55 protein-coding genes (1 of these 55 only partly in view) are annotated in these 55,236 nt (G+C 56.7%); 31 read left to right on the top strand and 24 right to left on the bottom strand.

Features of this window, described 5'->3' with window-relative positions; all coding sequences use genetic code 11:
• Nucleotides 1-729 carry the 3' portion of a pyrolysin gene (locus E3E42_RS05410; protein WP_240913643.1) on the top strand. The gene continues 255 nt to the left of window position 1, outside the view, so 729 of the gene's 984 nt are visible here — the last part of the coding sequence; the start codon falls outside the window, past its left edge; it ends in the stop codon at nucleotides 727-729.
• A 5-nt stretch (nucleotides 730-734) separates the two neighbouring features.
• On the opposite strand, the gene E3E42_RS05405 is transcribed toward E3E42_RS05410, so the two are convergent.
• A complete protein-coding gene (locus tag E3E42_RS05405; RefSeq protein ID WP_167903278.1) occupies nucleotides 735-1,253 on the bottom strand; it encodes a biotin transporter BioY in 519 nt (172 codons plus the stop codon).
• 70 nt (nucleotides 1,254-1,323) lie between these two features.
• Here E3E42_RS05405 and E3E42_RS05400 point away from each other — a divergent pair, with 70 nt between their 5' ends.
• Genes E3E42_RS05400 through E3E42_RS05390 form a run of 3 tightly spaced genes read left to right on the top strand, consistent with a single transcriptional unit; the run spans nucleotide 1,324 to nucleotide 3,639 of the window.
• Nucleotides 1,324-2,103, top strand: coding sequence for a biotin--[acetyl-CoA-carboxylase] ligase (locus tag E3E42_RS05400; protein WP_240913642.1), 780 nt, complete (start codon nucleotides 1,324-1,326; stop codon nucleotides 2,101-2,103).
• Nucleotides 2,090-2,881, top strand: coding sequence for an energy-coupling factor ABC transporter ATP-binding protein (locus tag E3E42_RS05395; RefSeq protein WP_167903277.1), 792 nt, complete (start codon nucleotides 2,090-2,092; stop codon nucleotides 2,879-2,881). The genes E3E42_RS05400 and E3E42_RS05395 overlap by 14 nt, the downstream gene beginning before the upstream one ends.
• Entirely contained in the window at nucleotides 2,878-3,639 is a 762-nt protein-coding gene (locus E3E42_RS05390) for an energy-coupling factor transporter transmembrane protein EcfT (protein ID WP_167903275.1), read from the top strand. Before E3E42_RS05395 ends, E3E42_RS05390 begins: the two co-directional genes overlap by 4 nt.
• On the opposite strand, the gene E3E42_RS05385 is transcribed toward E3E42_RS05390, so the two are convergent.
• Nucleotides 3,636-4,271 (bottom strand): hypothetical protein, encoded by a 636-nt coding sequence (locus tag E3E42_RS05385; protein WP_240913641.1) that lies wholly within the window; start codon nucleotides 4,269-4,271, stop codon nucleotides 3,636-3,638. The two genes, E3E42_RS05390 and E3E42_RS05385, sit on opposite strands and share 4 nt — an antisense overlap.
• 52 nt (nucleotides 4,272-4,323) lie before the next feature.
• The gene (locus E3E42_RS05380) at nucleotides 4,324-4,722 is read right to left on the bottom strand and encodes a hypothetical protein (RefSeq protein WP_240913640.1); all 399 of its coding nucleotides are present in this window, start codon (nucleotides 4,720-4,722) and stop codon (nucleotides 4,324-4,326) included.
• A gap of 92 nt (nucleotides 4,723-4,814) precedes the next feature.
• On the opposite strand from E3E42_RS05380, the gene E3E42_RS05375 reads away from it, so the two are divergent.
• Both E3E42_RS05375 and E3E42_RS05370 read left to right on the top strand, forming a co-directional pair.
• Nucleotides 4,815-5,615, top strand: a complete 801-nt coding sequence (locus E3E42_RS05375) for a DUF63 family protein (protein WP_167903273.1) — start codon at nucleotides 4,815-4,817, stop codon at nucleotides 5,613-5,615.
• 88 nt (nucleotides 5,616-5,703) lie between these two features.
• A complete protein-coding gene (locus E3E42_RS05370; RefSeq protein ID WP_240913652.1) occupies nucleotides 5,704-7,455 on the top strand; it encodes a methyl-accepting chemotaxis protein in 1,752 nt (583 codons plus the stop codon).
• On the opposite strand, the gene E3E42_RS05365 is transcribed toward E3E42_RS05370, so the two are convergent.
• The 3 genes from E3E42_RS05365 to E3E42_RS05355 are packed head-to-tail and all read right to left on the bottom strand — an operon-like array spanning nucleotide 7,447 to nucleotide 11,596.
• Nucleotides 7,447-9,945 carry a DUF5814 domain-containing protein gene (locus E3E42_RS05365; RefSeq protein WP_167903269.1) on the bottom strand — a complete coding sequence of 833 codons (2,499 nt, stop codon included), beginning with the start codon at nucleotides 9,943-9,945 and terminating at the stop codon, nucleotides 7,447-7,449. The genes E3E42_RS05370 and E3E42_RS05365 overlap by 9 nt on opposite strands.
• 20 nt (nucleotides 9,946-9,965) lie before the next feature.
• Nucleotides 9,966-10,439, bottom strand: a complete 474-nt coding sequence (locus E3E42_RS05360) for an Lrp/AsnC family transcriptional regulator (protein WP_167903267.1) — start codon at nucleotides 10,437-10,439, stop codon at nucleotides 9,966-9,968.
• Nucleotides 10,440-10,468: 29 nt separating this feature from the next.
• Entirely contained in the window at nucleotides 10,469-11,596 is a 1,128-nt protein-coding gene (locus E3E42_RS05355; RefSeq protein WP_167903605.1) for a tyrosine--tRNA ligase, read from the bottom strand.
• A gap of 493 nt (nucleotides 11,597-12,089) precedes the next feature.
• Between E3E42_RS05355 and E3E42_RS05350 the strand changes: the two genes are divergently transcribed.
• From E3E42_RS05350 to E3E42_RS05320, 7 genes are all read left to right on the top strand, one after another.
• On the top strand, nucleotides 12,090-13,139 hold the full coding sequence (locus E3E42_RS05350) for a CGP-CTERM sorting domain-containing protein (protein ID WP_167903265.1): 1,050 nt from the start codon (nucleotides 12,090-12,092) through the stop codon (nucleotides 13,137-13,139).
• An 89-nt stretch (nucleotides 13,140-13,228) separates the two neighbouring features.
• Nucleotides 13,229-14,674: an ABC transporter substrate-binding protein gene (locus E3E42_RS05345; protein WP_167903263.1), complete on the top strand. Its 1,446-nt coding sequence runs from the start codon at nucleotides 13,229-13,231 to the stop codon at nucleotides 14,672-14,674.
• Nucleotides 14,675-14,824: 150 nt separating this feature from the next.
• On the top strand, nucleotides 14,825-16,663 hold the full coding sequence (locus E3E42_RS05340; protein WP_167903261.1) for an iron ABC transporter permease: 1,839 nt from the start codon (nucleotides 14,825-14,827) through the stop codon (nucleotides 16,661-16,663).
• Nucleotides 16,664-16,673: 10 nt separating this feature from the next.
• Nucleotides 16,674-17,738: an ABC transporter ATP-binding protein gene (locus E3E42_RS05335; protein WP_167903259.1), complete on the top strand. Its 1,065-nt coding sequence runs from the start codon at nucleotides 16,674-16,676 to the stop codon at nucleotides 17,736-17,738.
• 31 nt (nucleotides 17,739-17,769) lie between these two features.
• On the top strand, nucleotides 17,770-18,366 hold the full coding sequence (locus E3E42_RS05330; protein ID WP_167903257.1) for a DUF447 domain-containing protein: 597 nt from the start codon (nucleotides 17,770-17,772) through the stop codon (nucleotides 18,364-18,366).
• Nucleotides 18,367-18,410: 44 nt separating this feature from the next.
• Nucleotides 18,411-20,420, top strand: coding sequence for a metallophosphoesterase (locus tag E3E42_RS05325; RefSeq protein ID WP_167903255.1), 2,010 nt, complete (start codon nucleotides 18,411-18,413; stop codon nucleotides 20,418-20,420).
• A gap of 167 nt (nucleotides 20,421-20,587) precedes the next feature.
• Nucleotides 20,588-21,211 carry a hypothetical protein gene (locus E3E42_RS05320; protein ID WP_167903254.1) on the top strand — a complete coding sequence of 208 codons (624 nt, stop codon included), beginning with the start codon at nucleotides 20,588-20,590 and terminating at the stop codon, nucleotides 21,209-21,211.
• Here E3E42_RS05320 and E3E42_RS05315 read toward each other — a convergent pair whose 3' ends face one another.
• Complete coding sequence (locus E3E42_RS05315) at nucleotides 21,212-23,350, bottom strand: restriction endonuclease (protein WP_167903253.1); 2,139 nt, start codon at nucleotides 23,348-23,350, stop codon at nucleotides 21,212-21,214.
• Nucleotides 23,351-23,495: 145 nt separating this feature from the next.
• On the opposite strand from E3E42_RS05315, the gene E3E42_RS05310 reads away from it, so the two are divergent.
• On the top strand, nucleotides 23,496-24,758 hold the full coding sequence (locus E3E42_RS05310; RefSeq protein WP_167903252.1) for a phosphoglycerate kinase: 1,263 nt from the start codon (nucleotides 23,496-23,498) through the stop codon (nucleotides 24,756-24,758).
• On the opposite strand, the gene E3E42_RS05305 is transcribed toward E3E42_RS05310, so the two are convergent.
• From E3E42_RS05305 to E3E42_RS05280, 6 genes are read right to left on the bottom strand one after another with little or no spacing between them, the layout of a single operon-like run.
• Nucleotides 24,720-25,229: a hypothetical protein gene (locus tag E3E42_RS05305; protein WP_167903603.1), complete on the bottom strand. Its 510-nt coding sequence runs from the start codon at nucleotides 25,227-25,229 to the stop codon at nucleotides 24,720-24,722. The genes E3E42_RS05310 and E3E42_RS05305 overlap by 39 nt on opposite strands.
• Before the next feature lie 48 nt (nucleotides 25,230-25,277).
• Nucleotides 25,278-25,820 (bottom strand): hypothetical protein, encoded by a 543-nt coding sequence (locus tag E3E42_RS05300; RefSeq protein ID WP_240913639.1) that lies wholly within the window; start codon nucleotides 25,818-25,820, stop codon nucleotides 25,278-25,280.
• 59 nt (nucleotides 25,821-25,879) lie between these two features.
• Nucleotides 25,880-26,188 (bottom strand): hypothetical protein, encoded by a 309-nt coding sequence (locus tag E3E42_RS05295; RefSeq protein ID WP_167903251.1) that lies wholly within the window; start codon nucleotides 26,186-26,188, stop codon nucleotides 25,880-25,882.
• Nucleotides 26,189-26,199: 11 nt separating this feature from the next.
• On the bottom strand, nucleotides 26,200-26,964 hold the full coding sequence (locus E3E42_RS05290) for an ABC transporter permease (protein ID WP_167903250.1): 765 nt from the start codon (nucleotides 26,962-26,964) through the stop codon (nucleotides 26,200-26,202).
• 4 nt (nucleotides 26,965-26,968) lie between these two features.
• Nucleotides 26,969-27,946: an ATP-binding cassette domain-containing protein gene (locus E3E42_RS05285; RefSeq protein ID WP_167903249.1), complete on the bottom strand. Its 978-nt coding sequence runs from the start codon at nucleotides 27,944-27,946 to the stop codon at nucleotides 26,969-26,971.
• Nucleotides 27,933-28,397, bottom strand: a complete 465-nt coding sequence (locus tag E3E42_RS05280) for a PadR family transcriptional regulator (RefSeq protein ID WP_167903599.1) — start codon at nucleotides 28,395-28,397, stop codon at nucleotides 27,933-27,935. The genes E3E42_RS05285 and E3E42_RS05280 overlap by 14 nt, the downstream gene beginning before the upstream one ends.
• A gap of 74 nt (nucleotides 28,398-28,471) precedes the next feature.
• Between E3E42_RS05280 and E3E42_RS05275 the strand changes: the two genes are divergently transcribed.
• From E3E42_RS05275 to E3E42_RS05265, 3 genes are all read left to right on the top strand, one after another.
• Nucleotides 28,472-28,903, top strand: a complete 432-nt coding sequence (locus tag E3E42_RS05275) for an ATPase (protein WP_167903248.1) — start codon at nucleotides 28,472-28,474, stop codon at nucleotides 28,901-28,903.
• Nucleotides 28,869-29,594 (top strand): endonuclease III, encoded by a 726-nt coding sequence (nth, locus tag E3E42_RS05270; protein WP_167903247.1) that lies wholly within the window; start codon nucleotides 28,869-28,871, stop codon nucleotides 29,592-29,594. Before E3E42_RS05275 ends, nth begins: the two co-directional genes overlap by 35 nt.
• A gap of 108 nt (nucleotides 29,595-29,702) precedes the next feature.
• A complete protein-coding gene (locus E3E42_RS05265; protein ID WP_167903598.1) occupies nucleotides 29,703-29,942 on the top strand; it encodes a hypothetical protein in 240 nt (79 codons plus the stop codon).
• Nucleotides 29,943-29,945: 3 nt separating this feature from the next.
• Here the strand turns inward: E3E42_RS05265 and E3E42_RS05260 are convergent, their stop codons facing one another.
• Both E3E42_RS05260 and E3E42_RS05255 read right to left on the bottom strand, forming a co-directional pair.
• Nucleotides 29,946-30,707 carry a geranylgeranylglyceryl/heptaprenylglyceryl phosphate synthase gene (locus E3E42_RS05260; RefSeq protein ID WP_148882101.1) on the bottom strand — a complete coding sequence of 254 codons (762 nt, stop codon included), beginning with the start codon at nucleotides 30,705-30,707 and terminating at the stop codon, nucleotides 29,946-29,948.
• A complete protein-coding gene (locus E3E42_RS05255; protein WP_167903246.1) occupies nucleotides 30,704-31,147 on the bottom strand; it encodes a DUF123 domain-containing protein in 444 nt (147 codons plus the stop codon). The genes E3E42_RS05260 and E3E42_RS05255 overlap by 4 nt, the downstream gene beginning before the upstream one ends.
• Nucleotides 31,148-31,210: 63 nt before the next feature.
• Between E3E42_RS05255 and E3E42_RS05250 the strand changes: the two genes are divergently transcribed.
• The 3 genes from E3E42_RS05250 (at nucleotide 31,211) to E3E42_RS05240 (ending at nucleotide 34,807) form a co-directional block, all read left to right on the top strand.
• Nucleotides 31,211-31,597 carry a DUF2095 family protein gene (locus E3E42_RS05250; RefSeq protein ID WP_167903245.1) on the top strand — a complete coding sequence of 129 codons (387 nt, stop codon included), beginning with the start codon at nucleotides 31,211-31,213 and terminating at the stop codon, nucleotides 31,595-31,597.
• Between the two features lie 79 nt (nucleotides 31,598-31,676).
• Nucleotides 31,677-33,407, top strand: a complete 1,731-nt coding sequence (locus E3E42_RS05245; RefSeq protein WP_167903243.1) for an endonuclease MutS2 — start codon at nucleotides 31,677-31,679, stop codon at nucleotides 33,405-33,407.
• Nucleotides 33,408-33,547: 140 nt separating this feature from the next.
• Nucleotides 33,548-34,807, top strand: a complete 1,260-nt coding sequence (locus E3E42_RS05240) for a methyl-accepting chemotaxis protein (protein ID WP_167903241.1) — start codon at nucleotides 33,548-33,550, stop codon at nucleotides 34,805-34,807.
• Nucleotides 34,808-34,949: 142 nt separating this feature from the next.
• Here E3E42_RS05240 and E3E42_RS05235 read toward each other — a convergent pair whose 3' ends face one another.
• A complete protein-coding gene (locus tag E3E42_RS05235; RefSeq protein WP_167903239.1) occupies nucleotides 34,950-35,618 on the bottom strand; it encodes a Kae1-associated kinase Bud32 in 669 nt (222 codons plus the stop codon).
• A 177-nt stretch (nucleotides 35,619-35,795) separates the two neighbouring features.
• On the opposite strand from E3E42_RS05235, the gene thsB reads away from it, so the two are divergent.
• The 6 genes from thsB to E3E42_RS05205 all read left to right on the top strand — a co-directional run bounded on the left by thsB (nucleotide 35,796) and on the right by E3E42_RS05205 (nucleotide 41,842).
• Entirely contained in the window at nucleotides 35,796-37,451 is a 1,656-nt protein-coding gene (thsB, locus tag E3E42_RS05230) for a thermosome subunit beta (RefSeq protein ID WP_167903237.1), read from the top strand.
• Between the two features lie 102 nt (nucleotides 37,452-37,553).
• Nucleotides 37,554-38,432, top strand: a complete 879-nt coding sequence (locus E3E42_RS05225) for a zinc metalloprotease HtpX (protein WP_167903235.1) — start codon at nucleotides 37,554-37,556, stop codon at nucleotides 38,430-38,432.
• An 87-nt stretch (nucleotides 38,433-38,519) separates the two neighbouring features.
• Nucleotides 38,520-39,419 carry a M48 family metalloprotease gene (locus E3E42_RS05220; RefSeq protein ID WP_370519624.1) on the top strand — a complete coding sequence of 300 codons (900 nt, stop codon included), beginning with the start codon at nucleotides 38,520-38,522 and terminating at the stop codon, nucleotides 39,417-39,419.
• Between the two features lie 111 nt (nucleotides 39,420-39,530).
• Nucleotides 39,531-40,673, top strand: coding sequence for an amidohydrolase (locus E3E42_RS05215; protein ID WP_167903597.1), 1,143 nt, complete (start codon nucleotides 39,531-39,533; stop codon nucleotides 40,671-40,673).
• Nucleotides 40,674-40,738: 65 nt separating this feature from the next.
• Nucleotides 40,739-41,458 (top strand): hypothetical protein, encoded by a 720-nt coding sequence (locus E3E42_RS05210; RefSeq protein ID WP_167903231.1) that lies wholly within the window; start codon nucleotides 40,739-40,741, stop codon nucleotides 41,456-41,458.
• 171 nt (nucleotides 41,459-41,629) lie between these two features.
• Nucleotides 41,630-41,842: a hypothetical protein gene (locus E3E42_RS05205; RefSeq protein WP_167903229.1), complete on the top strand. Its 213-nt coding sequence runs from the start codon at nucleotides 41,630-41,632 to the stop codon at nucleotides 41,840-41,842.
• 107 nt (nucleotides 41,843-41,949) lie between these two features.
• On the opposite strand, the gene E3E42_RS05200 is transcribed toward E3E42_RS05205, so the two are convergent.
• From E3E42_RS05200 to E3E42_RS05185, 4 genes are read right to left on the bottom strand one after another with little or no spacing between them, the layout of a single operon-like run.
• Nucleotides 41,950-42,897: a radical SAM protein gene (locus E3E42_RS05200; RefSeq protein ID WP_167903227.1), complete on the bottom strand. Its 948-nt coding sequence runs from the start codon at nucleotides 42,895-42,897 to the stop codon at nucleotides 41,950-41,952.
• Nucleotides 42,881-43,705: an NAD(P)/FAD-dependent oxidoreductase gene (locus E3E42_RS05195; RefSeq protein WP_167903226.1), complete on the bottom strand. Its 825-nt coding sequence runs from the start codon at nucleotides 43,703-43,705 to the stop codon at nucleotides 42,881-42,883. The genes E3E42_RS05200 and E3E42_RS05195 overlap by 17 nt, the downstream gene beginning before the upstream one ends.
• Nucleotides 43,687-44,319 (bottom strand): isochorismatase family protein, encoded by a 633-nt coding sequence (locus tag E3E42_RS05190; protein ID WP_167903225.1) that lies wholly within the window; start codon nucleotides 44,317-44,319, stop codon nucleotides 43,687-43,689. The genes E3E42_RS05195 and E3E42_RS05190 overlap by 19 nt, the downstream gene beginning before the upstream one ends.
• A gap of 23 nt (nucleotides 44,320-44,342) precedes the next feature.
• On the bottom strand, nucleotides 44,343-45,149 hold the full coding sequence (locus E3E42_RS05185) for an SDR family oxidoreductase (protein WP_167903224.1): 807 nt from the start codon (nucleotides 45,147-45,149) through the stop codon (nucleotides 44,343-44,345).
• 71 nt (nucleotides 45,150-45,220) lie between these two features.
• Between E3E42_RS05185 and E3E42_RS05180 the strand changes: the two genes are divergently transcribed.
• Together E3E42_RS05180 and E3E42_RS05175 are read left to right on the top strand one after the other, a co-directional pair.
• The gene (locus tag E3E42_RS05180; protein WP_167903223.1) at nucleotides 45,221-46,228 is read left to right on the top strand and encodes a deoxyhypusine synthase; all 1,008 of its coding nucleotides are present in this window, start codon (nucleotides 45,221-45,223) and stop codon (nucleotides 46,226-46,228) included.
• 87 nt (nucleotides 46,229-46,315) lie between these two features.
• Nucleotides 46,316-47,488 (top strand): ATP-binding protein, encoded by a 1,173-nt coding sequence (locus tag E3E42_RS05175; RefSeq protein ID WP_167903222.1) that lies wholly within the window; start codon nucleotides 46,316-46,318, stop codon nucleotides 47,486-47,488.
• A 9-nt stretch (nucleotides 47,489-47,497) separates the two neighbouring features.
• On the opposite strand, the gene tiaS is transcribed toward E3E42_RS05175, so the two are convergent.
• The 3 genes from tiaS to E3E42_RS05160 form a co-directional block, all read right to left on the bottom strand.
• Nucleotides 47,498-48,772, bottom strand: a complete 1,275-nt coding sequence (tiaS, locus tag E3E42_RS05170) for a tRNA(Ile2) 2-agmatinylcytidine synthetase TiaS (RefSeq protein WP_167903221.1) — start codon at nucleotides 48,770-48,772, stop codon at nucleotides 47,498-47,500.
• 30 nt (nucleotides 48,773-48,802) lie between these two features.
• On the bottom strand, nucleotides 48,803-50,155 hold the full coding sequence (locus E3E42_RS05165) for an alpha/beta hydrolase-fold protein (RefSeq protein ID WP_370519609.1): 1,353 nt from the start codon (nucleotides 50,153-50,155) through the stop codon (nucleotides 48,803-48,805).
• Nucleotides 50,156-50,237: 82 nt separating this feature from the next.
• Entirely contained in the window at nucleotides 50,238-50,768 is a 531-nt protein-coding gene (locus E3E42_RS05160; protein ID WP_167903220.1) for a GNAT family N-acetyltransferase, read from the bottom strand.
• Nucleotides 50,769-50,813: 45 nt separating this feature from the next.
• On the opposite strand from E3E42_RS05160, the gene E3E42_RS05155 reads away from it, so the two are divergent.
• Complete coding sequence (locus tag E3E42_RS05155; RefSeq protein ID WP_167903219.1) at nucleotides 50,814-51,770, top strand: transcriptional regulator; 957 nt, start codon at nucleotides 50,814-50,816, stop codon at nucleotides 51,768-51,770.
• A gap of 21 nt (nucleotides 51,771-51,791) precedes the next feature.
• On the opposite strand, the gene E3E42_RS05150 is transcribed toward E3E42_RS05155, so the two are convergent.
• On the bottom strand, nucleotides 51,792-53,042 hold the full coding sequence (locus E3E42_RS05150; RefSeq protein ID WP_167903595.1) for an HD domain-containing protein: 1,251 nt from the start codon (nucleotides 53,040-53,042) through the stop codon (nucleotides 51,792-51,794).
• Nucleotides 53,043-53,275: 233 nt separating this feature from the next.
• Between E3E42_RS05150 and E3E42_RS05145 the strand changes: the two genes are divergently transcribed.
• Together E3E42_RS05145 and E3E42_RS05140 are read left to right on the top strand one after the other, a co-directional pair.
• Nucleotides 53,276-53,593 carry a hypothetical protein gene (locus E3E42_RS05145; RefSeq protein WP_167903217.1) on the top strand — a complete coding sequence of 106 codons (318 nt, stop codon included), beginning with the start codon at nucleotides 53,276-53,278 and terminating at the stop codon, nucleotides 53,591-53,593.
• Nucleotides 53,594-53,790: 197 nt separating this feature from the next.
• The gene (locus E3E42_RS05140) at nucleotides 53,791-54,885 is read left to right on the top strand and encodes a DUF835 domain-containing protein (RefSeq protein WP_167903215.1); all 1,095 of its coding nucleotides are present in this window, start codon (nucleotides 53,791-53,793) and stop codon (nucleotides 54,883-54,885) included.
• Nucleotides 54,886-55,236: the final 351 nt, after the last annotated feature.

Below are 55,236 nucleotides of genomic sequence, written 5' to 3'. Positions count from 1 at the left end.
GGGCCACAGATGGGCAAGCTGGAGGATTACGTAAGGGCGGGAAGGGTTCTTGAAATCCACGCCGCCAACTGGGGCTGGGGCGGTGGAGTGTGGACGACACCCCTGCCCAGGGACGTGACGCTGACCAAGAGCTACTCGCGCAGGGATTACGTTATCGCCAACAACACGACCCTCGCCAGCAGCTACGCAAGCCACGCCTACCTCAACAACCTTCCCGCCGACGCGGAGATAATCACAGTTCAGGCACCATCGGGAACTCCCGAATACGGCAGGCCAAGCACCGCAGTCTACACCCTTGGAAACGGCAGGGTGTTTGTAACCGGCCTTACCATCGAATACAGCGTCGCAAGAAAGGGGCCCGAATGGGAGGCGTTTTATAAGAGTGCAATTATCACGAACCTGGAATACTCGAATGTTCAAAAGGTTCAGGCGGGGAGAAGGACGAGCTTTGTCATGCTCAACTTCTACTATTACAGGCACTACAACGGCTCACTTGAGAACTACAACGAACTCTATTCCAAGGCCGTGGCGTTGGGTGTTGACAATGAGACCCTTGATCTGGCCCAGGGTTATAACGCGACCGCGGCTGATTACTACGCTAACGCAACCCAGTACGGTCCGGTGCTGGGAAACCTCTGGAGGATTAATATCTTGCCCGACATAAGGTCCGCTTCACTGCTCCAGAAACAGGCCGTTAAAACACTGGAAGAAGCGATGACAGACCTGTGAGCCTGTCATCCGATATTTATTGCTTTTTTCACCCTGTCGGCTATCAGGGCCGCCAGGGCGGCTTTTCCAACATCCAGCGGGACGAACGGCAGTACCCCGAGGAGGAGTGCCCTGTGGAGGTCTCCCCCAAGGAAAAGGCCGAGCCTCAGCCAGCCGAGGAGGTATATTACCCCGACCCCGACCAGGGAGCCTGCGAGCATCCCCGCTTTTTTCTCCGTTTTTTCCGTTAGGTATCCTGCCATAAAAGCTGCTATTGGAAACGCGACTATGTAGCCCCCAGTCGGCCCGTAGAGCACCGCGAACCCGCCCTGAAAACCGGCGAACACCGGGAGCCCCACAGCACCCATGACCACGTAAGCGAGCTGGCTCAGAAAGCCGAGCCTCGCCCCGAGGACGAGCCCGCTCAGGAGAACGAACAGAACCTGAAGCGTTATCGGAACCGGACCTATAGGGATGCTTATTTGAGCACCAACCGCCGTCAGGGCGGCGAAGAGCGCCGCAAACGCCACGTCCCTATTGTTCATCCTACCACCCTCCTTTCCATCACCCGCAGGCAGACGTTAATCTTTAAAATGTTTTAGTTAACGAAACTCGATGGCCATGAGGGGACTCATCAGGGACAGCCGTGTTAAGAGGGGCATCCTGGGCATACTCCGGAGGGGTGCGAGGGTATCCGGCGACACCATGGCCGCGGAGCTGGGAGTGTCCAGGGTCGCCGTATGGAAGCATGTGCGGGAGCTGACCGCCCTCGGCTACACCATAGATTCCTCCAGGAAGGGCTATATGCTCCTCTCTGAGCCCGGGGAGCCGTACCCATGGGAGCTGGACGTGAGGAGCTACTACGTTCTGAGAACGCCATCGACCATGGACGTTGCAGGGAAGCTCGCGGAGGATGGGGAGCCTGGATGGACGTTTGTCATAGCCCGGGAGCAGACATCGGGCAGGGGACGCAGGGGGAGCCGCTGGGCATCCGGGAGGGGAGGACTGTACTTCTCCGTTATCCTCAGACCGGATATGAGGCTGGCGGATGTGTCCGGGCTGGTGCCCCCGACGCTCGACGCGATTGTTCGGACACTGTCCCACTACGGAATCGAGGCGGAGATGAGGGAATGCGGGGTCTATGTGGAGGGGAGAAAAACGGCCGGCGTGCTGGTGGAGGCCGCGGGTGAGCTGGACAGGGTGAGGTACGCCGTCATCGGGGTGGGCCTCAACGTCTCCAATCCCGTACCGGCGGGTGCGGCCTCGATTGTGGAGATACTGGGGGACCCACCGTCCCTCCTTGAGGTTTCCAGGGTTCTGTTCAGCGAGCTCACGGACTCACTGGGAACTTTTTTAAATTCCCGGACGGAAGTGGAAAGCGATGCTGAGGGTTGAAAACGTCTGGCACGTCTATGGGACCGGTAGGGAAGCTCTGAAGGGCGTAAGCTTCGAGATGGGGAAGGAAATAGTCGCGTTAGTTGGCCCCAACGGGAGCGGAAAAACCACCCTCGCGAAGCACCTCAACGGCCTCCTGAAGCCCACGCGGGGCAGGGTGACGGTGGACGGTATGGACACGCGCGAACACACCGTCGCCGAGCTGAGCACGAAGGTGGGCTACGTCTTTCAGAACCCCGAGCACATGTTCTTCGAGGAGAACGTGTTCCGCGAGGTTGCCTTCGGGCCGCGGAACCTCGGGCTGAGCGACGATGAGATCGAAGAGAGGGTTCGGTGGGCGCTGAGGTCGGTCAATCTGGAGGGGTACTCGGAGAGGACACCGTACTCAATGAGCGGCGGCGAGAAGCAGAGGCTGGCGATAGCCTGCGTCCTGGCGATGAAGCCGAAGTACCTCATTCTGGACGAACCAACGACGGGACTGGACGCGAGGAGTTCCTCCAGCGTTGTCGATGCCGTGAGGAAGCTCCGCTCCGAGGGGCACGGGATACTGCTCATAACCCACGATATGGACCTGGTTTTGGAGCTGGCTGAGAGGGTCCTCCTGCTGCACGACGGCAGAAAGGTCTTCGATGGTCCCGTGGAGGAGTTCTTCTCGCTTGAGCTTCATGATTTCGGACTTGAGAAGCCCGAACTTCTCAGGATAAGCGAGGGCGCGGGAGTGGGTTTTGTGAGGAGCGTCCGTGAGCTGGTCGATGCCCTGGTGGGTGGTGCGGTATGATATATCCATTCTACACGGAGAAGAGCTCTCCGCTGCACTCCCTCGACCCCAGGGTCAAGATAATCGGAACCATCGCCGGGATAGCGGCGATTATGCTTTACAACGACCCCAAAATCCTGATACCCCTGTTCTTCGCTTTTCTGCTCGTCGGAAGGCTCCTCGGGGGGGTGGAGATACGGGAGCAGATAAAGCTCCTCAAACCCCTCCTGCCGATAGTCGTCATAACCCTCGTGGTGTGGCCGATTATCTACGAGCCGAGGCTCAGGGGACTGCTCTTCGGTGTTTCCTTCGCCATGAGACTGCTCACGTTTGCGCTGATAACGTTCCTCCTGCTGATGACAACGACCCAGCGCGACCTGATACTGGGCTTCGTGAGACTGGGCATGCCCTACGAGTTCGGTCTGACGATCTCAATAGCCCTCCGCTACATTCCAACTCTCTACGTGCTGTCCCGGAACATAACCGATGCCCAGAGGAGCCGCGGATGGGAGGTGGAGAAAGGAAACCTCCTGGTGAGGGCAAAGAAGATGACCGCCGTTCTCATCCCCCTGCTCGTTGCCTCCCTCAAAACCGCCCACGAGCTCAGCATAGCCCTTGAGAGCAGGGCGCTGGGCGCGGGCCGGAAGAGGACGTTCCTCTACGATATCGAGATGACGGGCAGGGACTACGCGGCGACGCTTGTAATCCTGATACTTTTCGGGCTGGCGCTCTACGTCCGCTACGGCCTGGGACTCGGCCACGTTAGTATATACGGTTAGAGAAGGGGTTTTATCATGGAGTCTATGGATACCGAGTGGTCGCCAACGGCAGAGAGGTACTCCGGGGGCGCCTTAAGGACAGTCATGTTGAGGCGGTAATGACCGCGGTAGGAGCTGGTTCTCAGAACGGCCAGCACCTCGAATACCTCCGGCAGCTCATAGAAGCGCCGGAACTCGCCCGGGAGGTCCAGCTCGTTGAGCTCTATGGTTGTGTGGCTCAGGACCAATATGAGGCCTTTCTTGTCCACGACCCTCCTGATCTCGACTATTCCCTCGGCGGATCTGTTGAGGAGTGTCGGGAAGAGGGAAACTACCACCAGAGAACCGTCCTCGACGATGCCAAGGGCGGTGAGGAGTTCATCAACGGAGTAAACGTTGCCGGCGTACAGGTTGGAAACGTCCTCGGTGAGGCGCTTCAGGAGCTTAACAGAAAAAGCCGTTCCGGGGCCTATATGATAAACGGGACCATCTTTAAGGGCGTTTGCAACGAGGTGGTACAGAAAAGCCGTCTCGGCGAGCTCGTCGGTCGCTATTATACCGGATAGGCTCCCCTCGCTGAGGCCGAAGGGGAACCCCTCGAAGGGCTTCACCTCCCTGGATTGGAGCTCGGCCGGTTTGAAGAACATAGGCATCACGTAGTCTAGCGCGCTGGAGATATTTATACCTTACCCAAAAAAGAGAAACTCAGAGCGCCGCGAGTGCGCCGATTGTGAATATCCCCAGGAGCGCAAGGATTACCATCACAATGCCCGCTATCACGGCCGAGAGTATCCACGCGAGGAATGCCCTGAGCCAGCCCGTGTCGAAAACGGTTTTTATGACCCACATATTGGCCAGGAAGGCCAGTAACGGTGCCAGTGGAGGAAAGATTGCCGCGGTTGCAGCGCCCACTATTCCACCAAAGATTCCTCCGCCGAGAATTGCCACCATCGCCCTCCCAATCGAGGCCTTTTCTATACCCAGTAGTTTACCTGCCATCCACAGGAAGATAGCGGCTATGAAGAGCGCCAACAGGAAGCCCAGTATCATCGCGGCGCCCATACCAAAAACCATCGCAGGTCCGTGCGGCATTTTATCACCCATTACATTTTTAAAAATTCCCCGTTTATCAGCTTTTCTTTTTTGTTCCCAAAAGACCTTTAAACCGGGAGGCGGACTCAGGCAGGGGGAAAGAGATGCTGGAATCGCTGTGGAATGAGCTGTGGGGCTTCATATATACCTACTTCTGGGAGCCTATGTTCACAAGGAGCGGCTACAACCCGGTCAACACGCTCGTGTATGCACTGATGCTGGGGTTTGGAGCCATATATACATATAGGTATATACTGAAACCCCTCCGGATTAAAATCGACAGGACGCTCTTTATGGCGGTCACCCTGATGGTCGTCTTCGGCTCGACCGTCAGAGCCCTCGTTGATGGAGGGATCCTACCCCAGAACCCGCTGATACTCACGCCAGGGATTTTCTTCACGACGTTCTTCATAATGCTCCCCGCGATAGTTCTGGACGCGAAGCTGAAGACATACCCCAAGCTGACCTTTGGCTGGGGCGCACTTCTGGCGCTATGGGCCAACTACCTCCTCGTCACACACGCCAGGAGCTGGGAGCCCTACGAGCTGACGCTAATCCACACCTTCGTCTCCTGGATTCCGGCCCTGCTGATATACAGGTACCGGCCCTTCGACAGGCTCTACCTCTACGCTGTCCTGGCTCACCTCTACGACATGGGGTCAACGGTGGTGGCGATTCATTTCTACGGCTACCGCGAGGTCCACTGGCTGGAGAACATTCTGGTTCAGCACTTCGGGGCGTACTTCTACTACCCGTGGATAACCTTCATTCTTGTCGTGGTCTACTACGGCCTCCAGAAGCTGGTTCCGGACGAGGAGGAAAGACGCCTCTGGTACCTGATGGTTTACGTCCTGGGCCTGGGGCCGGCGATAAGGGATCCCGCCCAGCTGGTGCTGCAGGTTTAAATATGTCAATTTTATGTTTCTACATGCGTACCTACACAAAACTTAGTTAAATTTCGAAGAGTAATGGTTCTGGGTGGTGCTGGTGAGAATGAAGCGCATAGTTAGACTTGGGATAATCATCATGCTAATCCTCAACGTCGTTTCAGTGGCTGGAGTTTTTGTTTACGCGAGCAAGGTAAAGTCTGATGGCATTGTCATAGACATAGCGGGTAGGCAGAGGATGTTAACCCAGAAGATGTCCAAGGAAGCCCTCATAGTAGCCCTTGGAAACGATTCTTATCGGAATGATCTTCTCTCAACTGCCCAGCTGTTTGATACATCTCTAAGAGCTTTGCTCTACGGTGGGAAGGCCCCAATTCACGATACGGAATGGAATATACCACCAGCTCCCCCCAAGGTTAGGGCTCAGCTGGAGGAGGTGGAAAGGCTCTGGGAACCTTTTTACGCCAGCGTCAGGATTATTGCGAGCGAGAGCCCAGATAACCCAGAGTTTCAGAAAGCACGGGAATACATAATTACCCACAACGACCGGCTTTTGGCGGAGATGAACACGGCCGTTGGTCTATACAGCGAGACCTTTGGAAAGAAGCTGACGTACCTCAAGTACTACCTGCTTGCAATGCTTATCCTGGATGTCGTGGTTGCTATCTACCTCCTCCGCTATCTGGGCAGGATAACCACCGAGTTCATTGGCGTTCACGAGGAAAGCGAGAGGAAGAGAAAAGAGCTTCAGCGCGAGCTTTCGATCCTGGTGGAGTACATCACGGAGCTCTCGAATGGAAATCTCTCAGTGAGTCTCCCTGAGGGTGAGGGGGAGTTCGCCAGACTCCACCGTGCTCTCGAAGACTTCAGGAAGAGGCTAATCGAGATGCTTGGAACTCTACGGGGGACCACAGAGAGCCTGGAGGAGAGTTCCCAGAAGCTGCTCGAGATGTCCCGGGAAGGTGTCAACCTCGTCGCTCAGGGAACGGAGGCCATACGACAGATAGCGGTCGAGGCCCAGCGCCAGCAGGAGAACATCAATGAAATAACCGAAGGAATGCGCTACGTTGAGGAGATAAGTGAGGAGAGCGTTAGGGCAATGGAAGAGTTTGAGGCCTCAATGAGGGAGGTTGTTGGGATAGCCAATGAAGGACGAGAGAAGAGCAAAGAATCAGCTAGCCAGATAGCTGGTATACAGAGAACGATAGAGGGTGTAAAGGAGGCTGTGGATAACATAAAGGAGATGAGCAAGAATATCGTCAGCATAACTGAAGTGATAACTACCATTGCGGAGCAGACGAATCTGCTTGCGTTAAACGCTGCAATAGAGGCTGCAAGGGCCGGAGAGGCAGGTAGAGGTTTTGCAGTGGTTGCACAGGAGATTAGGGACCTTGCAGAGGAGAGCAAGCGGGCGGCAGATAATATTAGGGGCATCATAGTGCAGATAACCGAGCGGATTGAAGAGGCATCAAAGCTTACAGACCACAGCGTCTCGGTGGTGGAGAAAAGCTCACGGAGCCTCGAGGAGACGGTTGAATACCTTGGCAATATAGCAATGCTCATAGAGGAGGTAACCCCCAAGATGGAGGAAGTTAAGGAGAGCATAGTCCGCACCAAAGATGAAGTGGAGAAGGCCCTACGCGCCATGGAGAATCTGGCGGCCTCCTCGGAGGAGACGACGGCATCAACCCAGGAGATCACGTCGACGATGGAAGAACAGGAGAATCTCATACGTGACCTTGAGCGCGTTGCTTCAAAGATACACGATGCCGTTGAGAGAATGGTGCCAATAATTCGCTCTTTCCGGTTCCAGAAGGGTGTGGGAGGAAGGATAAAGGAAAAACTTGGATTAGCCTGAGGTTTTACCCTCTTCTATCCCCCTTTTCAGGTTTCTCGCTTCATTCTCGGCAGTCCTTACCCTGAAAACCCTTGCTATCCTCTCTATCGCCTCAAGCTTCCTCACGATGCCGTCGAGCCACGTGAAGACGTCGCCCGGGTAAACGATGAGGCCGTAGACCTTCCTGAAGTGCTCCGCTATCTGGGTCGGGTGCTTGCCGTTCCTCCTCAGCTCGATTATCAGGTTGCTAACGCGCTCCATCGCGTAGTCGGTGCAGTCTTCTTCGCCGCACATGAAGAACTCCTGGTAGAGCGTGAACAGCCTCTCCGCCGCGTTGGGGCTGAGCTCCGGGATGACCTTGTCCAGCTCCTCAAGGATCGAGGCGAAGCTCGGGGAGAAGACGTTTGCGCTCAAGCGACCCCTAACTGCGCCTTCAAGCTCCCTCTGGAGCGTTCCGCTCAGGTAGAGGTTTTCGAACGGCAAAAGCTTGACGGCTATCCACTGCGCTGGCTTCTTTCCAAGGTTGCCCCTTATGAAGGACGCCTCTTTGGGCAGGAGGAAGCTCATGCTCACGGCCCTTCCGTAGGGCGTGACCTCCACAGACGGCCCTTTGAGCCGGACGAAGCCGTGCTCCTCAAGCTTTTCGAGAACCTTTTCCGCGCTCTGGTTGGCACCGAGGCATTTACCCTGCACGTCCTCGATGACGTCGAGCCGGTTGAAGACGCAGGAGTGGGCCAAGACGTTGTCCTGCTCAAGCTCGTCGCTCCATTCCACCATCACGGGCTCAATTGGAGCGGTCAAAAGCTTGAAGGCAACCTCGTCCTCGCTGCCCTCCATCTGGGCGGAATATTTCCGCCCGGGCTCAACTATGAGGTAGACCCTGCCCTTCTCGTGGTAGAGCGGCCTTCCGGCGCGGCCGAGCATCTGATGGAACTCCCTCACGCTCAGCCACTTGTTGCCCATGGCGAGGCTCTCGAAGATTACCTGCGAAGCGGGAAAATCAACACCCGCCCCCAGAGCCGCCGTTGTAACTACCACGTCGAGCCTCTGGGCTAAAAACTCCATCTCGGTGAGTTTCCTCTGTTTGTATGGCAAACCGGAGTGGTAGGGCTTAGCTTTGAGGCCTTTGCTCGTGAGGTAGGAGGCAAGCTCGTGCGTCCTCTTGCGCGAGAAGGTGAAGACTATCGTCTGTCCCCTGTAGCCCTGCCTGGATTTTCTCATCGCCTCGGCACGGCAGAGGCTCGCTATGTGACGCCACTTCTCGGACTCGTTTCTAGCTATGATTATGTGCCTCTCCAAATCCACCGGTCTCTCGTCGTAAAGGACGAGCTTCAAGCCAAGCTCCTTGGCAAGCTCCTCGGGGTTTCCGACGGTGGCGCTCAGGCCTATGAACTGGGCGCTCGGATAGAGCTTTCTCAAGCGGGCTATCAGGCCGTCAAGCCTCGGTCCGCGCTCCTCGTCGTCGAGGGTGTGAATCTCGTCTATGACGATCGTCCCCACGTTTCCTATCTTCCTCCCCGCTCTGAGGAGGTAGTCAATGCCCTCGTAGGTTCCAACTATGATGTCGGCGTCTATGCCTGTATCAACGACCACCAGCTCGTCCCGGGTTTTTATGCGGCTCATGCCGACGCGGATGGCCACCCTTAGCCCGAGCTTGGAGTACCTCCTCCTGAAGTCCTCGTACTTCTGGTTCGCCAGGGCAACGAGCGGAACGAGGAAGAGGAGCTTCTTTCCCTTCATTGCCCCTGGAACGCCCGCCAGCTCACCTATGAGCGTCTTACCGCTGGCGGTGGCAGAAACGACGAGGAGGTTCTCCCCCTCGAGGAGGCCGTTTTTAACGGCCAGACTCTGAACCGGGAGGAGCTCGCTGACGCCTTCGCTCTTTAGAACTTCCTTAAACTTCTCTGGTAGGGGGAGCTCGTCCACTTTGAGCTTTTCAACTCTTACGTGCTTTGCCTTCAGCTCGTCCCACTTCGTTACCTCTGGGTGCCTCGTCGGGTCGAAGCGGGGGTCGAAGGCGTAGAGAACCTTATCGAGGTCTCTAAACCTGTCGAGGAGCTTCTTTGCCTGGTCGAACATGGCAACGCTCCTGAACCTGAAGCGGAGCTCCCTCTTCAGCTCGTCTTCCGCACACCTCTCGCAGATGTACTCGCCATGATATTTAATGCGGTTTCCTTCGGTGAGAACAGTTACCCTGCCGTCGAGGAGGCAGAGGCGGCACAGCTCGGCTTTCTCTACGCGCTTGTTCTGGAGCCTCCGCCTGAAGTACTCCTCCCACTCGTCGGCGTTCACCAGGACGATTCTTGCCCCCCGGAGGAGCTTCTCAATCTCCTTGGGGTTCCGGTACTGGCTTCCCTCCAGAACCTTGAAGAGCCTTCCCTCGCGCATTATAAAGCGGTATATCCTCTCTGCCTTCAGGTTCTTCATCGCGGTGAGCTTTTCCGGCTCGTTCTCGATAAAGAATGCCTCAAGCTCGTTCTTCTTTCTCCCGGGTCTCACAACGAAGAGCATTCTCACTCCCTCACGAGCAATCAGCGTTTCCCAGTCTCACAGGACACCCAGTTTTCCTTGAAGGTGTCTATTATGAGCGTAACCTCCACCCGCTCCAGGTTCTTGCCGAAGAGCCGTTTGAGCCTTCCTGCAAAGGCCTTGACCTCATCCGTGTCGTGGAAGCTCGCCCTCACGAGTATCTGCCTCTCGCCGCTGCGGCGGTAGAGACCCTGAACCTCCTCCAGCCTGGCGATCCGTCTCAGAATCGGGTCAATCGTGTGGTCGTCTATGGCCAGCTTGAGTTCAAAGAACGTCTGAACGTACTCGTCCAGGAAAGCCGGGTCAACGATGGCGGAGTAGCCCCTTATGGCCCCAAGCCTCTCCAGCTTCTCAACCCGGTTTTTAACGCTCGCCGGGGACAGGCCAACCCTCTTCCCAAGCTCGGTTAGGGTTATCCTGCCCTCCTTCCGGAGGATTCTGAGTATCTCCCTGTCCTTCTCGTCCACTCCCGGCATCGGCTCCACCAGCTAAAAGGGAGGGAAAATCAGCGGGTGATCTTTATCTCCCGCATCAGCTCAAGGGGTTCAGGGTGCTTTTCAAAGTACTCCCTGACCGGCCTGAGGAGCTCGATGAGGTACTCGGCGACGGCGTTCTTGAGGTCGAGCGGGTGAAGCTTGCCTTCGGCAAAGTCCCTCTTGAGCTCCTCGATGGTCGTGTAGGTGACGTCGCCGCCGAACTTGGCGGGCCTGTGTATTGTGAACTCCGTCGGCTCCTCGCGGAAGATTATGTACTCTGCCCAGTCGAGGACCGGGTTGTACTTGACCTCCTTCGCCGGGCAGAAGGCCTTCCTGAGCTTCTGCTTTATCTCCTCCGGAGTGTCGTGGATGAAGACCGCCGAGTAGGGTTTGCTCTTGCTCATCTTCATCTGGGTCTTCAGTTCTTTGAACTGCTCCTCGCTCTCTATCGGCCAGACCGGAGGCTCCTGAAGGCCGAGGAGGAGGTGGTGGTGCAGGGCGACCGGCTTGAGCTTCTCGCCCTTCCACTCGAGGGCGTGGTACTTGAGCTTCTGGGCCACTTCGATTGCTATCACGTGGGCCTTCCTCTGGTCCATTCCAGCGTGGGCTATCGTGACGCCCTGGTAGTAGATGTCCGCCACCTGCATCGCGGGGTAGATTAGCTTGGCGAAGTCTATGGCCTCACCCATCTGGCGGCCCATGATGGTTATCGAACGCATCATCCTCGCGAGGGTAACGTTCTTGGAGATGTCTATGACCGTCTGCCAGTAGTCGCCCTTCTCCAGTATCTCGCTCGCGAGAACGAACTCGACCTTGTCCGGGTCGCCGCCCATGACCTTTATGCTCTGCTTCATGCCCTCCTTGAAGTAGCTCAGCGCGACCTTCTGGATGACCTCGAGGTCTCCACCGAGTTTGTCGTTTATCCAGCTGTGCCAGTCCGCCAAGAAAATCCTCGTCTTGATTCCAGCCTTCTGAAGGTCGGCTATCTTCGCTCCAGCCATGAGTCCGGTTCCGAGGTGAATGTAACCGCTTATCTCAAATCCTATGTAGTGCTGCATTGGAACGCCGACTTCGAGCAGGTGCCTGAGGTTCTCCGCGGTCAGGAGTTCCTCCGTTGGCTTTCTCCCGATAAGTTCCATCCTCTTTTCTATGTCCATACTCACCACCTGAAGCCTGAACGGCACAAGCCTTTAAGGGTTTTACCATTTCTTTTGAAAGCCCCGTCCGTGGGGGGATGCTGTAAACTGCCTAACAACCATTAAACCACCGAAACTTTTTGAGCTCTTCCAACGTAAGAGGACCTCGAAGAGGCCGCCATAGACAAACTCGATGGCGTCCTTTCAGAAACTGTCTTTGGGTAGTTTGAAACCCTGAACGGTGCCCTTTGAAGCGATAACCTTGTCCGCTCTGCGGCAGGCGTGATGGGCCTTAGACGGGCCTGCGGGCTGAATCGAAACCGGCAACGGGAGTATGTGATGGGCCCGCGAACCGAACTGCCTGTTAACTAGGGATCAAACCCCTCACGGCGGGGAGGCGGTCAGTGCCGGTGAGAAGGAACTCACAGAGGGACTTCAAAGTTTAACAGGGCCGAAAAACTTTCCACTTCATAAGATTTATAACTTCCTGGGCCTTAAATAACCCGGTGATACCATGAGGAAGGCTGCAATAATACTTGCGGTGTTTGTTTTCTTTGGTGTTTTTGGATTTGCCATGGCCAGCGCTACGACCGTCGGTGTTGACCTCGCCCACGGCGAGAGTGACAAGGGTCTGGCAGTTCTGACCGACAAGGACGGCAACGTCCTCGCTGAGGGAATGATAAAGACCATCAGCGACGTCAGCTGGGCTTACATTGGACCGGCGGAGAAGGCCGATGAGCTTGGAATCAAGCAGCTCGGCGACAAAATAACCTACGACGCCATCAAGGACGTGGACTTCCTTATCCTCGGCCAGCCGACGCAGGCCTTCAGCCCGGACGAGGTTCAGGCCATCGCCCAGTGGTGGAACGACGGAAACAGAATCCTCTGGGTTGCGGGCGATTCGGACTACGGTGACGGCCCGCAGAGGATCGACTTCGCCAACTCAATTCTCGACGCCATCGGTGCCAACCTCAGGCTCGACCAGTGCTCTGCCGAGGATGCCACCAGCAACGCTGGAGCCGGCTACCGTGTCGTCGGTCTCGTCAACCCCGACAGCGGTACTCCGGACAAGGACATGCTCACCAAGGACTTTAAGAACGGAGGTAAGGTCCTCTTCCACGGGCCGGGCGTCGTTGCTTACGTTGATGAGAACGGTAACTGGCAGAGCCTCCACGGCGGAATAGCCGATGGAATATACATCATCGTGACCACCAGCGCCGACGGTCAGATCGTTGAGAACACCGACCCGGCGGCCCAGGCCTACACCGCCGGCGACACCGGTGAGTTCCCGCTCATGGCTGTCCAGCTCTTCGAGGACAAGAAGAACGTCCTCGTTGTCAGCGGCGAGACCCCCTACGGCGGCTACGAGCCCATGTGGAGCCCGACCTACCATGGAGTCGACCTTGACGGTCCGCAGTTCGTCACCAACTTCGTCCACTGGGCCGTCAGCGTCCAGCAGAATCTCGGCAAGGAGGAGACCAGCAGCGGTGGAAGCACCTGCGGTCCGGCGGCTCTGATCGGTCTCGCCCTCATACCGCTTGCCCTTTACAGGAGGAGGAAGTGATTCCCTCCATCTTTCTTTGCCCATTTGAACCATTAATTTTTTATTAAGTTTCTCGAACCACCCACGATTGACATAACCAGGTGATAAACATGAAGAAGCCCGTGGCAATTGGCTTTATCCTGCTTCTTGCCCTCAGCGTCGTTGCCAGCGGATGCATAAGTGGAGGAAACGGCGGTGAAACCTCCGGAATAACCCTCGTCATCGTCACCAGACACGACGCGACCATACAGTACATGGTCAAGCAGACCTTCCTCCAGAGCGACGTCGCCAAGCAGTATAACATCGAGGACATCAAGTTCATTAAGGTTCCGGAGAGCCTCTGGCCCAGCTACATAGACAAAGGAGCCGACGTTGGCTGGGGAGGCGGACCGACGCTCTTTGACGACCTCTACAAGGCCAACTACCTCGCCCCGATAACCGATGAGAAGGTTCTCGGTCTCCTCGGCAACCCGCTTCCGACCGAGCTCGCGGGAATGCCCATGGTAAGGAAGGACGATGACGGCAAAGTTTACTGGATAGCTGCCGCACTCTCCTCCTTCGGATACACCGTCAACAAGAAGCAGCTCGAGAAGTGGAACCTCCAGATACCGAACAAGTGGGAGGACATCGCCAGCGAGGAGTGGGCCCTCAACCCGCCCCAGTACGGCATAGCCGACCCAACCAGGAGCACCTCCAACACCAGGATATACCAGATAATCCTCCAGGCCTTCGGCTGGGAGGAGGGCTGGCGCATCATGACCCTCATCACGGCCAACTCCAAGGTCTACCTGGCCAGCGACGCCGTCAGGGACGCCGTTATCAACGGTGAGATAGCGGCAGGAAACACCATTGACTTCTACGGCTACACCGCCATGCAGCAGAACCCCGACTGTCTCTACGTCGTACCGAAGGGAGAGAGCATCATAAACGGCGACCCGATAGCGCTCCTCAAGAACGCCAAGCACCCGGAGGCGGCGCAGGCCTTCATCTACTGGGTTCTCACCGAGGGCCAGGCCGTCTGGATGAGCCCGGACGTCAACAGGCTCCCGATCAACCCGCAGATATTCGACATGACCATCACCAAGCCCTACGCTGACGTCATCTTCAAGGGCCAGAACGAGGGTAAGACCTACGGCGAAGCCAGGCCCGCCCTTGAGAAGGCCTACGATGACGCCATACACGCCGAGGGAATTGAGTTTGATGACAAGAGGGCCCTTGAGACGGTCAGCGCTCTCCAGTACTACTTCAAGGCCACCCTCGTTGACCCGAACCAGAAGCTTCACGACGCGTGGGTCGCTATAGTCCAGGCCTACAAGGACGGTAAGATAACCAGGGAGCAGTTCGAGCAGCTCAAGGACGAGCTCACCGCCCCGATAGAGTTCAAGGACCCTGAGACCGGTCAGACCGTTACCTTCACCGAGGAGTACGCCAAGAAGATAAACGACAGGATCGTCAAGGACAGGAACTTCCAGGACCAGCTTGTCCAGGAGTGGCGCCAGGGTGCCATGGACAAGTACCAGAAAGTGCTCGACGACCTCAAGAACATGCTCGGTTGAGTTTGATATCCTCCTGCGAATTTCCACTCTTTTTTGGCACTTTTTCAATATGGGCGAATCAACAAATTTTTGGAAATCTTTAAATAGACTCCACTTCGACCAACTCAGAGTGGCGGGTATGGTCAGAAGCAGAACGGAGGTTGATGCTCAATGAAGGTAAGCAAGTGGAGCGAGAGACTCTTTGGAACACCCCTGTTCGATCCGGTCGTCACGACTTCGTTCCTGTTCCCACTCCTGTACCTGGTGGCCTTCCTGATAATCCCGGTACTGGCAATGCTCGCGGTGGCCTTCGAGTACAACGGTCACTTCTCATTCCACTGGTTCACCAGCATACTGACGTCGGAGTACTACATCAGCTGGCCGACGGGTGAGTTCTCCAGACTGGTCACCCTGCCCAACGGGGAGCAGATATACTACGTCCAGGGCGTTGACTTCGGAGTGATACTCAACTCCATAATAGTCTCCCTGAGCGTCATGATCCTGACCACGATACTGGGAACAGTCTTCGCCTTCGTCATGGCGCGCTACGACTTCCCGGGCAAGAACATCGTCAGAATACTCCTCTTCGTGCCGCTCCTCGTTACGCCCTTTGTCAACGTCTTCATCGTCAAGAAGATGTTCCTTCCCAACGGCCTGATAAACTGGCTGTTCTACGATATCCTCCACATATTCCCGCACAGAATCGTCATCGATGGTCTCGTTGGAGTCATAGTCGCCCAGGCGATGACCTACTACCCCATAGTCTACCTCAACGCCTACGCGAGCTTCATCAACATCGACCCCACCCTCGAGGAGCAGGCGGAGAACCTCGGAAGCAGGGGGTTCCACCTCTTCAGAACCGTTACATTCCCGCTCGCCCTCCCGGGAATAGCGGCCGGTGCAACCCTCGTCGGCATCTTCAGCCTTGAGGACCTTGCCGCACCGATAGTCTTCCAGGGCAACCCGCTCGCCAGGAAGCTCATGTCCTTCCAGATCTACAGCGCATTCACCAGCGGTTTCAACGTTGGAAGCCCGCAGCTCGCCGCACTCGCGCTCATAATGCTCACCATCGCCATCCTGATGTTCCTTGGAATCAGGAAGTACGTCAGCCTGCGCCAGTACGCGATGCTCAGCAAGGGCGGAAGGTGGAAGCCGAGGGTCGCCAAGCCCAAGGGCTGGCAGGCGGTGCTCATATACCTCGTCGTCCTCCCGATGCTCCTCATCTCGATATTCCCGCAGGTGGGTGTGGTTCTTCTGGCGTTCAGTGAGAGCTGGGTTGGAACCTGGCCCGAAGGTTTTACCACCGCCCACATCCAGAGCATCATAACCCAGCCGGACATTGAACGCGTCATCATGAACAGCATCATGTATTCCACCGCCGCAATAATCGTCATCCTCCTCCTGTCGCTCACCGCCTCCTACGCCTCCAGCAGGTTCAAGAAGAGTCAGCTCGGTCCGGTTCTCGACAGCCTCTCAACGATACCCATAGCCGTTCCGGGTATCGTCATAGCCATGAGCTATTTCTTCTTCTTCGCCAAGGTGTTCCCCGACACGCCCCTCGACCCCACGAACCTGCTCGGCTTCAACCCGGCGATGGTTCTCGTGCTGGCATACTCCATCAGGCGTCTGCCCTTCGCGGCGCGCTCCATCTCGGCCGGAATCCAGCAGGTTCACGTGTCCCTTGAGGAGGCAGCGCTCAACCTCGGCGCCGGAAGGTGGAAGGCACTCACCGGAATCCTCATGCCGCTGATACTCCTGAACCTCCTCGGTGGGGCAATGCTGAGCTTCGTCTACTGTATGAGCGAGACCAGCGTCGGCATCACCCTCGGTTCCATCAACCCGGAGTACTACCCGATAACAGCAAGAATGGTCGAACTGATGACGAGCGCCGTCGGAAGCGCGAACCTCGCCGCCGCGCTCGGTGTTTTCCTCATGACGGTACAGATCGTAGCCATAGTCCTGGCCAACGTGATAACCAAGCAGAGGTACTCATTCATAGGTCTCACATGAGGTGGTTGGGATGGTTGACGTCAAGCTTGAGAACATCGTTAAAACCTTCGGAGAAACGGTTGCCCTTAAGGGGATAGATCTTCACATCAAGGCGGGAGAGCTCTTCACCCTGCTCGGACCGAGCGGGTGTGGAAAGTCAACGACGCTGAGGATCATAGCGGGCCTGGACTTCCCGGACAGCGGAACCATACACTTCGGCGACGAGGAGGTTACCTACCTCCCCTCCAGCAAGCGCGGTGCGGTGCTGGTATTTCAGAACTACGCCCTCTGGCCGCACATGACCGTCTTCGACAACGTTGCCTACGGCCTCAAGCTCAAGAAGATCCCCAAGGAGGAGATAAAGAAGAAGGTCGAGTGGGCGCTCGAGCTCGTCAAGCTCGAGGGCTTCGCGGACCGCTACCCGACCCAGCTTTCCGGAGGTCAGCAGCAGCGCGTTGCCATCGCCAGGGCACTCGTCGTCGAGCCGAAGGTTCTCCTCCTGGACGAGCCGCTGAGCAACCTCGACGCCAAGCTCCGCCTTGAGATGCGCTCGGAGATTAGGAGAATCCAGCGCGAGCTCGGCATAACGGTGATTTACGTTACCCACGACCAGGAGGAGGCTATGGCCATAAGCGACAGGATTGCCGTCATGAACGTCGGAACCGTCGAGCAGGTGGGGACACCGAAGGAAATATACGAGACTCCGAGGACGGAGTTCGTTGCCAGCTTCATGGGTAAGACCAACGTCATTCCTGCAAAGGTCGTGGAGAGGAACGGCGACCGCGTTTCCGTCGAGTTCGAAGGAATACGGCTGGATGGCCTCCACTACACTGACAAGAGCGACGACGTCGTCATAGTCATCAGGCCGGAGAGGATAAAGCTCAAGCCCGTCGAGAACGCGGTGTCATTTACCGGAACCGTTGACCTCATCGAGTACTACGGATTCTTCATCGAGGTCGTCGGCCTCTTCGGGGACACCAGGATCATCGCCAGAACCATCAGCGACAGGGAGATAGCCGGACTCAGGCCCCTCCAGCAGGTGACGTTCTACGTCGAGAGGGACGACATCATCGTCCTGCCGAAGCAGCAGCTTTAAACCCCTTTTCCCATTTCATTTAGGTGGTCGCATGCGTGGATTTTTGGAGTTCCTCAACGAGGGGCAGGTCTACGAGGTTCTGCTCGTCACGAGATCAAACGTCACCCCGGTGGGCGTTGTAAGGGGCGGAAACCGGCTGTTTTTCAAGCTCTTCGGTGGAAAGAGCGCTGGTGAGCTAAGGGATCACCCGTACGCCTCCCTTCAGGCCACCAACGATGTTGAGCTTATTGTAAAGCTGGCCCTGAACGTTCCCGTCAAGCTGGAGTTCGAAGGTAACGGCCGTTACCGCTGGATAAGAGCCCTGCCCGGAGTCTACGGAAGGGTCACGTGGAGGGAAGAGCCCCACGAGGACGAGCTTGGAAAGGCGACGGTGATGAAGTGCACCCTTGAACCGGAGGGCACCATAGATGGGAACCTGCCCCCAAGGCCCCTCAGCAGGGCTGACTGGCACCTCCTGGAGATGGCCGTGGACTTCACCAGACTGGGGGTGGCCTTGAGGAACGGAAAGACGGGAGTCGCCAGGAAGCTGCGCGAAAGGATAGTCACGAACTATTCCCTGTACAGGCGGTTCGGGGGAAGTTCAGAGCTGGCAGAGGGGATTCTGGCCTCGCTGGACGAAGGTGGGTAGGGAAAGCTTATAACCGATTTATTTCAGCTTTTCTTGGTGATACCATGAAGGCCGGCAAGCTTATGGCCCTTTTGGTGGCCCTGCTTACCATAGCGGCGGTTCCAGTGAGCACCGTCTGGGCAGCTTCAAGCAGCGTGACACCGGGAGAGATCCTCGTTCAGCCGCTCCCGGGGGTTCCAGCTATAGGGAAGCCGGGGGACGTCATTGAAATCCAGCCGGCGGAAGGCGCTGCAATCCAGTCCCTCCAGATAGTCTCGATACTCCACGGACCCTATGACCTTGAAATCGTCGGCACCGAGAACGGCATCATCAAGGCCAAGATACCGGAGGACGCGGTTCCGGACGTCTACTTCCTCGTCGTCAAGAGCGACAGGGGCGAGGTCACGATACCCAACGGCGTGTGGATCATGAAGAACGCCCCGACGGTTCTCCGGATAGCCCACGGTAGCGACCTCCACGTCACGAGCGGCTCCAAGACGGGATTCGTCTGCGGGGAGTACTTCCAGAAGAGCATTCCCGAGATACTCAAGTACTGCGACCACCCCTACGCGATGCACAGCTACACCGCCGCCGACAGCTTTATGACGTACTACGCTATGACGGGCCTGCAGAGTGAGAACGTCATCAACCTCATAATCAGCACGGGTGACGACGTCGATACCAACGGCGACAGCGAGGGCTACAAGATGTTCGACGAGGCAATACTCCACGGAACCGCCGCGGGCACGCCCTTCATAAGCATAAAGGGCAACCACGACCACCCGCCGACCTACTACAACAAGTACGTTGGCCCCAGGTACTTCTACGAGGTCATAGGTGACTTTCTGATAATCGGTCTGGACAGCAGAGGCGAGGAGAGGCACCCCGAGCTCGAACAGCTCCAGTGGATGGAGGAGGTCCTCAAGAGCCACCCTGACAAGGTACCGATAGTCCTCGTCCACCACCCGTTCTGGTACAGCACCCCCGACGGCAAGTGGGGCGGGACCATAAAGGGCTACACCGCCTTCGATGACGGTGACTGGCAGACCCTGACCAAATACGTTAGCTGGGACTGGGAAGGTAAGAACGGCGAGTACGACGAGATAGCCAGAACCTTCCTCCAGCTCGTCGAGAAGTACAACGTCAGGCTCGTCCTTGCCGGACACATTCACAGGGACAAGCCGGTCCTCTACATCGACAGGGAGGGCAACGAGCACTGGTTCTACACCGTCACCACCACCGGCGCCCCGGACAAGACCAGCAACCCGCCGAGCCAGGCCGACCAGAGCAGGGGCTACACCACCCCGAGCTGGTACGGCTCGCAGGTCATCTACGTCTATGAAAACGGCACCGTGAAGTTCCCGCTCGCCGGCGACGTCCTTCACGAGGGCATAAGCTCCCTCCCGATACCGCAGAAGTTCATCGTTTACAGGCAGAACGGTGAAGACGGAACCGCCGTCAAGTTCGTGAACGAGCTTGACAACGCCGTCAGCGGGCCCTTCGTCCTCGAGATACCCGCGGGAGCCAAGGTTGATCCGGAGCACACCAACATAACCTACACCGTCCTCGGCGAGAGGGAAATCGGCGGAACCTACTACATGCTCCTCAACGTCACCGTCCCGACCGGCGTCAGCCAGATAACCGTCGTCAAGGAAGCCGACACCCAGGGGCCTGAGGTTAAGGTAGGCTACCTCATGCCGGGCAAGCCCAGGCCGGGACAGAGGTTCAAGGTCTACGTCACCGCCAGCGACAACGTCGGAATCAGGGACATGAAGGTGCAGATAATCAGCGATGGCAAGGTTCTGGCGGAATACCCGGCGTTCTCGATGAAGCCGGCAGAGGTCGAGGCCACCTATTACACCGAGATTCCGGGCGTTGATGCAAGCGAGTTCACCATCAAGGTGATCGCGACCGACTTCTACGGCAACACCGGCGAGACCACCTACACCGTCGGCGGAAGCACTGGCACCAGCAGCCCGAGCCAGACCGAGACCGGAGAGGGTGGAAGCACCTGTGGCCCAGCGGCCCTCGTGGGCCTCGCACTCCTCCCGGTTCTTCTCAGGAGGAGGAAGTGACATCCCCCTTTCAATTTTCCCTTCCAAAAGTCCCACCCCACAAACTGAGGGCGCCGGATTCGTTTCTTTTCCAGCACACCCCCATAGGGGCGGCTGAGGTCAGATAAAGCCGTCAGCGGACTTCTTCACTAGGGGAAGAGTTTTTAAACCGTCCCCATAAGCCCCCCATGGTGATGAAGGTGAAGTTCAAAGGCAAAGCCTTCGGGAACATCGTGAGGATGGAGTTCGACATTCTCACGCTCAGCGAGCTTAAAATAGACGACCTGCGAGACTTTGACGTTGATTCCATCAAGATCGAGCTCAAGCCCACCTCATCCGGCATACGCGTTACCGGCATATGGGAGGGTACCGTCGAGGAAGCCGGTGAGGGGATAAAGAAGGCCCTCCTTGAGAGCTACAAACTCCGTGAGAGGATTCTCAACAGGATAAAGAGCAAGACTGAGGCGATAAGGAGCACCATGCGCCAGCTCGGCTTCACGGAGGAAGTGGAGGGCTACGGGAGTGCGCTGCGCTTCGTCAAGAAGGTCGGCGCCTACGACATAGTCGTCGTCGCCTCAACGACGGACGACGTGGTCCGCGTCGAGGTCTACGGCAACGACAAGAAGATCCTCAGCCCGGAGCTGGAGAGTATCTTCGAGGACGTCGAGGTGGAGGAGCTGGAGATATACGACTTCGAGGACGACAAGGAGGAGCGGCTCGTTATAAACCTCGAAATACCGAAGAACGAAGAAAAGCCCGAGAGAAAGATAATGGAAGCCATCAGGATGATAGAAAGCATGCTGATGGCCTGATCACTTGTATCTGCTGTCCAGCTGAAGCTGCTTCAGCTTTGCCGTTATTCCCTTTGTCGGCGCCCTGTCTTCACTTATTATTTTCCCGGTTCTCGTGTCTATTCTCGCGTAGTAAAGTGTCTCCCGTCCGGCCACCTTGATGTGGACGTAGCCCCTCTCCTCGTAGAGGACGAGGCGCTCCACCGCTGGCCGTTCTTCCTTGTATTTCTCCCTCACATGCGCGAGGTATGACTCCTTTATAGCCATCTCCGTGAAGCGGGCGTCGCTCTTCAGAACCTCTCCCGTGGTTCTGTGAAGGACGAACCTTCCAACCTTCGTTCTTCCGGCGAATTCGACCTCCCAGTTCTCGTTGAGCGTTACGGATCTTACCATGGCCTCCTCGTCTATCTCCTTCGCGGCCTCAGCGGCCATCCTTTCGGCAAGGTCCCTTCTCAGAACACGGTCCGCCTCCTCGATGAGCTTGCCGTCCCTGCTGACCCTGACGGTTACCATGTGACGGTCGTTCTCGGCGGTAACGGTGTATTCGGTTTCGGTACCCTCAACGGATTTTATCTTGAAGTCAGGATACTTCTCGGAGACTATCTCCTTCGCCCTGTCGGGCGTCACCTCAACGAGGTAGTCGAGGACGTCCCCCGTCGAGCCATCCACCTTCACGACGGCCCTTCCATCCGCACTCTCAAGAACAAGCTCCAGATATTTGTGCTCCAGCACACGGTACGATTCCATAACCAGGCCCCTCAGCGGAAAGTTGCCCTCTATGACAGTCCTGGCGTTTTCGAAGGCGTCTTCGGGTGATGGGAGCCTCCTGGCCTCCTCGTAGCTGCCGTCGGTGAGATCGACGCTGACAACGACCACACCTTCATCAAGGAGGATGTCCGCGATGGCGGCTTTCTTGCCCTTCTCGAGGTTGATGACCCTGCCATGGGGATAGGCGTTTCTCAGGAGTTCACTGAGGGCATCGTCGCTCATGAGAACCTCCATTCCAAGAAGCCTGCCGGTGTAGCCGTTGAACTGGACCTCAAATGAGAAGCGCCCCGTCTTCCCCGATGTCTTGACCTTTCCGTTTGTCCTCTTGAGCTCATACTCACTGATTTCCTCCCCCGTCTGCTTCCGAACGATGTCCCGGGTCCGCTCAATGAAATACTCATCCGGCAGGGGGTTCATCTCGAAGGTTACCTCTCCGCGCTCCAGATCAACCCTGGCCCCGGCCAGGTTTTCACCCACCCGGACCTCGAGTCTGGCTTCTTTGGGAACGTAGACCTTCTTCCTCTCGTGGATGGTCACCCTGCTCTCGGGAACGCCGAGCTCCTTTGCGGCGACGGCTTTAAGGACGAAGACCGCCTCGCTTGGACTTAGGGGAACCTCCACCTCCCGCTCCGTGGCGCGGATAATAGAGCCGTCATTCAGGAGGGCCCTGGTTACGGGAACGCTCAGGTTCTTGTCCTGCGTTGCCCTCAGGACTATACGATCCTCTGAAAACACCACCGCCCTGTCCTTCTCCCCATCCCCTTCGACGGACCAGGAGAATATGTACGCACTGGACAGGGAGACCGCGATGGACTCAAGCTTCACCTCCTCCGGCTTCACGGGGTATCTGGAAGCCGCGAACGAGGCCACCTTTTCCAGCACGGCCTCGGGTGAAAAGTCATGGAGAAGCGGGGCATCGAGCTCGAACTCTTCCAGGGGGCCTTTTTCTTCTCCTGCCTCCGTCTCAGCCTTAAGCTGCTCCACAAGATCGGCGGGTGGTTCCATCCGATAGTTGTTGAACAGGGAGGCGAGCTTCTCGCCGTCCCACGGAACCACCCTCCCTCGGTGCTCCCGGGATATAAGAACCTTGGCGTCCTTCGTGAATCCCGCGGGGGATATCAGTATTCCCTTATCCGCCCTGTACTTGTTTACCAGGTCCGCAAAGACGTTGACGTCCCTCGAAGAGGCCAGCCCCTTGGGATGAACCGCCAGAACAACCTTCTCAATCCCCGCTATGGGGTCATCCCTTATTGCCACGACGTCGATTCCCCACTCCTTCCTGCCCGCCACCCTCTCATAGTCCCTGAAGCCCATTCTCTTTAGCAGCTCGATTACGTCTCCAACAAGCGTTTCCCTGGGGGCCAGCCTTATTAAATCCGCAGTCCACGGCATCAGTCTCACCCATGAAAGTGAAGTCCACCATCACGGTTCTTTCGTCTTTATTTTATAAATCTCTTTCCCCGGGGGCGCTGTTATCACCGCAGGTGTTCAAAATAAGTTTTTAACCCCGCCGATTTAACACCCACGCGGTGATGGAATGTTCAGGCTCATCGACTTTGAGTATCACGGAAAAACCGTCTTTCTGAGGGCAGACCTAAATTCACCGGTCACTGACGGGAAGATAATCAGCGACGCCAGGTTCCGGGCGGTTCTCCCGACGATAATATACCTCCTCGAACACGGGGCCAAACTGGTCATAGGAACGCACCAGAGCAAGCCATACAAGGGGGACTACATCACCACAGAGCAACACGCCGAGATACTGAGCGGGTTACTCGGCCAGGAAGTGGAGTACGTTGAGGACATCTTCGGAAAATATGCCCGCGAGAGGATACGGGCCCTAAAGCCCGGCGAGGCCGTCGTCCTTGAGAACCTCCGCTTTGCCGCGGAGGAGGTCAAGTACAAGCCGATTGAAGATTGCGAGAAGACGTTTTTCGTGAGAAAACTTGTGCCCCTGATCGATTACGTCGTGAACGATGCCTTCGCAGCGACCCACCGCTCCCAGCCTTCCCTGGTCGGCTTCGCAAGGCTGAAGCCCATGATAATGGGTTTCCTTATGGAGAAGGAGGTTCGGGCACTCACAAGGGCCTACGAGACCCAGGAGAAGCCGAGGGTCTACGTGCTCGGCGGTGCGAAGGTTGACGACTCCCTCCGCGTGGCTGAGAACGTGCTGAGGAACGGCAGGGCGGAGGTTATACTCACGGGAGGGCTGGTCGGTCACGTCTTCACCCTAGCCAAGGGCTTCCACCTCGGCGACACAAACCTCGAGTTCATGGAGAAAAAGGGCCTTCTCGAACTGGTGGACTGGGCCGAGGAGATACTCAACGACTTTTACCCCTACGTGAGGACTCCCGTTGATTTCGCCGTTGATTACAGGGGTGAGCGCGTCGAGGTTGACCTGCTGAGCGAGGAGAAATGGCTGTTCGACGAGCACCCGATACTCGACATAGGTTCAAGGACCATTGAGAAGTACCGCGAGGTGCTTATGGGGGCAAAGATAATAGTCGCCAACGGGCCGATGGGCGTCTTCGAGCGCGAAGAGTTCGCCGTTGGGACCATCGGCGTCTTCAGGGCGATAGGGGAGAGCCCGGCCTTCAGCATAGTCGGCGGCGGCCACTCGATAGCGAGCATCTACCAGCACAGTATAACGGGCATAAGCCACGTCTCCACCGGCGGCGGCGCGATGCTGAGCTTCTTCGCCGGCGAAAAGCTCCCCGTCCTCGAGGCATTCAGGGAAAGCTACGAGCGCTTCAAGAGGCTCTCAAAGGGTGAGCAGCCAGACGAGGAGCACGGCGATTAGGATGCCCCCGAGGAGCAGCATCAGGAGCCACTCGACCCTTTCCATCAGTTTTCTGTTCGAGTAGGGAACGTGTCCTACGATTCCAAGGACAAAGGAAGCGGCTATGAGCACCCTCTCCTCCACGGATTCAGCCCCCGCGAGGACGACCTCAAGGCCCCAGAGGGCCAGGAGCAGGAGGAAGGCGCCGGCGATGAGGTAACCCCTCCTCATTCTCCTCGCGTTGGTGATGTAGAAGGTCGCGGCGAAGGCCACGAGGAAGACCACCATCGCCTGTATCTCCAGCGGCATTGGGATGGAATTCGAGAGCACCAGCCTCTCGTAAACCCACACAATCCCCGAAATTATCGTGGAAACTATCAGCGCCATCACGAAGATGTTGTGGACGTGGTCCGCTATGCCAAGGGCCTCTTCGAGCCCCTCAATCTCCTCCCGTCCGGGTACTTTTCCCTCAGCTTCCGTCCTTCCAGCCATTGAACCCACGGAAGCAGTACGCGCTTGGGGGATTTAAGGCTACCGCGTTCAGTCCACACCGGTCTTCTCGTAAAGCCTCCGATAAACGCCCCTGAAATGGAAGAGCATAATCATAGCATAGACCACCGCGAAGGACTTCAGGGGGAAGTGGCCGCCGAGAAAGTGGTTCAGGAGGAACAGCGTTGCCACGACGGCCAGGTACGTTATGATGACATTGAGGGCCGCCGCCAGCGTTGAGCCCCTGCGGTAGGCCAACCACACCCAGAAGGATGAGTCGAGCGTTACCAGCCACCGTAGCCTGAGGGGCTCCTCCGGTGAGACCTCGACGGAGTAAGAGTCCCTCAGCATCTCCTTTCGGAACGCGAGAGCGAGACCGGCCGTAAGCAGCATCATTCCAAACGAGCCGATTATGAGGAGACCGCTGTCAAGAATTGCTCCGATGGATAATGTCACGACCCAGGCCATAAAGGCCAGGTACACAACCAGCGATTCCCGGGAGAGCCGTCCCTTCCTGAAGAGATGTAAGGGATAGATGCCGAAGACCGAAACGCCGAGTACAAGCATGAAAGTGGGGAGGATCACCTCACTCATTCCGCATCGGAAGGTTTAGAACGTAAAAGAATAAAAGGATTTCGACTGAAAATTGAATCTCAGTATCCCATCAGCACGCCGAAGATTACCGCCACCCACCAGACCTCAAGGAAGGCGAAGCCCACCGTGGCCGTCCCGGTGACGAGCCACCCACCGAATATCGCGTAGGCTATCAGCGTCACGGCCACGTGCAGCTTCAGGAAGGTTTTGTTTATCTCCCCTCCAGCTTTCATCCAGCCGGTCGGGAGGGGCAGCCAGTCGAAGAACGCCCCGATGAGGGCGAAAAGGGGCTGGTTGAAAAAGACTGTGGGAATGAAGACGAGGCCCGCGAGGGCGACGCAGAGCATTGTGAGCACCTGCTTCCTCATCTTTCTTCACCTCAGTCTATCGTGGCCTTCCTGAAGCCAAGCGCGGCAATTCCGGCGAACAGCGCGGCGAGGCCGATTAGCACCACCCAGTCCGTGACGATTCCGAAGGTCGGCTCGACGCCGGCCAGGTAGTAGCGGGAGCCGTCCACAGCGTAGGTGAGGGGGTTCACCTTCGCCAGCCACTGCATCCACTCGGGCATCGTGCTTATTGGATAGAACGCCCCGCTGAGGAAGGTCATCGGGAGCATTATCATGGTCACTATCATCTGGAAGCCTTCCATGCTGGTCATCTTGAGCGCTATCGCGACACCCATGCCCGCTATCGCTATTCCAACGAGGAAGCTCATGCCAAGCGCGGGAAGGATTCCGCCCACGTTGAGGTCGGCCAGGAAAAAGCTGAGCGCGAGGATTATGACGCCCTGTATCATGGCCATGAGCGCTCCCCCGGTGATTCTGCCGAGTATTGCCTCCGTCCTGCTCGCGGGAGCAACGAGAATCTCCTTCAGGAAGCCGAACTGCTTGTCCCAGATGAGCGTTATGCCCTGCATGAAGCTCATGTTGAAGACCGTCATGGCTATTATTCCAGGCACCAGGTAGGTCATGTAGTCGACGCCTCCGAATATCGGGGCCGCCATGGGGTTGTCGAAGACCCCGCCCCAGCCCTTTCCGAAGAAGATGAGCCAGATGAGCGGGTTGATTATGCTCCCTATCACCCTCGCCCGTGAGCGGGAAAAGCGCTTCAGTTCGCGGTATATCATAGTGAAAAAGACCTGCATACAATCACCTCCTCATGCGAGCCTTCATCATCATTTTCGCCACGCTCTGCTCTCCGCCCTCGTCCCGGATTTCCCTGCCTGTGAGGTGCAGGAAGACGTCGTTGAGCGTCGGCCTGTGGTATGTGACTTCGAGGATTTTGACATCGTTCTCCTTAGCCAGCTCGAAGAGCTTTGGCAGAGCTTCTGCCGCGTTGTCCACGTCCAGCCTGATCCTCCCGTCCGGGAGCATCTTGCAGCCTTTGATGAAGTCCGCCTTGAGGCACCTGAGCTCCTCCCTTGCCTGGAGCTTCAGGTAGATTATGTCGCTGCCCACGAGTTTCTTGAGCTCCTCGGCGGTGCCCTCGGCGATTATCTCACCGTGGTCCATTATGGCTATCCTGTCGGCCAGCTGCTCGGCCTCGTCCATGTAGTGCGTCGTGAGGAAGATGGTCATGTTGTGCTCCTCCTTCATGGCCCTTATGTAGTCCCAGATGTGCGCCCTGGTCTGCGGGTCGAGGCCTATGGTCGGCTCGTCGAGGAAGAGTATCTCCGGCTCGTGGAGCAGCGAGCGGGCTATCTCAAGCCTTCTCTGCATTCCGCCCGAGAAGAACTTGACGGGCCTGTCCTTGAACTCCCACAGCTCGACGAACTTGAGGAGGCGCTCTATCTTCTCCTTCAGGTTCTCAACGCCGTATATCCTGCCGTGAATGAGCATGTTCTCGTAGGCGGTAAGCTCTCTATCAACGCTCGGGTCCTGGAAGACTATCCCTATCTTCCTCCTGACTTCAATCGGTTCCCTGACGACGTCGTGGCCGGCGACTATGGCCTTCCCGGCCGTCGGCTTCAGCAACGTCGTGAGGACGTGGACGGTTGTGGTCTTTCCTGCCCCGTTCGGGCCAAGGAAGGCGAATATCTCGCCCCGCCTCACATTGAACGATATCCCTCTAACGGCTTCAAAGTCCCCGTACTTCTTCACGAGATTATCAACCTCAATCGCGTTCATACCTTTCACCTCCAAGAAGAATCAGCCTCAGCTCCCTCGCGCAGCCGGTGAAAAGCTCCCTGATCCTCGTCTTCTGCTCGTCCGTCAGTTCGTCCACGGACTCAAAGAGCTCCTTGAAGGCCGCCCTAAGCTCGTCGCCTCCCAGCTCAAGGAACGCCTTGTAGGCGCGCATCCTGCGCTTTGCCTCGGCGAGATCATCAGCGTGCTCCGCGAGGTAGTCCAGCCCCTTCTCGGTGATCACGTAGGTCTTTTTCTCCCTCTCACCCCTGCTGGTCACCTCAATCAGGCCGCTTCTCCGCAGGGAGGCAAGGATAGGGTACACAGTTCCGGCGCTCAGCTTCATGCCGTATCTTCCTTCCAGCTCCGCCATTATCCCGTAGCCGTGCATCGGCTCCCGGAGGAGGTCGAGGATAAGTACCTTCATGTGACCGCGAAAATTGGGGCGTTCCATTCGCTTCACCGATATATCGTTCGATATGTTACCTTTATAAACCTTCCCCCGGAACGGTTGAACGGGGTGGCACCATGAGGCTCGTTCTCAGGCCCCTCTTCGAGGCAGAGCTGCCGGCAGATTTCGGCGATGTCATAAAGAACAAGCTTGCCGGGAGGGAGGTCAGGACAGGGGAGGAGATTGAGGTTGAACTCCTCGGAAAATTCCTTCGCTTCAAGGTCGTCCTGGCCGAGCCCTCGCCGCTGAAGGTGGGCAGGAACACGAGGGTGGAGTTCTCGCAGGGCGAGGTTGAAGTCGTTGATTTTGAGTTCGATGGGCCGGTGAGTGAGGTAATCCCCTTTGAGAAGGGATTCGTCATCGCCTTCGAGAGGGAGGTTCTGATTATGAACCACAACGGGCAAAAGATTTATAGCGATGAGTTCGAGAAACTTAACGGAGTTAGGGTCTCCAAAGAGACAGTGGTGATAATCCATGACGGGAACAAAATCAGGCTCGTTAAGCCTTGAGGGCTTCACCTTCAATGAAACCTGGGAGGAGAAGAGGAAAAGGGCCGGGAGAATCGTCGAGGTTTTGATGAAAACCTATCCGCGGGAGAGGCTCCTCATCGGTGACCCCTACAGGACCTTAATCCACTGCATTATCTCCCAGCGCATGAGGGACGAGGTGACGTACAGGGTTTGGGAGGAGCTGTTTGAGAGGTACCGCGACATCGAGACGATAGCCAGCACGCCGGTCGAGGAGATGCGGCGCTTTCTGAGGGAGAGGGGGGTCGGTCTCTGGAAGACCAAGGGCGAGTGGATAGTGAAGGCTTCACAGATAATCCTGGAGGAACACGACGGAAAGGTTCCCGACGACATCAGGGAACTCATGAAGCTCCCGGGAATCGGGAGGAAGTGCGCCAACATAGTCCTGGCTTACGGCTTCGGCAGGCAGGCCATACCCGTAGACACCCACGTGAACAGGATAAGCAAACGCCTCGGTCTGGCCCCGCCGAGGGTTCCTCCAGAGAAGGTCGAGGAGTACCTCGCGGAGCTGATTCCCTACGAGAAGTGGATATACGTGAACCACGCGATGGTGGACCACGGGAAGAGCATATGCAACCCGATAAGGCCGAAGTGCGATTCCTGCCCGCTGAGGGAGCTGTGCCCCTACGCGAAGGGACTGGTGACGGATGCGGACTTAAAGGGGCGCCGATGACGCCCTCATATTTATAACTACCAGGACTATTTTCGTACCTGCCCGATAATTCCCATTCATGAAAAGGGTTATATAGGCCTTCTTTCATAAAATAAAGCGGTGATATGCATGCAAATTGTTGAACTCGACATAAAATTGCCCTACGAAGGAAGGGGGAAGATTCTGAGCCGTTTGTATGGCACGGTTAGGGGCAGGATTCGCGACATTCACTTCTTCCCGCCCGATGCTGAGGGCATGAGCGAAATTAAGATGGAAGTGGTCGAGGACAACGCTCCAAAGCTTCTCTCTGACCTCAAAAAGATCGTCAGGGGCGGAAAGATAACGTTCAAGGTCCTCTCCGAGGTCTGAGCCTCATCCCTTTATTCCCCTGTTCAGCTCCACCAGCTTTTCCCTGGCCTTCTCCAGAGAGCCGGCCTTTTCTATCGCGGTTCCGGTGACGATTATGTCGGCGCCGGCCCTCACGGCCGCCCGCGCCTGCTCCGCACTCCTTATCCCACCGCCGACGATGAGCGGAACGTCTATGACGCGCTTCACGAGCGCTATCATCTCGGGGGGAACGGGCTGCGGGGCCCCGCTTCCGGCCTCGAGGTACACCATGCGCATTCCAAGGTACTGGCCCGCCAGGGCGTAGGCGGCGGCGATCTTGGGCTTGTGGCGCGGGATGGGCTTGGCATCGCCGATCCAGCCGACGGTCTCTCCCGGCTCGACTATGAGGTACGCCATTGGTATTGGTTCTATGCCGTAGCGCTTGACCGTGAACGCCCCCAGGGCCTGGGAGCCCGTGATGAAGAAGGGGTTGGTCGAATTGAGCAGGCTCATGAAGAATATTGAATCGGCGTACCTGCTTATCCCCCCGTGGGAGCCGGGGAACAGTATCGTCGGCAGGCTGGAGGACTCCTTTATCGCCCTCACAACGCCGTCGAGGACATCCCCCTCCGCCCCCGTCGAGCCGCCTATCATTATGGCATCTACCCCTATCTCCTCGCTCATCTTCGCTATCCTGGCGGCTTCCTCGGGCGTCACGTCATCAGGATCAAGGAGAACGAAGTGAAGCTTTTCGGTCTCAATCTTCTCGTGAATGTACGTCTCGACCTTTCCGAGCTGGAGTCTCATTTTCTCTCACCGAACCCTATAACTTCCTCCCTGCTTTTAACCCTTTTCCACTCCAGCCCGAGTTCGCTTAGAATGGCAGTGAGAGCCCCATCGGGTTCCCCTTCGAAGCGGTAGAGGTTGGTGCTGACCCTGACGTCCCCCGCGCCGAATCCCTCGACGGGCTCCCCGTACTTTGCCACCCCCAGCGAGAGCTTTTCCTCCAACCGCTCCTCACTGGGGATGAGATACGCCCTCAGGAGCTTTGCCTCCTTCAGGAGGAAGTCTATATGCCAGTGGAGCCTCTTTTTCCCGCTGAAGTGCCGGGCAACGCGTTTTTCGAGGGAGTTCATCGCCGAGCCGACGTACACGTAGTGGCCCTTCCGCAGGTGGAACTCCCGCCCCTTGGTTCTGACGGTTTTATCGTTCTCCAGCAGGACGACGAGAAAGTACGACCCTCTCATGGTGGGTGGATTCTACTCATCATTTATAAACCCCTGGCCCCAAAACCGAGTCTGGTGTGAAGAATGGACGAAAAGAAAACGAAGAAACCCGCGGACGACTTCGCATGGCAGGAATATGAGAGGGAGGAGTTTGAACAGACCTTCCCGGCCCTTGCGAGGGAGCTCGAGGGGGAGGGCGTTCCGATAGAGGCCTACCGCACCGGCGAGGGGGAGGAGTCCGCCGGGAGGGAGGAGATGGACTTCTCCGGCTACAACCCCACGGTTATCGATTTCCTCAGGAGATGCAGTACGGATGACGAGGCGCTTGAGATAATAAACTGGATGGAGGAGCGCGGTGAGATAACCCACGAGATGGCCAAGGAGCTCAGGATAACCCTGGTCGAGAGGGGAGTCCGGGCCTTCGGTTCCAAGAAGGAGTGGGGCTGGTACGAGCGGCACAGGAAAACATAATTCGCGCCAGTGCTATCAGGTGTGAGTTTTTGCAGAGGAAAAGGTAACTTTTTTAGCCCCCTAAAACATTCCCTAAGCGATGACGCTCAAGCTGAACCCCGAGGCCAAAGCGGTCTACCGCTCAATCCGGGAGGAGATAAGGAGGAGGTTAGTCCTCCCTGGGAGTTCTTCCATGCTGGATAGGTTTGAACCCACCTCCGATCGCGAGGAAATCCTCCGCAGGCAGACTTATTTCCGCCGAAGCCTTCCAAGGATACGTCCTGAGTTGAAGGGGCAGATTGCCAGGGTCCGGCCAATCAAATTCCGCCGGGACTACCTCCACGACAGGATTCTGATAGTTGACGAGGGCGAGCTCGAAAGGGCACTGAACCTGGGTCTCTGCGAGGTCTCAACGGGCCTGGAGGATTCCGAAGATTATTCTCTGGTTCTCAGCACGGTCGGCTACGGCATCGACGTTGAACTTGTCCCCTCCCAGATAGCGCCGGAGCTCTACATCATGCCCCTCTGGGAGAACCGGGAAACTCTTAATGCCCTCGCCAGAATCGGCGAGCTAACCGGCGAGGGTAGTGTCGCCTTGGAAATCCTCCGAAAGCTGGACGGGCTTGGGGAGGTTATGAAAAAGCGGAAACTCCTCGACGGCCTTGAGGAGCTGGTGGCCGCGAAAGAGCGCGAGCTGAACGAGAAGATATCCGAGAAACTGGAAAAGTTCAGCCTGACTCTGAGCGGGAAGGAGCTGCTGGACTTCCTCGGCGAGCTTAAAGCCGGGAACTACGAGGCGATATTCAGACACTTCGGCGAGGTCGAGGGAGAAATCCTCGATATGATCAATGAGGCTGAGGACGAGCTGAGCGAGAAGCTCGGTGTTGCCGTTGAGCTCTTCTCCCGGGAAGAACTGTATCCCGTGGCGGTTCCCCCGGAAAGTGTTGAGATGCTCCGTGAGGAACTGGAAAGAGAGCTTAAGGTTGAGCTGTACCTCAGGAGCCGGGAAATCCTTGAGAATGTGCGCCCCCTGCTCCCAGTTCTCCGGGAGGAGCTGGCCAGGGTTAACGAACTCGATTTCCTTCAGGCCATCAAGGAATTCACCGAAGGCTTCTCTTTCCCGGAACTTCAGAACGGTGGAATCGCGTTTATCAATGGGAAACACCTTTTCATCGAGAGTCCGCAGCCTGTGAGCTACGTCGTGGGAGAAAAACCCGAAAACTTCGGCGTCCCGGACTCGGATGTTATCCACAATGAGAGGGTGGTCATACTAACAGGCGCCAACAGCGGCGGAAAGACCAGCCTTTTAGAACTTATGACCCAGATAACGGTTCTCACCCATATGGGACTTCCGGTTCCGGCGGAGAAGGCCTGGGTTGAGCCCCTCGATGAGCTGTTCTTCTTCAGAAGGAAGAGGAGTACCTACGGCGCCGGCGCTTTTGAGACTGCCCTGCGCTCCTTCGTGAGGGCGCTTAAGGGCTCCGGCAGGAAGCTCATTCTCATAGACGAGTTTGAGGCCATAACCGAACCCGGTGCGGCGGTTAGGATAATCGGCGAGCTTCTCCGGATAGCCCACGAGAAGGGCTTTTACGTTGTTATCGTGTCGCACCTTGGGGAGGACCTGAGGAAGGAACTTCCCTTTGCCAGGGTCGACGGGATAGAGGCCAGGGGCCTTGACGAAAAGCTCAACCTCATCGTCGACAGACAACCCGTCTTTGGGAAACTTGGCAGAAGCACGCCCGAGCTGATAGTCGAGAGCCTTGCGAGGAGAAAGCGCGGGAAGGAACGGGAAATTTTCGAGAGGGTTCTGAGGGCGTTTGGACGTTCCTAGCCGCATCGTGCTCCCTGGAGACGGCAGTGTGTAGGTCTCTGTGTAGGTGGTTACTAAACCTGTAGAAAGTCAAGTTATTACTCCTGCATATTAGAAACATTTAAGTAGCCCCGCGACCTATTTTCCCCGGAGGGGTGGCCATGGACAAGAAAACCGCAGTGATACTGTCCCCGGTTGTGGCGTTTATCTTCACGCTGGTGCCTTCCGCAGTCTTCGGCCCCCTGGCCGGACTGGTTGGAGGTGCCGCGGGAGTACTGGTGGCATTTGCGATCACGAGCAGTGTCACGAAGGAGAAGGAAATACCTCCCGATGTCATGAAATACAAGCGGGAGATAGAGGCACAGATCGACGCTATCGTCCGCATACTCGACAGGATTGCTGAGGGCGACCTCTCGGTGGAGGACGTTGAACTTAGGGGGCACTTGGAGGATATCCGCCACGCGATCGAGAAGATGCGCAGGAACCTCAGGGACATGGTGATAGAGATTCAGGAGGCCGCGGGGGTTGTTGGAGAGCGGAGCAAGCTCGTCCGTGAAAACGTCGAGCAGATAAGTGAGGCCATCCAGCAGGTTGCCGAGGCCATCAACCAGGTGAGCATAGAGGCCCAGCGCGAGCAGGAGAACATCAACCACATGACGGAGACCATGCGCTACATCGATGAGATAGGCAAGGAGACCATAAACACCATGGAGGACTTTGAGCGCTCCATGGGGGATGTCGTCAGCCTTGCCCGCGAGGGTGGCCAGAAGGGACAGGAGGCCGTGGGCCAGATCGAGGAGATAAGGAATATGATGCTCATGATAGAGGATACCGTCAAGGGCGTCGCTGAGATGGGTAAGAACATCGCCAACATCACCAACGTTATCACGGGCATTGCCGAGCAGACCAACCTCCTGGCGTTAAACGCGGCAATTGAAGCCGCCCGCGCCGGCGAGGCAGGAAAAGGCTTCGCCGTCGTTGCTGAGGAGATTAGAAACCTCGCAGAGGAGAGCAAGAACGCCGCCGACGACATACGCAACATTGTGAGCCAGATTATGGAGAAGATACAGGAGAGCGTGGAGGTCACGGGCAAGAGCGTGGAAACTGTCTCCAACTCAACGGAGGTTCTCAAGGAGAGCGTTTCGTACCTCACCCACATAGCCGAACTGATGGCCGAGATGGAGGTCAAGGCCAACGAGCTCAAGAGCAAGGTGCTCGAAGAGGGCGAAAAGATAGACGAGGGCCTGCGCTTCCTCGAGAACCTCGCCGCCAGTGCAGAGGAGACAACCGCGGCGGCTGAAGAGGTCAGTGCCGCTGCGGAGGAGCAGACCTCCGCACTTGAGGAGGTCAAGGTGGCCATCACCGACTTTGAGCGGGTCGTGCAGGAGCTCGTGGAAGTTACCAACAAGTTCAAGGTCTGATTTTTCTATCTTTTGAGCACCCCCACATTTTTCTCCCGAAAACTCGCCCTTTTCTCGTTCTTAAGTGGGTCGTTCCAGGCACGTTCTTCCGAGTGACTGGAAACACCAAACACGCAGATATTGTAGGACCACCGATGGTGGGTCAGTCCACCCAGCTCCGCTCTCTGTATCTTCCCCTGCTCTCGATTTCTTCTATCTTCGCCTTTATCTCCTCGGCCTTCTCCTCACCCCTGACCTCGGAGTAGCCCTCCAGAACCGCCTCAAACCCCCTCTCGAACCAGGTGTAGTGGGTGCTCTCCATGGCACGTTTGAGGAGGTGCAGGTCGACGCCCTGGGCCTCCAGGGTGGGGTCAAAGTCCGCCAGGCCAAAATCTATCAGGTAAACCTTTCCCTCCCGGAGTATCATGTTGGAGGTCGTCAGGTCACCGTGCACTATGCCCGCCTCGTGAAGCTTTCCAATCTGTCTTCCAATCTCGCGGCAGAGGGGAAGCCTTTTCTCCACTGGAACCTCCTCGAGGTGCTCCTTCAGTCTCTCCCCGCCGATGAACTCCATCGCAATTACCATGTCCCTCAGATTGACCTCGTAAACGTGGGGACAGTTCACACCAAACTCTTTGGCCCGGTGAAGAACCCTCGCCTCTCTAACCGTTCTCTCCTTCCTCAGCTTCTCATCGATCTCCCTTATGCGGTAGCGCTTTGGAATCCTGTGCTTGACGATTACCGTTTCGTCGGGAATGAGTTCCGCCCCGAAATACTCGCCGAATTCGGAGATGTATATCTTGGCCTCCGCGCCCTGCTTTACCATCCTCACCTCATCCACCCGCTCCCAGTTGTGCGCTGGGGTTTTAGCCCTTTCCCCCATTTTCCTCGAAGATTTTTGTCATTTTTCCAAAATTTATCGCGTTAATTGAAATTTTTGACCCAAAAACTTATATGCAGTGCTGACGAAGCGTTTCTGCAAAAAGCAATTTGGTAGGAGGAATGTCAAATGGCACAGCTTAGCGGACAGCCGGTTGTTATTCTGCCCGAGGGAACCCAGAGGTACGTTGGAAGGGACGCCCAGAGGCTCAACATTCTCGCCGCGAGGATAATCGCGGAGACGGTTAGAACCACCCTCGGTCCAAAGGGTATGGATAAAATGCTCGTTGACAGCCTCGGTGACGTCGTTGTCACCAACGATGGAGCCACGATTCTCGACAGGATCGACCTCCAGCACCCGGCCGCGAAGATGATGGTTGAGGTTGCCAAGACCCAGGACAAGGAGGCCGGTGATGGTACCACCACCGCCGTTGTCATCGCCGGCGAGCTCCTCAGGAAGGCCGAGGAGCTCCTCGACCAGAACATCCACCCGAGCATCATCGTTAAGGGTTACACCATGGCCGCCGAGAAGGCCCAGGAGATACTCGAGGACATCGCCATTGAGGTCACCCCGGACGACGAAGAGACCCTCATGAGGATAGCCATGACCTCGATCACCGGCAAGAACGCCGAGAGCCACAAGGAGCTCTTCGCCAGGCTCGCCGTTGATGCCGTCAGGCAGGTCGCCGAGAAGAAGGACGGAAAGTTCGCCGTGGACATCGATAACATCAAGATCGAGAAGAAGGCCGGCGAGAGCGTCGAGGAGAGCGAGCTCGTTCGCGGCGTCGTCATCGACAAGGAGCGCGTCCACCCCAGGATGCCGAAGAGGGTTGAGGGGGCCAGGATAGCCCTCATCAACGAGGCCCTCGAGGTCAAGAAGACCGAGACCGACGCGAAGATAAACATCACCAGCCCGGACCAGCTCATGAGCTTCCTCGAGCAGGAGGAGAAGATGCTCAAGGAGATGGTCGACCAGATAGCCGCCACCGGTGCGAACGTTCTCTTCGTCCAGAAGGGCATCGACGACCTCGCCCAGCACTACCTCGCCAAGTACGGAATCCTCGCCGTCAGGCGCGTCAAGAAGAGCGACATGGAGAAGCTCGCCAAGGCCACTGGAGCTAAGGTCGTTACCAACGTTAAGGACCTCACCGCCGAGGACCTCGGCCACGCCGACCTCGTTGAGGAGCGCAAGATCGCCGGCGAGAGCATGATATTCGTCGAGGGCTGCAAGAACCCGAAGGCGGTCACCATACTCATCAGGGGTGGCACCGAGCACGTCATCGATGAGGTTGAGCGCGCCCTGGAAGATGCCATCAAGGTCGTCAAGGACGTCATGGAGGACGGCTACGTCCTTCCGGCCGGTGGCGCCGGCGAGATAGAGCTCAGCATCAAGCTCGACGAGTACGCCAAGGCCGTCGGCGGCAAGGAGGCCCTCGCCATCGAGGCCTTTGCAGAGGCCCTCAAGATAATCCCGAAGACCCTCGCCGAGAACGCCGGTCTCGACACTGTCGAGATGCTCGTCAAGGTCATCAGCGAGCACAAGAACAGGGGTAGGGCCATAGGCATCGACGTCTTCGAGGGCGAGCCGGCCGACATGCTCGCCAAGGGCATCATCGAGCCACTCCGCGTCAAGAAGCAGGCCATTAAGAGCGCCAGCGAGGCTGCGATAATGATCCTCAGGATCGACGACGTCATCGCCGCCAAGATAAGCAAGCCCGAAGGCGGCCAGGGCGGCGGAATGCCCGGCGGCATGGGTGGAATGGGCGGCATGGACATGGGCATGTGATGCCCCCTATTCTCTTTCCTTATACTCAATCTTGTACCAACAAGGTTTTATTTTGCAATCCATCTATCCTTATGGGAGTGAGAGTTCACCGGAGGTGAGAGTATGGGGCTTGGTCTGTGGTTCAGAACTGGTCTGCTGATGGCCGTGCTGACCGGGTTACTGATGGCCATCGGCTACGTCTTTGGAGGCCCCAGTGTGGCTTTCATGATGTTTCTGTTCTCAATGGTCTTCAACTTCATAACCTACTGGTACAGCGATAGAATCGTCCTGAGCTGGTACCGCGCGAGGATAGTTGACGAGTTCGAGGCCCCGGAGCTCTACGCCATAGTGAGAAACCTCACGGAGAGGGCGGGTCTTCCAATGCCCAGGATTGCAATAATCCCCAGCGAGACCCCCAACGCGTTCGCCACAGGGAGGGACCCGAAGCACGCCGTCGTCGCCGTGACCACGGGTCTGCTTAGACTCCTTGACAGGGATGAGCTCGAGGGCGTTATAGGTCATGAACTAACCCACATAAAGAACAGGGACATGCTCATCGGAACGTTCGCGGCGGCCCTGGCCGGTGCCATCGTCCAGCTCGCCTACTGGGCCCGGTGGATAGCCATCTTCGGCGGCTTCGGCAGGGATGAGGATGACGCCGGCAACGTTCTGACTGCGATACTCATAGCCGTTCTCGCCCCGATAGCGGCGATGCTCATACAGGCGGCCGTGAGCAGGTCGAGGGAATTCCTGGCGGATGAAGGCGGGGCGAAGATAAGCGGCAAGCCCTGGGCGCTCGCGAGCGCGCTGATGAAGATAGAACGCGCCGTCAGCTACCGGCCGATGAGGGATGGGAATCCTGCAACGGCCCACATGTTCATAGTGAACCCGTTCAAGGGAAGCAGTCTGGCGGGCCTCTTCTCGACCCACCCGCCGACCGAGGCGAGGATAGAGAGGCTCAGGAAAATTTCGGAAGAGATGGGCTACGCCCCCACCTTCTGACTTCTTCTCCCCATTTCTGTCCATCTTCTGAAGTGAACGAAAGGTTTGTAAAGGTGGTTTGAAAGGTAAACCAAAGAGGTGATGGATGTGAAACTCTGGCTGTTCCTCAGAACGACGTTCATGATAGCCCTCCTAACCGGCCTTTTGATGGCCATGGGCTATCTCCTCGGCGGCGCCAGATGGATGACCTACATGTTCTGGTTCGCCGTCATAATGAGCTTTTTCACCTTCTGGTACAGCGACAAGCTCGTTATCAAGATGATGAAGGCTAAACCGGTCAGCAGGGAGGAGGCGCCCGAGCTGTACGAGATAGTCGAGAAGCTCAGCAAGAGGGCGGGCCTCCCGATGCCCAAGATAGCCGTAATCGACGACCCGACGCCGAACGCCTTCGCAACCGGAAGGAACGCCAAGCACGCCCTCGTGACGGTAACCACCGGAATCCTCGAACTCCTCGACAGGGACGAGCTTGAAGGTGTCCTCGGCCACGAGCTGACCCACATAAAGAACCACGACATACTCGTCGGCACCATCGCCGGCGCACTGGCGGGTGCGGTCGTCTACATAGCCTACTTCACCAAGTACCTCGCCTTCTTCAAGGCCATATTCGGCGACCTCAGCCTCGACAGATTCATCTACGCAATCCTTATAGCAATAACCGCCCCGATAGCGGCGATAATAATCCGCTCGGCGATAAGCAGGCGCAGGGAGTTCGCGGCCGACGAGGGCGGCGCGAGGCTCAGCGGAAAGCCCTGGGCGCTCGCGAGCGCACTGCTGAAGCTCGACGAGGCGGTAAAGAAGCTCCAGAAGGAGGCGGAGGCGAAGAAGAAAAAGCCCCTCGGCAACCCGGGGCTGGCCCATCTCTTCATCGTGAACCACTTCGAGGGCGACCGCGTTTCGAGGCTCTTCGCCACCCACCCTCCGACGGAGGAGAGGATAGCCCACCTCCGCGAGATAGCGAAGGAGATGGGCGTCGAGTTCCCCTACTGAGCCGTTCCTTTCCCCTATCTTTTGTTGCATAGTTGTTGAATTGCATAATCCCTTAATTCCAGAGTCGATAAGCATTTAAACGTTAGTGCACATCTCTTAACGGTGATGAACGTGAAAGCGGTCAAGGCAACTCTTCTCTACGACGGTCTGGGGAACGTTCTGAGGGACGTCTACGTCGTTTTTGATAGAAACATCGTTGACGTGACGAAGGAGAAACCGAAGGAAGCTGAGATAATAGCCGAAGGCGTCGTAACGCCTGCCTTCATAGACGGCCACAGTCACATCGGGATGGACCGCTATGGGGAGCCCTACCAGGAGGGTGAGGCCAACGAGCAGATGGACGCTGTTCTCCCACTCGTCGATGCACTCTACTCGATTTACATGGACGACAAGGCCTTCAAGCACTCGATAGAGTTCGGCGTCCTCTACTCGTCGGTTCTGCCGGGGAGCGGGAACATAATCGGCGGAAAGGCGGTCTTCATTAGGAACTACGGGCGCGACATTGAGGAGGCCTTCATCAAGTACGCTGGCGTTAAGGCTGCCTTCGGCTACAACCCACGCTCGACAACGAGCTGGAAAGGGACGAGACCGAGCACGAGGATGGGAGCAATAGGGATTCTCCTCAGCTGGCTCATGAAGACCCAGAAGACGATAGCGCTCCTTGAGAAGGGCAAGAAGGAGCCGGAGGAAGTCGAGCCCACCGTTGAAGCCCTGATTCCTGTTCTGAAGGGCGAGGTCCCGCTCCGCGTCCACGTCCACAAGGAGGACGACATCGCGGCGCTGCTCATGATAAAGCGGAAGTTCGGGCTCAAGATAACCATCGAGCACGCCGGCGACGTCCACGGCAGGGAGACCTTTGAGAAGATAAAGAGGGAAGGCGTTCCGGTCATCTACGGCCCCTTCGACGCCCACCCATACAAGGTTGAGCTGAAGCACGAGGACTGGAAGAACGCCAGATACCTGCTCGAGGTCAGGCCCCTCTTCGGGCTGATGAGCGACCACCCGGTTACGCTCCAGGCCAACCTCTACCTCCAGCTCAGGCACTTCATAAGGCTCGGCATGAGCAAGGGGGAGGCGATAAAGGTCATCACCCACAACAACGCGAAAATACTCGGCGTTGATGATAAGCTTGGATGCGTAGAGGGGGGCAAATGGGCCTCGCTCGTCGTCTGGAACGGCGACCCCTTCCACCTGGAGAACTACCCGACGCACGTATTTGCTGAGGGTGAGCTGATTCACGAGGCGGACTGGTGATTTTTGGTTTTTGATTCTGTTCTCTTTTTAAGTTTAAAAACACAAAACAGAGCGGGGGTGTCAGGGTGGGCGTTGACTATTATCTCGTCTCAATCTTCAGGGAAATATCAACTAAGAGCATTATTGAAAACGTGGGAAGGAAGTTTCTGAGCATTAAATTTGGAAACCCACATAAGGTCAAATCCATTCTTGCTGAAGAAGGCACGACCATAGAATACGAGCTTGAGTTTCTTAAACTCAGGGAAAAGGAGCTCCAGCAGGAGCTTCGGTGGAGACCAGATTTTGAAATTAAAGGTGTTGACACAATCATTGGGGCCCCTCTCGGAGAGCATACATGGATTGATGCCACTTATCTCACCGTCGGAAGCTTCACCATCGCTGAGTTCAGTTCCAGAGTCTTCCACAGAGTTCCTGACAGCCGGCTGAAGGAGTTTATACACGGACTTATTGACATCGGGGCCGAGTTCATCTGCGGCTGGAACGACGGGCAGGTGTTCATGGAGGTTCCCGGAAGCAGATGGGAGCTCTACGGGAAGATACTCACCGACCTTGAAGACGGAAAGGTAGGGGGGCTGTATTCGAGGCTCATGGTTGTGGACAGACGACTACTCCCCCTAAGGGACGGCTCATACATCCACGGAGGGCTGAAGGAACGCCTTCTCGTGGTTACTGAAGGTACTGCCAAACTGGTTTACATCAGCCCCACTTCGGACCCGTCATATCACGACCTGTTCCATGCGCTCCCAGATACCTGCAGATTCTCTGACTTTTTAAGCAGGGACTGAGCTCAAAACAGCGGTGCATTTGCCCGGAGCCCTTGAGCTCTGGCCTCTCCTTGAGGAAGACTGGAAGCCGCCCCCTCTGGCTTCACTCTGGTAAAAGTAAAACTCCTGAACCTCGATGATGGACTTTATGAGCTGGAGCCCAGGCCGGGTGAGAGTGAGAAGGAGTACGTTTTGATAAAGACTCTGGGAGAAGACAAGGTTCTGGTTACGATAAAGGGGGACAACCTGAGAGATGACGAATGTTACCGGGACCTTCTTGATGACAGGGTATGGTTCAGCCTCAGTTTGGTGAGCTTGAGCCTAAAACGCATCGGAAAGAAGATCGAGGATGAATTCCTTGTCGAGAGGGCTGAAAAATACTTCAAAACCCAAATAAGTGCCTGAATTCAGAGGGAGTGCCAGAGTGGGCGTTGACTTTTCTCTTTTCTCAAGCCTCGTTCTTTAGGGCGGGGACGAGGCCAGTATGTAAATAGTAACGAAAAACGAAACTCTCAGCTCACCCTGAACTCAAATCCCCTCGCGAATGTGTATGCCTCCCTAAGCTCTGGCCTCTCCTTGAGGAAGCGGAGGATGTACTGGCCGCAGTTCGAGCCGATGAGGTTCTCCCTCGTGTCGCCGACGGAGATGATGACGTCGTAGCCGAGCCTCCTGAGGTCATCAACGAACTTCCTGTGCTTCATCGGAAGGCCCGTCTCAAGATCCACGTCGTTGGTGAGCTTGTTCTTTAGCACGCTTACCGTCGGGTTGAGCGGCGTTATCTTGATGAGGAAGTACTCCTTCGGGAAGTGCTCGGCTATAACCTCCGCATCGGCCTCGTTCTCCCTCGCGAGGGCGAAGTTGAGCGTGATCTTCTTGCCGCCCTCGTCGTAGAAGGCCTTTCCGTACTCGGCTATCCTCTCGAAGTCCCACTTCCTGACCGGGATTATCTCGTCCCTCTGCTCCGGGCTGGTGGAGTGTATCGAGAACTGGAGCTGGAAGTTGGTCGGAAACATCTCCTTCTTGAGTTCGAGGAGGGCATCGAAGAACTTATCGGTTCCTATCGGGGCAATCGTTGAGAGCGACGGGTGGAAGTTCTCGTAGCGCTCGCCCAAAATGCGCATCGCCTCTATCACCGCCATGTTGAAGCTCGGCTCGCCCATGCGCGCGAACTGCACCTTGAACTTCCTGGTTTTCGGCTTTCCGTTCCAGCGCCTGGTTATCGGGTACTCTATCTGCTCCATCAGCTCATCGACGTCGAGCCTCCCCTTGTAGAAAAAGCCTGCGTCGCACATCTTGCAGCCGACCGGACAGCCGTTGAGCGATGAGACGATGAGCACCCACTTCTCGGCCGGATTGTAGGTCGGAATCGATTCAACGAACTCCACTATGTTGCCCTTCGAAGTTTTCCCGATGTAAACGACCGCAACGTTGGGGTCTCCAACCTCACTCAGTATCTCCATACCTCTCCCTCCTCCATATCACCATCGCGGTTTTTATGCCGTCCGCTATCGCCAGGGCCGTCTGGCGGTAGATTCCGTTCTTGACGTCCCCGACTAGGAAAAGGTTATCGTCCTCGATGCCCTGGACCAGCTCGATGTTTGGGACCCTCCCAATGGCCCCGAGCACTAGCTCTACCTCAAAGTCGCCAGCGCTCGTTCTGGCTAAAAGCTTTTGCTTCCCGCTTATAGGCCTTATTTCCCATACCTGTCCCATCAGCGTCCTGATGTTTGAGCGTTTCTTCACGAGTTCCTGGAGGTAGGGCAGGGCCTTCGGCTCGCTCCTCATGAGGATTATCACATCGTCGCTCCTCTCGCTCATCGTCAGCGCGTAGTCAAAGGCCACATCGCCGCCGCCAATGATGAGAACTCTCTCGTAGTACCTCTCCGGAACTTCGGCGACGTGGTAGGTTATTCCATCGAAGGGGAGCATTCTCGGCCTCGTTCCGGTTGCCACCACGAGGTACTTGAAGCGGTGAACTCCGCCCGCGGTTTCAACTTCAAAGAGTCCGCCGGCCTTCTTAACGGCCCTAACTTCCTCGTAGAGGATTTTCAGATCGTACTTCTTCACGTACTCCTCAAGAATTTCGACGACCTTTTCGCCCTTGATTCCGTCCGGGAAGAACATCGTGTTCTCGACGGAGTAGGCGTTCCTTATCAGCCCGCCTATTCGGTCGCGCTCGAAAATCACGCTCTCTATCCCGTAGCGCGCCAGCTGCACCGCCGTCGCTATGCCCCCTATTCCGGCCCCGATTATCCCGACGAGAGCCATTCCAGCACCTCCTTTAGCAGGGGCGTGACCGCGAAGCCGTGGGAGAGGTTTCTGAGCGTTGCCTCGTGGAAAAACCTGTTCTGGGTCAGCGTCCCATCGACCGGAAATACCACGTTGAAGCCCCTCACGAAGGCCTCTCTGGCGGTGGTCTCGCAGCAGAGGTGGGTCATGACGCCGGTGATGACTACGGTCTCCACGTGGAGTTTTCTCAGAATGCCCTCAAGTTCGGTTCCGTGGAAGGCGTCGTAGGTCTTCTTCTCAATGACGGTTCCGGCGAATGGCCTAAACTCTTCAAGAAGTTCGTTCAGCGGGTCGTTCTTCGGCATGTCTCCGCCCCACCAGCGGGTCATGATGTCGTTCCGATGGAAATGGCGGGTGAAAATTATCGGAACGCCGAGTCTCTCCGCCTCTCTGTAAAACTCCACAAGCCCGGAAACGAAGCGCGGCGCGGAAGGCAGGAACGCCCTGCTCTCCGGCCTGAGGAAGTACGCCTGAAGGTCTATCGCCAGAACGGCTGCATTTCGGAACGGTTTGACCTTCTCCCACTTCCTCGGCCTGAAGTACCTCTCCCGCATCTTGGTTATGAATTCCCCGGTGAAGTAGTCCTCCTTCATGGACGTGAGAAGGAAGGGTGGGCTTAAATGTCTATCCCCCTCGTCATCGCGCCGTCTATGATGGCGGTCGAGCCGAGCATGTACTCAGCTTCCTCGCTCAGGAGGAAAGCCACGAGCGATCCGAGCTCCTCCCACCTGCCGGTTCTGTGGAGCGGAGTTCTGCCGAGCACTTCCCGCTCCCAGGTCTCCTCGAAGGGTTCCCCCCTCGCCTCGGCAACCCGCTTCAGGTTCTCCCTCGCTCCGGGTGTATCGAAGCTGCCTAGAAGAACGCTGTAGGCCCTTATTCCGTGCTTTCCGTATGTTCTCGAAACGCTCTTCGCCAGCTGGGGGAGGCCTGCCCTCGTAACGTCCGCCAGAACCAGCGGCGGCATCGGCTCCTTTATCGAGACGGAGTTGAGGTAAATCAACGTGCCCTTCCTTTTCCTCTCAAGCCACGCCTGGACGAGAAGCGTTGTGAGATAGCCCGGGGCGACCGTGTGGAGGGCAGAGGCTTCAATCCAGTCTATGTAGCTTGTCTCGTGGAGGAGGCAGGGTTCACAGCGGACGTTGGGAGCGTTCCAGACGAGGGCGTCGATTCCACCGAGTAGTTCCCAGCCCTCTTTGACTAGGCCCTCCAGATCGCGCTGGTCGAACAGGTTCGTCCGGACCGCGTGAACCTCCCCGTAGCTCGAAAGCTCGTCAAGGGCCTCCTTCAGGTTCTCCTCGCTTCTGGAGCTTATTACTACGCGCGCGTTCCTCTTCAGCAGCTCGCGCGCGAGGTTGAAGCCTATGCCGCGCGATGAGGCCGTAACTATGACCCCAAGGCCGTCCAGATTTATCTCCACTGGCATGTGGGAGAGTTGGGGCTGGAGAATAAAACGCTTTCCCAAAACTTTATACGTCCCCCCTCGAAGTGCCAACCATGACGGAGCCAAAGGACATAGTGCTTAAGGAGAGCGAAGAGGTCGAGGGCCTTCCAATCGAGGGGCCCTGGCCCGACGAGGTTTCGAGCATTGAGGGGGTTCTGGATTATTACGAACGCATAGGCTTTCAGGCGACGCACCTCGGAAGGGCGGTAGAGATATGGAAAAAAGTCGAGGAGAAGCGCGCTAAAGGTGAGGAGGTTAGGGTTTTCCTTGGCTACACCTCCAACATCATCTCCTCCGGGCTGAGGGAGCTGATCGCGTGGCTCGTCAAGGAAGGCAAGGTGGACGTCATCGTAACCACGGCCGGCGGCATAGAGGAGGACTTCATAAAGGCCCTGAAGCCGTTCCTCCTCGGCGACTGGCAGGTGAACGATGCCCTGATGCGCGAGAAGGGCATCAACAGGATAGGCAACATCTTCGTGCCCAACGACCGCTACATCGAGTTCGAGAAGTACATGATTCCCTTCTTCGAGCGGGTTCTTGAGATGGAGCGCGGGAGGGGCAAACCTCTAACGGCCAGCGAGTTTATCCACGAGATGGGCCGCTACATGGACGAGAAGCTGGGGAAGGAGAAGGAGCGCTCGATAATCTACTGGGCCTACAAGAGAAACGTTCCCATCTTTTGCCCCGCCATTACCGACGGCTCTATAGGGGACATGCTCTACTTCTTCAAGGAGGAGCGCGGGGACAGGGAACTTATCATAGACATAGCCAATGACATAGTTAAGCTCAACAATTTGGCCGTTACTGCCAAGGAGACGGCATCGATAATTCTGGGCGGTTCCCTGCCGAAACACGCGATAATAAACGCCAACCTCTTCAGGGGAGGAACGGACTACGCGATCTACATCACCACCGCTATCCCGTGGGACGGCTCGCTTAGCGGCGCACCTCCGAGCGAAGGAGTGAGCTGGGGCAAGATAAGGGCCAAAGCGGACTACGTCGAGATATGGGCCGATGCCACGCTCGTGTTCCCGTTGCTCGTGTGGAAGGTGATGCGCTGACATTTCGTTCTTTTTCATAAACGATATGCATGCATATCGTCCTCGTGCGAGGACAAGGTTTATAAGTAAAACTTCCCACGTTAAAACATGGACGATAGAATCCTCACACCCCTCATCGCCACGAGCAGGCGGGTAATGGCGTGGGCGAGAAAGTTCCCAAGAAAGCGCTTTCTCTTCGATGAGCTCAGGACCATTGATGAGGAGTACTACGTTGGCATCAAAGGAATCCGTGGCGTGGGCAAGACCGTTCTTCTGCTTCAGCTCGCCAACGAAACCGAGAGCAGTGTCTATTTTTCCGCGGACTCAACTCCAATAAAGCCTTTCTCGCTGTATGAGGTTGTTAAATCCCTCGCGGAGATGGGATACAGAAACATTTTCATCGATGAGATCCACAGGAAAGCGGGGTGGGCCGAGGACTTAAAGACGCTCTACGATGAACACGAGGTTAGGGTGTTCTTCTCGGGCTCATCAGCAATAGATCTGGTTCATTCCGGGGCAGACCTGTCAAGAAGGGTCGTCCTCAAGGAACTCCCCCCGGCTTCCTTCCGGGAGTGGCTCAACATAAGGAGGAATTTCAACGTTCCCAGATACCCTCTGGAAGAAGTCCTTTCCAGATCGTTTGACCTGACAAATATGTACGCTGAACTCCACCCTCTCTGGAGGGAATACATGCGCGAGGGGGGAGTACTCTATCCGAGAAGTGGCTTCTACGATGCCCTCGACAACTCTATCAGGAAGGTGATCCTCGAAGACCTCTCCGCACTGAGGGAGGTCAGCGTTAAGTATGAGACCGATGCGTTTAAGCTTCTCTACCTCGTCGCTAAATCCGCCCCATTCGAGGCCAATTACTCGCGGATAGCCAGGGCCCTCGAAGTTTCCAAGAACATGGCAATAAGGCTCGTGGAGGACTTATCGAAGGCGGGGCTTTTGATTGTCCTTCATCCCTGCAGGGGCGGGAGAAAGGAGCCTAAACTATACCTCACCGTTCCACTGAGAGAGTTCTTTGCCAGAAAAGGCTTTGACACCCACAGGGGTGCCCTGCGCGAGGAGTTCTTTGTAAACCACATGAAAAACTTCGGCCCCTGCTACCTGAAGGGCAGGAGAGGCGAGAAAACGGCAGATTTTAAGGTTGGGGAATGGGTCATAGAAGTCGGCGGCGAATCCAAGGGCCGTTATCAGAGGCCCGACTATATAGCGGTTGATGGCCTTATCACCGGAAAAGGAAGGGTTCCTCTATTCCTGTTTGGTCTGGTGTACTGATCCTCCAAGCTACACAAGCTCAAGAATCCTATCCTCCCCGCCCGGCAGGACGAGGGGCCTCGACAGGTGCTTCCTGGCATCGGGCGGAACCTCGTAGATCTTCCTCTCCAGCCCGCGCGGAACCTCAACGGGGATGAGCTTCTTCGGCATCCTATAGCCACAGCGCTTGCACTTGAGGTAGTCGCCCTTGCTCTTCATCGTCCCACCGCATCTGGGACACTTTGGCTTTTGGTACTCGACTTTGGGGACGAGCTTCACCGGGTAGAACTTTTCGAGGTTGAGCGTCAGCACCCCTTCGTGCTCCTTCACTCCACCTGCGGCGATTATCTCGTCTCCGGGGAGGAGCTTCCTGACCCAGTTGCGGAACTTCTTGGTCGGTTCGAAGGCGGCAACGCGGATCCTTCCCGTCTCGTCCTCCAGCTCAAAGAATACGTGCCTCCCGCGCTCCCAGTAGGGTTTGGCCACTCTGCCCCTCACGACCGCGCTGTCGTAGAGCTTCAGCTCGCCGATCTTCTTCGGTACAAGGTGGTCGTCGGTGTTCTGGTTGGTCTTGTAGAGCTGGTGGAAAGCGACAGACTCCCCGAACTCGACACGCTCGAAGGTCTGGAGAACCTTCCCCGCATCGATCCCGCGGATTCCAACGAGGACGGGATCCTTGCCGTGGGGCGTGATGAGAACGGTCTTTTTGTATGGATCCACGTTGTCGTAGGTGAATGGGTAGCTCCAGCGGTCTGCCATGAAAACGCTCTCCGAATCGACATTCCTCTCCGTTCCCCAGTTCTCGGGCTCGCGGTAGGCCAGCAGCTCGTAGGTGAAGCGTTCGAGCGGGTAGCCGATTGAAGCGAGCGCGCCGATTATACCCCTTCCGAGCTTGAACTTGAAGTACTCGGCCCCGACTTCCCCCGCGACCCTTTCAGCTTCCTCAATTGTGACGTGCTCCCTCAGGGCCCTGAGTGAGAACTCGCGGAGTTCCTCCGGAATAGCCCCTTCCAGGAAAACAACGCCGGGGTTGGTGTTCTCGTGGGTAAAATCTGCGAGCTGGTTCACGTAGAAGAGGACCGTGTTTTTGATCTCCGGAATCAGCCCCTCCTCGACCTCGAAGGTCATGGAAACGGCCCCGTTGCCCCTCGTTTTGTACGGGATGTTCGGGTTGAGCCTGATGAGCCTCGGCAGGTCCATAGGCTCCGCTAAGCGGGACAGCTCGCGGTAGAGGAGGGCACCGAGGTAGGTGGTGCACATTCCATTGGGTGAATCCGTGTCGTCGATTCCGATGTGAAGCCTCATCGTTGAAAGAAAAGGGAGGGGGTTTAAAAATCAACCGCCGAAGAGCCAGAGCACCGCCTCCGGAAAGCGCCTCGACCAGTGGTACTCGTTGTGCGTTGCCCCCCTGTCCTCGACCACGAGAAGGTTTTCGCCCTCGATGTAGCCCTTCCCCTTCAGTATCTCCACCATCTTTTCGTTGGTCTCTATCATCTCGCTCGGGTCGCTTCCCTCGAGGGTCCCCCAGTCGATGTAGATCCTCTCCGGACCCTTCGGAGCATTCCTCACGAAGTCGTAGATCTCCGGGTTGAACCAGAAGGCGGAGCTCATCGCTCCCACGTAGCGGAAGGTCTCGGGGTATTTGAAGCCGGCGTAGATCGAGATGAGCCCTCCGAGGGAGGAGCCCATTATTCCCGTCTCGTTTGGCAGGGTTCTGTAATGGGAGTCGATGTAGGGCTTAAGCGTTTCGACGATGAAGCGGACGTAGGCGTCTCCCTCCCCGCCCCCTCCGTAGGCCTCGTTCCTCCAGGGGGAGTACTCGTCTATCCTTCTCCCGCCGCCGTTGTCTATGCCGACCACTATGATGGAGAAGTTTCTCTCCTGGAAGAGCCTCTCCAGAGTCTCGTCCACCCTCCACTCGCCGGCGAAGGAGGTTGCCCTGTCAAAGAGGTTCTGGCCGTCGTGCATGTAGAGAACGGGGTACCTTTTCTCACCCAGCCTGTAGTCGGGCGGCAGGTAGATCCAGATCCTCCTCGTCCTGTTGAGCTGGGGCATGAACATCTCGAAGGTCGTCACGTTCCCGACTATCGTGTGAACCGCCGACCCGACGTCCTCCACGTGGTCGCGCCAGTTGTAAACCATGAACTCATAGCTCGCGCTCCCGTTGATCACGAGAACCCTGTTGGGTATCTCCTCTCCGCCCCTCCCCTTCTCAACGGTCTCCCACGAGCCGCGGGTGAACTTGAACTCAATCCTGGTCCCCTTCCTGAACTCCAGCGTTATCTCCCACCTCCCATCATCGCGCTTCCTGAGCCTGTAGTTCCCGTCACCGGGGTTCCAGCCGTTGAAGTCGCCCGTGATGTAGACCGAATCATTTTCGGGCGTGTAGTCGGGAACAGAGACGATAAACGTGATCTTGACCACCCCGGAGGTTTCCGTGGCGGTGGAAGTCGTCTCATTGTCCCCCTTGAGTACTTCGGTGCTCGCTGTTCCTGTTGTTGAAGCGGAGCTCGTTGGCACAGGGGTGCTCTGGGAAGAACCGGTTGTCCCAATGGTCTGGAAAGCGGTACTGCCGTTGGGCTGTTCTGAGACTGTTTGCGTGGCTTCACCACCGAGACATCCCGCGGAGAAGATGAGCATTCCCGCGAGCAGAACAAAGATAAACCTTCTCCTGTTACCTTCTGCCACCATTTCACCCCCTTGATAATGGGAGCAGCCCCTTATATCCCTTAGCGAACGCGATATTAAAAACAACGGGCAAGATACGGGCCTACTCCCGGAACCTCTCGTAGCATAGCACATCAACGAAGCCTTCCCCTGGCACGTACTGGTGTTTTCTCCAGCGGCCGGCGAGCTGAAAGCCGTTCTTCTCAAGAACCCTTATCGATGCGACGTTTGTCTCGAAGACGTGGGCGTAGACCTTCCGCAGGTTGAGCCACTCGAAGGCGTATTCCAGGGCGAGCTTGACTGCTTCGCTCGCGTAGCCGTGCCCCCAGTGTCTTCTGGCCAGGAAGTAGCCCAGCTCGGCACGGCCGTTGTGGTGGTCTATCCTGTGCAGCCCCACAAGTCCAACGAGGGAGCGCGAGGAGTTCTCCACAATAGCGAAAACCTTCTCGTGCTTTTTCTCCCTCCTGAGGGCCTCGTACCACTCCAGCTCATCCTCGTAGAAGAATATCTCCTCCGGGAAGGAGAGGTACTTCCTGACATCGCGGTCGTTGTACCAGAGCCATACCTGCCGCAGGTCATCCCTTAGAAGCATGCCTATCGACACGAGACTTCCCCTGAGTATTATCGGCCTCATGATGACACCTTAACTTTATATAAGCCGTTTGCGTATTTAAGGGTGATGGACAGGGAAAGGCTCATACGGACTGTTGAGGCGATACTCAGGGGCACGGGGTATAAAACGGCGCGTATGGAGTTCAAGGGGTCGTGCTTTGATATAGTGGCGAGCAGGTTATTCCTCTTGCTCTTCATAAAGGTGGCTACCAACATCGATGCCGTCACTGGAGAGCAGGCGGAGGATCTAAAGCGGCTGGCCCGCTTCTTCAAGGCTTCGCCCCTGATCGTCGGCCTAAAGACGAAGAACGCCGAGCTTGAGGAGGGTGTCGTTTACGAGAGATTCGGCATCTACGCCCTCAGACCCGAGACCCTCTACGACGTTCTTGTCGAGAACGAGATGCCGGCGATATTCGCCGAACGCGGCGGCTTCTACGTGAGGATAAACGGCGGCCTCTTGAGAAAACTGAGGGAGAAGTACGGATACTCAATAAACGAGCTGGCGCAGCTCCTCGGCGTCTCCAGAAAGAGCCTCACCAACTACGAACGCGGTGAGCAGGCTGTCTCGCTCGAGGTCGCAATAAGGCTTGAGGAGCTCTTCGACGAGCCCCTGGCGGAGCCCATAGACGTTCTCCACTCAACCGTCGAGGCCAACCTCGACGTTACCCCTGAGACACCGCTTGAGAGGGAGATATTCGACCGCCTCAAGGAGCTGGGCCTCGGCGTTGTCAAGGTCAAGAAGGCCCCCTTCAACGCTGTTTCGAGGGAGGACGAGTTTAGAATCCTTACGGGCATAGACGAGCGCAAGACCCGCTCCACAGTCAAGCGTGCCGAAATGGTGGCGGAGGTCGGCAGGATAATAAACAGCGACGGTATATTCATACTCGAGAAGACCAGAACCGAGGTGGTGGGGGAGATTCCCCTTATCCCGAAGGACAGCCTCGACGAGGTAAGGGACGCCGACGAGCTCATAGACCTTATAGAGGAGCTGAAAAAGGAAATAAAGAAGCAGCTCTTCGGCTGATCGCATTCCGGCGGTGCCCCTTCAGCTGAACAGCACCTTTCTCCAGGTCTCCCGCAGTTTGGGTACGTACTCCCCCGGTGACGCTATGAGGACGGCCCAGCGCGGCGTCTGGCGCCTCTTTAGGGCGTTGGCCAGAGGCGTAACCCGGGTCAGCGGCTGGATGCTTCCGTCGTCCAGAAGAACGTTTATCTCCGTTGCCTTAAGCCTCGGCTCGCTGAGCATGAGGTCCGCTATGCTGAACTCCAGGATCACCTCTCCCTCCCTCGCACCAACCGCATCGGCGAGTGCCCTTTCTATTTCCTGCCTCCTCCTGACGTTCCTGTACGCTGTCAGCAGCTCCCTCTTTTCCTCGGTACTCAGTTCGTCGGCGTTTGCCAGAACCGCGGCCTTGTAAAGCTCCCTGTACTTCACGCGCCGCACCATCTCCGCGGGGAAGCCCTCGAGGTCCTCCAGCTCCACAAGAACGCGGCAGTCGGTCATCCTCCAGAAGTCCCAGAGGTGGCCTTCCTCCAGAGCGAACTCCAGGGCCCGGGTGAGCATTCCCTCCGCTATCTTCACGGTGTGGTGGAAGTAAACGCGGGAGTACATGAGGGAGCGGGCGACCATCATGCCCTCAACGGCCTCGATGCCCTTCTCATCGACAACGAGCTCGCCGTCGTGAATCCGGAGAACCTTCATGAGCCTCTCCAGGTCAATTATGCCGTGGGCGACGCCGGTGTAGTGGGCGTCCCGGACCAGGTAGTCGAGCTGATCAACGTCAACATCGCCGTGCAGCATCTGGCCGAGATAGCGCTTTTCGTGTTTGCCGAGGATGAGGTTCGCCACGTCCGCCGGTTCGAAATCATAGCCGTAATCCTCAATTATCTCTGGAATCTGACCGCCGTTCTCGCTCTCGGTTATGTTCGTCTTTCCGAGGATTATGTCCTGCCCGAGGCGCATGTGGTCGTGCTCTTTAACGTAGTGCTTGTATATGCTCTCAAACGTGTGGCTGAAGGGCCCATGGCCGATGTCGTGGAGCAAAGCTCCCACCTGTAGGAGCATGCTTTCATCCTCGCTCAGTCCAACTTCTGCGGCGAGTCTTCGGGCTATGCTCCACGCGCCAAGGGAGTGCTCGAACCTGCTGTGGTTGGCACCGGGATAAACGAGGTACGCGAGACCGAGCTGTCTTATATTCCTGAGACGCTGGAACTCGGGTGTTTTGACGAGGTCAAGAATGAGTCCTGTGAGCTTCATGCTGCCGTGGATACCGTCGTGAATAATTTTCCCATTCATCGCCATCACCGCTGAAAATTTGAGAACAGGCTTAAATAAATTTTCGGCATTGTGACAATGGCACGGTGAAATAGCGGAAAGGGAATGTCCGCGGGTTTTTCTGGGTTATGGCCTCCCATCCAGCGTGCCCGGTTCCTTCCCTTATCCCGGGGCAAGTTTTCAACGGAAAAAATGCAGCCTTGGCTGGATTGTTATAGGGAAGGTTTTTATACATCGGCGCCTATTATTATGCCATGGACTGTATGAGCCTGCTGGAGGGGGTTTACCCTGGCCCTTTGAACATTCCTGAGCCCACTACCGGACATCTTCTGAACATGCCTGGGCATCAATTCGTCAGCACCCGGTACTGGAGAAAACTACCGGGTAGGGCGACCCAAAATCTTAAAGAAATCTCCGACAGGAGTTCAATCGAAGTCTTTGAAGGCCTTCTGAACCCGGAGGCGGCCTGCGCAATGGGCGGCCCTGGGTCGTGTCCAGATACTGCAGAAGTAGGGTTCGTTTTTACCGGAGATCGGGCATCGAACAGAAACGCACCACAGCTCATCGGGTGAGTGATACTGCATTTCCTCCCAGGAATAGCGGCGATGGCTGTAGAATGTGTCCTATGAATAAGGACATCTTCAAACTGTCGCGGCCCGTCCGGAGATCTGCCGCCGAGTTCGAGGGGGGGAGGCGCGGCCAGGATGCTTCCTTTGAACCCCCTTCAAATGGGACTGCTTGAACGTTACATGTGATATGGGGTGAACCAATGGACGGTACCCAAACAATCCTCATGGTTGAGGCATCCATAGTTATGCTGGCGGATTTAACCGCCGCAGCGGTGATATTTAAAAAGTACCTCTCAATTCGCAGGAAATCGATACTCGCCTTTTCCCTGGCGTGGATATTTGATTTTATCTTTGTCCTTGCCAGTGCCTTCCAGGATGTGGGCTGGCTTGAGGTTGTTGGATTGATCTCACTGCCCCTATTTGCGGGATTGATGTTCTACGGCTCGGTTCTGTTTATGGGGGAGGAAAGCCTTGGAATACGCCACGGTAACTTGGGAAAAATGGGACTCATGCCGGTTATGTTCATGTTTTATATGTACGCCACATATTACTACACGAACAACGCCCTGTGGACCGCCACGGTAGCCGCCTCATTTGGTATAAGCGGGGTTTTCGTCGTTGGGGCGGGGACTCTGCTGTGGGACGTGAGGGAGATTTACCATAGTGCCGTGAAGTACCTTTCCATAGGCATTATCTTCTTTGGACTTCACCTGGTTCCTGCAGCAATTTTAGGCACCCATACCTGGTACATGCCGGTGGGGTTCACACTCTCAACGGTTCTCATAGTTGAGATGGCATGGGCCATGCTTCGTCTGGTGCACATGGACACTTTTGAGAACATTTCAAAAAGCGTTCCATTGGAGATAGACATGAGCCCTGGAGTGATGGTGGTGGATCAGAAGAGCTACATTCAGCTCAAATCCGTCCTTGCGAACTCCCCAGTTCTTGCATTCATACGCAATGTCTCCGACATTCCGGAGACGTGGACATACTATTTCGTGACAACGGTTCCCTTTGAAAGGGCTGCCAAAACGCTTTATCCAACTGATTTGGCTAAAATGGTGGAAATCTCCTACCGCTATATGGAGAAAGTCTCCGCCTCCGGCGGCAGGGGCGTTGTTGTTATTGACTGCCCGGAATACCTCGCGGTTTACAACTCCTGGGAGAGCCTCATGAAATTTCTCTCGAAACTGCGGGACATTGTCGTCATCAACAATGGCACCCTGATACTGGTCGTTGAGAAGACCAGCTTCGACCCCCAGAGGTACTCCCAGCTTGTACGGCTTATGGAGTGAGGCAGCTTTATATACCCTCTTTTTCAACGTGTTAATGCCCCCGCGCGAGGACTCTGGGGACGAATGAACCAGAGTGCGATGCGGGGGCCACAGCCCGGTCTTACAGCGAGGTCCCCGCGGGAGGGCCTTCCGCGTTACGGAGCACAATGGCCGCGGGAAACCCAGACCGGGCACAGACGGCCCGCCTGGGTTAGCCCGCCTGAGCCCGCCGTCTGGCATCGATGAGGGCGGGAGTTACGGGCGGGCCATAGCATACTGACCTCCTCCCTGCCGTGAGGGGCGGGGGTTCCAGTGAATTAACCCCTCGCCATTGACGGGGAGATTTGAGGGGTTCTCATCAGGGTAACCCAC

Origin of the sequence: Thermococcus sp. JdF3 (assembly GCF_012027495.1) — an archaeon.
Classification (GTDB): Archaea; Methanobacteriota_B; Thermococci; order Thermococcales; family Thermococcaceae; genus Thermococcus.
The sequence above is the reverse complement of the archived record's forward strand: the minus strand, read 5'-3'. Positions and strand labels throughout refer to the sequence as shown.

What these genes read in the sequence shown, in the direction of transcription:
- E3E42_RS05405 (WP_167903278.1), bottom strand. Translation starts at nt 1,253, where the DNA reads ATGAACAATAGGGACGTGGCGTTTGCGGCGCTCTTCGCCGCCCTGACG.
- E3E42_RS05400 (WP_240913642.1), top strand. Translation starts at nt 1,324, where the DNA reads ATGGCCATGAGGGGACTCATCAGGGACAGCCGTGTTAAGAGGGGCATC.
- E3E42_RS05395 (WP_167903277.1), top strand. Translation starts at nt 2,090, where the DNA reads ATGCTGAGGGTTGAAAACGTCTGGCACGTCTATGGGACCGGTAGGGAA.
- E3E42_RS05390 (WP_167903275.1), top strand. Translation starts at nt 2,878, where the DNA reads ATGATATATCCATTCTACACGGAGAAGAGCTCTCCGCTGCACTCCCTC.
- E3E42_RS05385 (WP_240913641.1), bottom strand. Translation starts at nt 4,271, where the DNA reads ATGCCTATGTTCTTCAAACCGGCCGAGCTCCAATCCAGGGAGGTGAAG.
- E3E42_RS05380 (WP_240913640.1), bottom strand. Translation starts at nt 4,722, where the DNA reads ATGGGTGATAAAATGCCGCACGGACCTGCGATGGTTTTTGGTATGGGC.
- E3E42_RS05375 (WP_167903273.1), top strand. Translation starts at nt 4,815, where the DNA reads ATGCTGGAATCGCTGTGGAATGAGCTGTGGGGCTTCATATATACCTAC.
- E3E42_RS05370 (WP_240913652.1), top strand. Translation starts at nt 5,704, where the DNA reads ATGAAGCGCATAGTTAGACTTGGGATAATCATCATGCTAATCCTCAAC.
- E3E42_RS05365 (WP_167903269.1), bottom strand. Translation starts at nt 9,945, where the DNA reads ATGCTCTTCGTTGTGAGACCCGGGAGAAAGAAGAACGAGCTTGAGGCA.
- E3E42_RS05360 (WP_167903267.1), bottom strand. Translation starts at nt 10,439, where the DNA reads ATGCCGGGAGTGGACGAGAAGGACAGGGAGATACTCAGAATCCTCCGG.
- E3E42_RS05355 (WP_167903605.1), bottom strand. Translation starts at nt 11,596, where the DNA reads ATGGACATAGAAAAGAGGATGGAACTTATCGGGAGAAAGCCAACGGAG.
- E3E42_RS05350 (WP_167903265.1), top strand. Translation starts at nt 12,090, where the DNA reads ATGAGGAAGGCTGCAATAATACTTGCGGTGTTTGTTTTCTTTGGTGTT.
- E3E42_RS05345 (WP_167903263.1), top strand. Translation starts at nt 13,229, where the DNA reads ATGAAGAAGCCCGTGGCAATTGGCTTTATCCTGCTTCTTGCCCTCAGC.
- E3E42_RS05340 (WP_167903261.1), top strand. Translation starts at nt 14,825, where the DNA reads ATGAAGGTAAGCAAGTGGAGCGAGAGACTCTTTGGAACACCCCTGTTC.
- E3E42_RS05335 (WP_167903259.1), top strand. Translation starts at nt 16,674, where the DNA reads ATGGTTGACGTCAAGCTTGAGAACATCGTTAAAACCTTCGGAGAAACG.
- E3E42_RS05330 (WP_167903257.1), top strand. Translation starts at nt 17,770, where the DNA reads ATGCGTGGATTTTTGGAGTTCCTCAACGAGGGGCAGGTCTACGAGGTT.
- E3E42_RS05325 (WP_167903255.1), top strand. Translation starts at nt 18,411, where the DNA reads ATGAAGGCCGGCAAGCTTATGGCCCTTTTGGTGGCCCTGCTTACCATA.
- E3E42_RS05320 (WP_167903254.1), top strand. Translation starts at nt 20,588, where the DNA reads ATGGTGATGAAGGTGAAGTTCAAAGGCAAAGCCTTCGGGAACATCGTG.
- E3E42_RS05315 (WP_167903253.1), bottom strand. Translation starts at nt 23,350, where the DNA reads ATGCCGTGGACTGCGGATTTAATAAGGCTGGCCCCCAGGGAAACGCTT.
- E3E42_RS05310 (WP_167903252.1), top strand. Translation starts at nt 23,496, where the DNA reads ATGTTCAGGCTCATCGACTTTGAGTATCACGGAAAAACCGTCTTTCTG.
- E3E42_RS05305 (WP_167903603.1), bottom strand. Translation starts at nt 25,229, where the DNA reads ATGGCTGGAAGGACGGAAGCTGAGGGAAAAGTACCCGGACGGGAGGAG.
- E3E42_RS05300 (WP_240913639.1), bottom strand. Translation starts at nt 25,820, where the DNA reads ATGAGTGAGGTGATCCTCCCCACTTTCATGCTTGTACTCGGCGTTTCG.
- E3E42_RS05295 (WP_167903251.1), bottom strand. Translation starts at nt 26,188, where the DNA reads ATGAGGAAGCAGGTGCTCACAATGCTCTGCGTCGCCCTCGCGGGCCTC.
- E3E42_RS05290 (WP_167903250.1), bottom strand. Translation starts at nt 26,964, where the DNA reads ATGCAGGTCTTTTTCACTATGATATACCGCGAACTGAAGCGCTTTTCC.
- E3E42_RS05285 (WP_167903249.1), bottom strand. Translation starts at nt 27,946, where the DNA reads ATGAACGCGATTGAGGTTGATAATCTCGTGAAGAAGTACGGGGACTTT.
- E3E42_RS05280 (WP_167903599.1), bottom strand. Translation starts at nt 28,397, where the DNA reads ATGGAACGCCCCAATTTTCGCGGTCACATGAAGGTACTTATCCTCGAC.
- E3E42_RS05275 (WP_167903248.1), top strand. Translation starts at nt 28,472, where the DNA reads ATGAGGCTCGTTCTCAGGCCCCTCTTCGAGGCAGAGCTGCCGGCAGAT.
- nth (WP_167903247.1), top strand. Translation starts at nt 28,869, where the DNA reads ATGACGGGAACAAAATCAGGCTCGTTAAGCCTTGAGGGCTTCACCTTC.
- E3E42_RS05265 (WP_167903598.1), top strand. Translation starts at nt 29,703, where the DNA reads ATGCAAATTGTTGAACTCGACATAAAATTGCCCTACGAAGGAAGGGGG.
- E3E42_RS05260 (WP_148882101.1), bottom strand. Translation starts at nt 30,707, where the DNA reads ATGAGACTCCAGCTCGGAAAGGTCGAGACGTACATTCACGAGAAGATT.
- E3E42_RS05255 (WP_167903246.1), bottom strand. Translation starts at nt 31,147, where the DNA reads ATGAGAGGGTCGTACTTTCTCGTCGTCCTGCTGGAGAACGATAAAACC.
- E3E42_RS05250 (WP_167903245.1), top strand. Translation starts at nt 31,211, where the DNA reads ATGGACGAAAAGAAAACGAAGAAACCCGCGGACGACTTCGCATGGCAG.
- E3E42_RS05245 (WP_167903243.1), top strand. Translation starts at nt 31,677, where the DNA reads ATGACGCTCAAGCTGAACCCCGAGGCCAAAGCGGTCTACCGCTCAATC.
- E3E42_RS05240 (WP_167903241.1), top strand. Translation starts at nt 33,548, where the DNA reads ATGGACAAGAAAACCGCAGTGATACTGTCCCCGGTTGTGGCGTTTATC.
- thsB (WP_167903237.1), top strand. Translation starts at nt 35,796, where the DNA reads ATGGCACAGCTTAGCGGACAGCCGGTTGTTATTCTGCCCGAGGGAACC.
- E3E42_RS05225 (WP_167903235.1), top strand. Translation starts at nt 37,554, where the DNA reads ATGGGGCTTGGTCTGTGGTTCAGAACTGGTCTGCTGATGGCCGTGCTG.
- E3E42_RS05200 (WP_167903227.1), bottom strand. Translation starts at nt 42,897, where the DNA reads ATGGAGATACTGAGTGAGGTTGGAGACCCCAACGTTGCGGTCGTTTAC.
- E3E42_RS05195 (WP_167903226.1), bottom strand. Translation starts at nt 43,705, where the DNA reads ATGGCTCTCGTCGGGATAATCGGGGCCGGAATAGGGGGCATAGCGACG.
- E3E42_RS05190 (WP_167903225.1), bottom strand. Translation starts at nt 44,319, where the DNA reads ATGAAGGAGGACTACTTCACCGGGGAATTCATAACCAAGATGCGGGAG.
- E3E42_RS05185 (WP_167903224.1), bottom strand. Translation starts at nt 45,149, where the DNA reads ATGCCAGTGGAGATAAATCTGGACGGCCTTGGGGTCATAGTTACGGCC.
- E3E42_RS05180 (WP_167903223.1), top strand. Translation starts at nt 45,221, where the DNA reads ATGACGGAGCCAAAGGACATAGTGCTTAAGGAGAGCGAAGAGGTCGAG.
- E3E42_RS05175 (WP_167903222.1), top strand. Translation starts at nt 46,316, where the DNA reads ATGGACGATAGAATCCTCACACCCCTCATCGCCACGAGCAGGCGGGTA.
- tiaS (WP_167903221.1), bottom strand. Translation starts at nt 48,772, where the DNA reads ATGAGGCTTCACATCGGAATCGACGACACGGATTCACCCAATGGAATG.
- E3E42_RS05160 (WP_167903220.1), bottom strand. Translation starts at nt 50,768, where the DNA reads ATGAGGCCGATAATACTCAGGGGAAGTCTCGTGTCGATAGGCATGCTT.
- E3E42_RS05155 (WP_167903219.1), top strand. Translation starts at nt 50,814, where the DNA reads ATGGACAGGGAAAGGCTCATACGGACTGTTGAGGCGATACTCAGGGGC.
- E3E42_RS05150 (WP_167903595.1), bottom strand. Translation starts at nt 53,042, where the DNA reads ATGAATGGGAAAATTATTCACGACGGTATCCACGGCAGCATGAAGCTC.
- E3E42_RS05145 (WP_167903217.1), top strand. Translation starts at nt 53,276, where the DNA reads ATGGACTGTATGAGCCTGCTGGAGGGGGTTTACCCTGGCCCTTTGAAC.
- E3E42_RS05140 (WP_167903215.1), top strand. Translation starts at nt 53,791, where the DNA reads ATGGACGGTACCCAAACAATCCTCATGGTTGAGGCATCCATAGTTATG.